The following is a 57,671-nucleotide window of genomic DNA, read 5'->3' as shown; positions in this document are numbered from 1 at the left end:
TACTTGAAATGACCGCAACATCGAGTGAAATTTCAGATACAGCGGTGCAGGCAACTCAGCTCATGGCCCAAGCAGATGCACTGGCAACACAATCGCAAGGCTTAGTTCAGCAAAACCAAACGCTCAGTGAACAGCTTCGTTGTGATATGACTTCAGCCGCAGATGTGGTGGCCTCTCTTGATAAAGAATGTCGACAGATTGAAGAGGTCGTTAACGTTATTGATACTATTGCCGATCAGACTAACTTACTTGCACTGAATGCTGCAATTGAAGCTGCTAGAGCCGCAGAGCACGGACGAGGATTTGCCGTTGTAGCTGATGAAGTGCGTACTCTCGCCATGCGTACACAGGCATCAACGGAACAAATTCAAACCAAGATAAATCAACTACTAAAATCTTCTGATTTGGCAGTGCAAGCGCTTCGAAGCTCAGTTAACAACACTGAGTCTTGTACTGAAATGGCAAAAGAAATCGATGAGCAAATCAAGGAATTTGCACAGGGTGTCAGCGATGCACACCAACTTAATGAAGTCATCGCAGAAGCAGCTAAACAGCAACATATAGCAGCTCAAGAGATCAGTACCAGCATTGAAAATATCGATGAACTTTCGCTGCAAACACTTGACCAAATACAGCATAACCATGCAGCGGCTAATGAGCTCGATAAAGCATCAGATGCCTTAGTAACAATGAACGAGCAATTTAAGGTGCAATAAGAGGTTAACATGACAAAATATTTCTACTTACTCATTGCTTTGTTGCTCTGGCCAACCCTAGCTTGTTCAAAACAGCAGCTAGATCTCTATACGTGGCGCCAACAAGAACAGTTGTTATGGGACAAGGTTAACAAACAAAACCTAATTGACGATGTGCATGTCAACGTTAAAGTCATCGATTTTGATACATATCAGTCGCATATCCAATTGGCGATACAAAATCAACATGTTGATTTGTTTCAATGGATGCCAGGACCCGCAGCGCTTGCACCGCTAATCAAACATAATTTGATATCACCGCAACTCACAGCGTTAAAATCCATTAACCCAAATGCACTCCCAGCAGCAACAGGCGCAGATAACAACATATATGGTGTACCGTTTGCGATGCAGCTCGAGGGTATTCTGGTCAACAAAAAATTGCTAGCTAAGCATGGGTTAGATTCACAGCCTCACTCTATTTCTGCTCTCGAGCGTGTGTTCAACCAACTGAAAAGCAACAATATTACTGCTCTGCAAATGGCCAGCGATCAGTGGTATCTATCGCAAGTAGTCGCAGAAGTAATGACTGCTGGATTACTCAAAGCGTCGCGAGCACAAGCACTGATAACTGGACAAGCCTGTTTTACGGATACTGAATACGTAAATATATTAGGTACATTAAAAGATTGGCATAACAAAGGTTACATCAATCATGATGTATTGAAGCAGGATTACCATGGTATGGGTACCAGTAAAGCTCTAGGAAACTCAGCGTTGGCTTTAGATGGTGGTTGGCGAGCGGGACCTAACTCCGTGTTTTATCAAATAGACAAAAGCTATCAAGTTGACTTTTGGCCTGTGCCTGGAGAAAGTGGCAAATTCTACGGGTTTGCCGATGGTACCTATCAGGTAAACGCCAAAAGTCAGTATGCTGAACACGCCCAAAAAGTGCTCAACTTTACGACAACAAAAACATTTGCCAACTTATTTGCTAATACTCTAAATGAAATTCCCGCTTACGGCGGCAAAATGCAAATCAACAGCGGCAACCTTAGAGCACAAGCAAAACTCTTAAACGAGCAGAGTTATGGTGCGAGCTTATTTACAGCAGCTTCGTTAAATCAAGGAACGCCAAGCTATCAACAGCTTGTTGCAGAGGCCATCAAACAGGTATTTTCTGGAACGACGGCACAGCAAGCTGCACAGCATATTCAACAAGGTCTAAACAGTTGGCAATATATCGGGAAAAGTCAATGCGCAATTTAATCGTGTAAAGTCTACTCAGTTAGATGTTTTTCCGATAATGCCCACTTTCTCAGACTAAAGTGGTTAAGCTATCAAAGCATTGATGGCTTGCCACTATACTCTACAAAAATCTTAACACGTATCTTATAACGGATATGTGGAAAGTAAAATGCATTACCTCAAGCTTATGATATCAAGTAATTAGAGATAGGCGTGTAAAGATAAAATGAAGATTCTACTCTCATAAACACATAACCTGAACACACCTCGTAGAAAAGCTAAATCCAAAACAGAGTTTGAATTCGCTGTGATAAGCATAGCCAATACAGTTTTAAATTCAGGAAAGATTAGAAAAAATCATAGTAAAACAGTAACAAAGAAAATCACACATCTATTTTATCCACAAAAATTCAATATCCACTGTTGCTTTGACAACGTTACACAGACACGAAAATTGATAGCTGTTCTCTCAATCAAGCGTAACTGTTAATTAAATCCAACTAATAGGCAATGACAGAAAAGAGGCTGTATTCCTTCAATAGCCAGCAATGTAATATACAAAAATAAACTTGCACCCAAAAATAGAACATTAAAATTTTCTCCTTTTGATACAGAACTACTATCTTTGGATGAGTACTCACGATTTATCGATGAAAAATACAGACTTTTTACTTGGTTAACTTGACCACACTGCTAAAAATGAAATCTCAAAATTGATTTAGATCAAATTAAAAGCAAAAAGAAAAATAACAAATCATTCTTAACTATACTAGTTTTGAAGATTGATACTTAATAGTAAGAAATGATTTTATTTTGTTTATTGAAATAAAAATCATGTACAACCTTATCGATTCAAACTTTAACACCTCAACAATCAATAAATGAGAATAGTAATCACTCATTAATTACTAAATTTAAAACTATATAAATCAAGAAAATATAAAGTAATGACTCTAATAAATAGTCTTAAAATAAAGGTTATTTACATCTCAACACCTGAATAAGGTCAAATTAATTGCCATGTTTAGAATGAGCAACCAATACATCTCTATTCATGTAAAACAAAAACAATCCTAAAAACCAGCATAAAAATCAAACAACAACCCAAATTTTTACGAATAAACTCAACAATAAGCAACAAAAATACGGGGAATCTACGTAATTGACACAAATAATAAACATCATGTACAAAAAAACGGAGGGCTTCCCTCTATGAAATAAATTAAATTTAAGAAGGAATTACAAATGATTGTTGAAGCACCAAAAGAGAAAATATCTATCTCTGAAAAACTTGATGCGCTTAAAAGTAGCTTTTCAGATCAAACATTAAATATCGCTAATGTTGATCAAGCACGTGTTGATAGCATTTCAATTGCACCACCTATCACAGCTTGGAACTGGTCGAAGTCATTCGAAAAGTAACCCTTAGTGAGATCACCCTGCTGCTAAATACATGTAGTTAGCAGCTTTTTAAGGACAAAAATATGCATACACTTACCAATGAACTACCCAAGTGTTTAGAATTTAACAGCGATAGATTTGCTGGTGTGTTTGACCAATGCAAAATTGATCTTCTCATAGATATTTTTAAAAGAGAAATCTTATCACACAAAGAACTCTCGGAATTGTTTGATAAGCTTTCTAGTTCTTATTCTTCTGAAGACTTATACACTTTTTTTAAGCTCCCCAAGCTATGGAAAGTCATCTTTTCTAGTCGAGAAAAAGATGACTACTTTGACAATATAAAAGCGCTTTTTCTCGCAGAGCTCAAATTATCAACTATTAATAATGTGATCATATCAAACAGCTCTTTAATCGAAGAGCAAGCACTTATTTGGAATTTACGCGCTGATATAGCCTATAACCCATGCACGAATATAGGTTATAAGAACAACTACCAGCATAAAGAAGCTGGTATTCTCATAGATTACTTTAGCGACCTTGCGCGCGGCCAACAACGGGATATTCCCTGGGGTGACACCGGACTATCGCAACCCCTCATTGACAGCACTGCGCCAAAAGTTATTTCTGCAATAGATTATATCCAGTCCGTGTCAACAGCGTGCTTTAATGTTTTAAAAGCCAGTATCTGCTCCATCGTTGTGAGATTTGACACCAGTAAAAATAAATTCAACTGCGCATCTACCAATATATGCAATGGACTTGTGGTGTTGATTAACCCACACCTCAATGAAGTAAGTGTTGAAACACTTGCAGATGCCATCGTGCATGAAATGACACATAACCTATTCGATATTGCAGAGCTTTACGAACCTTGTTTGCCTACCAAGTTTCACTCTCAATCTGTCAAGTCACCTTGGACGGGCAGAATGCTTGACCCTAACACCTATATTCAAGCGTGTTACACCTGGTATGGATTAAGAAACTTTTGGCAAAAAGCTTATGCACACTTTAACAGCGATAATGCCCATAAATACCTGCAACAAGCATCAAAAGGCTTTGAACAGGCCGAATTTGTGCGTATCGCAAAAGAATCTGATGACATCATAAACACAAAACTCATAGAAACATTAGAGCGCTTAAAATAAATAGGAAGTGAAGATGTTGAAGTTTTTAAGCAGCCCAAAGGGGCTTTCTGCTATCACGGGAATTTTTTCTCTGTCTGTAGGAACCATTTTACTCGGGTTTATGTTTGCATTTGTAATTGCGAACAATGCAATCAACAATACGATTGCCGACAATGTATATAAAATTGAAACTCAATTTAATTTACCTAATGGTGAGCAAGTTAACAGCTCTCAATCCCCTGCTGCGCTAGTACCTGTACTGTCTTCACGGGATGATATTGAGCGCGTCGGTCTAGCACATAGAGAAACAATTAACGTATTACACAATACCAACGAAATAAAAAGTGCACAGGTATATGCACTCAATGAAGCGGCATTTAATATGCTGTCACTCAGTCCAAATGGTATCTCTGCTGTTGAAAATAATGAGGTTTATTTATCAAGCACATTTGCCAGGCAACTCACTAATAACCATACAACTCTAACCGGACAAACTTTAAAACTAGGTCAATTAGGGCAGTTTAAAATTACACAAGTCATTGAATTAGATGAGCGCTTATCAATTCAACCTGACCTCATGATTGCACTTGCCTCCACTTATGGGCAAAAAATTCAATCACACTACGACAATTGGTATGACACTCATATCCACTTATTTGTTGAATTAGCACAAGGTAATTCACTGAACCTTGAGCAAGTCGTATTAGAGCACGCACCACAAATACCAGGGGCCCCTTTTACACCATCTGCGTTTATTCACTTATCTAAACGCCACCTATCACAATTACACTATGACCTAGGGTTGCCAGATGAACTCGGAACCACTTTTGCTAAATCGAGTTTATACCTGATTTACGGTGTATGTGGCTTTTCATTTTTGCTTGGCTGCGTCGGTTTTTTATGCTCAGTGGCCTCAACGCAAATCTCTCACCAAGAGCGTATAAAGACCTTGCTCAGTATTGGGGGGAGTTATGGGCAAATTGCAGTAAACGCGTTACTCGACAATAAATTGACCTTACTGATCACCACTGCGATCTCATTGTTCGTATTTTACTTCGGCAGCCGTTTTTTAAGTGTCGAATTTCCACTATTGGCAATACTCACACCAACAAACAAATGGATAATTTCATTGAGTATCGTGCTTGTTCTCATCATCACTTATGTATCAATTATATGTCTTGTAATACGTAACATTGTCACGGTGCAAAATAATCAAGCAATCTCAAGATCCGCAGGGATCAATACCCTGTGGATGACGCAACTTACCATCATCATACAAACATTAGTCACAGCCATGGTGGTCTTTGTAGCCTCTGGTGTTGCCTACGAACTATTTTCAGCAAAAAAAGCAGACTATGGATATGATATTAATCACACTCATTACGCAAAATTAGATGGGCACAATGATCGTTTACCCACCAATATTCGAGATAACATAAATACCAACCACGGCAGGGTGTCAGAAGTGAGTAGTTGGCGCCCTTTCGATAAATCAGCCAATTACATTACGGTATCAACAGCACAGCAAAAATTAGATGAGCAATTAACTCCAGTACATTACTTTTTTGCAGGTCCTGCTATCTCGCAAGTACTTGCGCTAGAAGTGCTAAACGCTAACCAAACTACCTTAGCGCTGGATAAAATAAATGAAGTTGATGGCAAAACTCGCGTTATAGTCACCCAAGCCTTTTCCAATCTATTCGACAATATTCCGACGGATCAACTGATCAATCATAGGTTTTTCGCAGATTTTGGAGACGGTTTAACTGACATCGAGATTGTACAAGTCGTGAGTAACTTTTACTTAGGAAAAGTGAAAGCTGACTTTGACCCCATCATGATAGTGCTTGATGACACCAAGACAAATACCTTACTGGTTAACCACGAAAATCCAGCAAGCTTATTCTCTCAGTCACCCCTAATACCCAGTGAACAAGCCTTGGATGCAGAGTTTTCTGACTTGAGTAAAATCGTGTTCTACTTGCTTTTTGTCGTTATTTTAAACATCGTCTTGATTGCGATGAATACCATTGCGAATTCACTAGTGGATGTTGAAAGGCATAGCGACTCACTGCACATTATGAAGCAACTTGGCGCAGACTTAACCACCATCTTTAGCTTTGTATTTAAAAAGAATGTCTATTTATACCTTGCTTCATCACTCATTGGGATACTGCTCGGTTATATCACCCTTTACCAGCAATTGATCCCTTTAGAGCACATGCAGTTTAACTTCTACCACTATGCATTATCACTGCTTGTCGTCGCGACACTTATCGCCTTTATCATTTCATTAAATCTTGGCGTGATAAGTAAACAGTACTTGTCAGAATAAGGAGCCACGAGATGGATACAGTTATAGAGCAGCCAAAATATAACAAAGCTAAAATCATCTTTGCCATTATCATTATTATACTGACAATTACATTGGGGCTTTTATACAGCAATCAGTCAATTTCCAGCATACCGATTAAAGAAATAAATCGCGTCAAAATTGCCAGCGTAAAACCTAACATCACTTCCGTGGGTACCATTAAGCCGAGGAAGTCAATTAAGCTATCTTCAGATATTGGTGGACGCGTTAAGCATTATCTCAACAAAAAAGATTCATTCGTAGCAAAGGGCGAGGTGCTCCTTGAGCTAGAGAACTACGATTACATCCTCAAGCTCACCGAAAAAATTGCACAAATATCTGAGCAAATCAGCAACCTTAAAAATATGCGCTTAAATCTGCGCAGAGAATTAAAAACCTCAAAGCTGTCCTTAGAGGACGCTATTTTTCAGGTCAGTGTATTGGAAAGGGAACTCGCTCAAAAACAGCAGCTATTACAAAATAACCTAACACAAGAGTCGGAAGTACAGGACGTACAAAGTAACCTCTCGCGTTGGCATGCAAAACAACAAGTATTGGCAAGTTATTACCAATCACAGAAAGATCATATCAACCATCAACTCAGCGAAATCAATGAGACAGTAGATATACTCAACACCCTCCTTATCAAGCTGCAAGAAAGCGAGCAACAGCTGGTGATAAGAGCACCTATTTCAGGCAATTTATCCGGCTTTGATATTGAGTTTGGTCAACAAATATTACCTAAGCAAGAGTTTGGCTCTTTGGATCTCATTGATGACTTTTTAATTGAGGTAGAGCTCAGTGAGTACTACTTAAGCCGTGTTCACGACGCTATGCAAGCAGTGGGAAGCATCAAAAATCGTGATATCGCATTGAACATCATCAAAATTTTCCCTCTGGTTAAACAAGGTAAATTTCGCATGCACCTTGAAGTCCCCTTCCAGCAAAATATGAATACGCAAGTCAAAGTTGGCCAGTCTATTGAAGTGTCCCTCACTGGCAATACGGACACAGAGCTACCGAGCGTGCCGTTGAATGCCACATTTAAAGAAAATAACGACATGTTTATTTATTTGTTGAAAAACAACCAATCCAAAGCAGTTAAAACACTGCTAAAAATCAAGGACCAGATTGGCGATAAAGTGCTCGTAGATAACCCCAATATCCTTGGTAAAGAGCTCATTATTTTGGATTGGAATAAGAATTATAAAGAGGAGCTGTACATTGAGTAACATGATCAAACTAGAAAATGTTTACAAGCATTTTTACACTAAAAAATTAAAAACAACTGCACTCAATAATGTGTCACTACAGGTCGAAAAGGGCGAGTTTTTGGCTATTACGGGCACATCAGGGTCTGGTAAATCAACACTACTCAATGCTATAGGTCTTTTTTCAAATATTGATGAAGGTCTCATAGAGCTAAACGGCACAAGCGTTGCGGGCATATCCCAAAAAAAGAAGCTCAAATACCGTCGTGAGCACTTAGGGTATGTATTCCAGTCATTCAATTTGATCCCAGATTTAAGCGTGATCGAAAACGTGATGCTCCCCCTTAAATTTAGGGGTATAGGACTCAAAGAACGCATGGCTCTCGCAGAGCAAGAACTAGAGAAGCTGTCTCTGTCATCACGGTGCGATCACTATCCAAGTCAACTCTCTGGCGGACAGCAGCAACGCGTTGCCATCGCCAGAACCATGGCGTGTCAGCCAAGTATCATTTTGGCTGATGAGCCAACTGGTAATTTGGATGAAAAAACAGGACAAACAGTACTCGATATTCTGCACCATGCAAATACCGCCTGCGACGCCACCATCGTCATGGTAACGCACAGCGATAAAGCGGCTAGCATGGCCAATCGGCAAGTAAAAATGGTTCAAGGTGAACTGGTTAGTTAGGGAGAATGCATCATGCTCGGAGATATTTCCATCAAAGTTATAGAAGAACCGGTTAATCCCGTCAATCAGCTAGAGTTAACGGATTATCAATACGCTCGTTTAGCATCACAATTGATAGGTGAAATCCCAGACAGTGACATGCTTGATGAGGAAGAACTTGCGTTATTTAGACGTGAAAAAGACGTTTATTTTGAAGCAAAACCACTCAATGCAAGTAAGGTTGTGGTGGTATTAAAAGCCACCCGATTGTGTAATCTCAGATGTACTTATTGCCACTCATGGGCTGAGGGACCAAACCAAACCGTCAAATTTGAAAACCTCATTTCCATTGTAAAGCGCATCTTAGCTACTCCCAATGTCTCACGCGTCGAATTCGTATGGCATGGCGGCGAAGTCACTCTGTTACGTCCTGCGTTTTTCAAAAAGCTGATCTGGCTTCAAGAGCAGTTTAAACGTAAAGACCACTTTATTACCAACACCATGCAATCCAATGCGGTGAATATCTCCAAAGAATGGCTCACCTTTTTACAGGGTATTGGCATGGCCGTAGGAATTAGCTTTGATGGTGTCCCTGAAATCAACGATACTCGTCGGCTTGATGTCCGTGGACGCCCGACTAGTCTGAAAGTTGCCGAAGGGATCAAGCGTTTGCAACAGTATGGGATCCCTTATGGCGCGCTAATAGTGGTAGATAGAGATGTGTACAATGTGAGTCCAGAGCGGTTACTGAGCTATCTTGCATCTATTGAACTCAATGACATTGAGTTTTTAAACATTGTTCCTGATAACCGCGCACTACCTGGCGATGACATTGGCGATGCCTACATTAGTTACAAAGAGTACATCGAGTTTTTAAGTCGAGTTTATACCGTTTGGCACGCACAATATCGCGGAATTATTCAGATCCGCATGTTCGAAAACTTTATGGATGTATTAGCAGACAGAAGCAAACAACTCTCTGCGTGCTACTGGGCGGGGAACTGCTCACAGGAAATCATCACTATTGAGCCAAATGGTGATGTATCGCCTTGTGATAAATATGTTGGCGACATCGGCAGTATTTATGGGTCATTGCTCGATTCAGATTTAGCCACATTACTAGCCAACTCCAGACATAACCAAACATCCGTTCAAGAAGAGGTTGAGTCACATTCTCGCATGAACGAGTGCGAATGGTTTTCGATTTGTAATGGTGGTTGCCCTCACGATCGCGTCATAAACGCTCGTCATGTAAACGACTACGATAACCAATGTTGTGGTACTGGTAAGTTATTAAAAGTCATTGAAGAGTCGATTTAAAACATGCAGATCAGTGCACAAGGCATCGTTTATCAAAAGCTGAAATCGTTATGTGTCAAACGATCTTGGAGCATCATGCTGATTGTCATACTCAACATACTTGTGGTGTGCAGCTCATTTGGTATTGCGTACTCTGTCGAGCTGCTATTCGAACAAAAGGTCTCCGCAACCAGACTAAACCATTTTGTCGCCATCATTTTGCTCCTGTTACTCACCTTTGTAGCAAGCAATGGCCTGAGGCAAAAACTGGTATTCGATGTCAAAGAAATGTTAAGTACAAAATTGATGAGTTTTGTAGTTAGCCGTTTAATGTATAAGCAACAGCAAGTTTTTGACCAAACGGCACCAACTAAACTGTATTCAAATATCGATTACGACATCAAAGCTATTAATGTCTATGTTCACTTTGTTTTGAGTATTGTAATACAAGCATCTGCCACCTTGTTTTGTGGACTCATCTATTTACTTGCGACGAATCTTTATATGACATTCGTTTCCATCATCGCAGTCCCCTTGATGATCTTAATGATTTTTCGTTTAGGCCAAAACGTCTCTAGAGCTAACGAACACAAACGAGATAAAGTTTCTGTACTCAATGCGGCCATTATTGACGCCTTATCAGGGATTCAATCCGTTAAAGTTCATAAAATGGAACGTTTACTAGGGACACAAATCGAATCAAAAGCAAGCCGAGTATATAGTGCTACAAAAAAGCTTCACTCGCTTGAGTCCCTCATTTCAGGAATTATCATTTTTGGTGGTTTCGCAAGTGTTATTCTGGTGCTTTGGATTGGAGGACATAATGTGATTTCTGGCGCTATGGCATCCGGAGAGCTCGTGGCGTTTGTAATGGTCTTACTACTCATGTCATATTCCTTCGCATCAATTAGCGATATCAAGACTGTTACCACTAAAGCCAAAAGTGCGATTAAAAACCTCGAAACACTATTACATCTTGATTATGAATTACAGTTTAGCAATCCTATTGAGCAAAAAGCTGTCGATAACATCACGCTAAGTGACCTGTCTTTTTGCTATCAAGCATCTCCCAACAAGGCGCTCGATGACATCAACTTTACTTTTCAACGCAATCATATTTACTCTATCGTGGGTCGCTCAGGCTCAGGTAAAAGCACACTGATCAAACTCATTTCAGGTCTGTATTATAATTATCAAGGCAAAATCACTTTCGGTGAAACCGATATAAAAACATTGCAAGATAGCACGCACAAACGCGTTTCCATAGTTGAACAAGACCCTTTCTTTTTTAACGGCCCAATTTGGCAGAACATTACTCTTGCTGATAATTTGAGCGATGTAAATGCGCTAAGACTTGACCATGCCCTCACTTTATCAAACTTTGACCGTGTCATGAGAAACAACCAACTTAACGTCGCCAGTGAAGTGAGTGTCAATGCAAAAAATTTATCAGGTGGAGAAAAGCAACGTTTAGCCATTGCAAGAGCACTTTACAGTGACAGCGATATACTCATTCTTGATGAGGCCACCAACTCGTTAGATATGGCCACAGAAGCGTTTTTACACCAGCACCTTAGAACACTTGCCAAGAACAAAATAGTCCTTGTTATTACCCATAATCTAAACAGTGTTAATTTATCCGATCAGGTTGTTGTGATGGAAGGCGGCAAGATTGTCACCGCCCAATCACCTATGAATATCGTCAATAGTGAATATTTTAAGCAGATCAGTGAAAAAACTAAAACATTAGAAGCGGAATTGTAGCAGGGTGCCAATCGAGAACACGATGACTTAAACCGAAGCAACCTAATGGGCTGAATGCACAAATTGGGACAATTTGAAAATTAATCACGTGCTTTGAGTGCTCAATCTAAGTACAAGTTTAAACCACAAAGGTAATGACGGTATAAATAAGCCTCATTAAGTTCAATCGCTTCTCACTCAATCAAATGTTAAGCAACAATTGCCACACTACTTGTTGCTTAACATGAAAAATACTAGATGAGTCTGATTATTTGTTTAACATATCTTGTATTACCTCATAAGCTTTTTCAAACTTAACGTCAATGTTATCCGCTATCGATATCTGTGTTTTAGGTACTACATAATCAGGTTGAATACCAACGCCTATCAATTTACTGCCATCTACTTGGTCTGATCGAGCGCCTGTGTATGCATAAAAAATTCCTCCATCATCAACCCACCTACTAAAAGCCCAACCGTAAACAACGTCACCATTAATGCCAATAGTCACTTCACCAACAATGGGGATGCCCATGTTTTGTGCAATCATTAGAAAGTGTTCACCCGCACTCTTGTTATAAACTTCAGAAATTGCAACTGTCGGAACATCAAATAAATGCTCATTGAGTGGTACACCCACTGGAATTGTATGTACATAAGTATCTTCCTGATTTGGCAGTCTTTGAGAGAATTGCATAAACGGCCCAACCGTGACCGCTTTATCAGAAAAATACCCCATAAACTCACGAACTAAGAAGAAGTTGCGTGGATACCCTCGCATATCCAGCACAATAGCCTTGGCATTGATCAGCCCTTGTTTCGCCTCGTTAAACTGCGCTTTCGTTCCTATATCGTAAACATTCAGCCGAACAATTCCATCACCTAAATCTTGTACAAGTGGCTGATCTGCTGAATAGTTTACCTTAAACTCTCCTATTACGTCTTTATGCACTGTCGCCGTTGTGGTTCTAACAAATTCACCGTTTGGTTTTCTAAACACCAAACTGACCAAACTTGGAGTTTTAAAACCTTCGACTATCCCAAAAGTTGCGCCTAATTCATCAGCGTGATCACTTCTTGCTCTTGTCAATGCAGCTTGTTGAATTAGTTCTTCAGAAGGAACCCCATCAATGGAGACGAGTTCATCGCCAATATCCACTTGCAGTGATAAATAATCAGTTTTACGTGTTACGATAGCTTTGCTTTCTATATAATTCACTTTCAATGGAAGCATATAGTCGCCGCGATCCGTAAGCTCACTCGCTAAGCCGATAAAGAAGTGGTTATCTTGTAATTTTTTAAATTCAATATTGACAACATTCTCAAGATTACTTGGATTACCCAAGCACCCTTCCAATAATACAATATGACTATCTTCCCAATTAACTGGTACTTGGTCGAAATAAGGCCAATAGTGATAGATCTCGGCCCACAAAGAACTTAATGCTGACATACATGTTGCAGGGTTCGTCAGAGAAGACTTTCTCGCTGCCGGTATGAAAGCTTGACCATTTTGACTCTCTTGACTATCTAAATACAACGGCCAATAAACTGTTTGATTATCATATACATCTTTATAAAACTGGGATTTTGCCGTATCCGTATAATTGAGTAGCTCGGAAAAACTGCCAGACAGGAGCTCCCTGTTATACGCTGTTATAGTACGTGCCGCTGTCGCTACCCATGTACTCACGACATCATCCTGTTCAAGGCTGGGTAATTTACTAGGCTGAGTCACTATATGAGGTGCAATTTTCTTTAGCTCAGCAAGCCCATATGCCAATCTTTCCTGCTCGGGCAACATGGCCATTTCATTGATGACTTTCTCAAGGAAAAAATCCCACCAAGTGCTCGATACAGCCTCACTTGGGTAAAAAAATCGAACTCGATGCACAAACTCATTAAATGTTAAAATATCAGGCAATGCTTGCTCTAACTGGGTTTTAGTCGCAGTGTTGTTTTCAAGGGATATCTCTGGTATCGGGGCAGCATGTATTGAACTACTTATTGCGAGTAACGTACTAGCATAAATCCCGTTGTATAGAATTTTAGAGAACATAACAACTCCTTTTTTGATTAGTTTTCGTATCCATATTCGTAACAAAACATTTAATTTGTCAACCATAACCCTGCTTTCATTATTATTTTAATAATCTGATTTTTATGTACTTTTTAATTTTTACACATAGTATGAATACGGCCAAAACAACAAGGAAAAATATTCTACAAACACCCACGAATAAATAATATATTCAAATCCACAAGGAAGGTTAGCATCAAAAAACATCGCTTTTTATATCAATATCAATACATTTATAAAATCAGGCAGCTATTTTTTATCAAAAAGGTAATTTGCTCTTGTTTTAGCTAATAGTACAGGTATCGTATAGCAAATTTTTTAATCAAGCTTGCTAGTTGGAAGTCAAATGCGTTTATTAATATTAATCTTGTTCTGGTTATCTATTCCAGCTATGGCCTATCAAGTCCAACCTATGATTGTTGACCTTGCAGCTCATGGTAAAAAGTCTCTAGTTACTTATCGGCTACAAAATCCAAGTGACGATACACTGCCTATAGAAATAGAAGTATATAAACGCACCTTTAATGATAAACAGCAAGAAGTATTAGTGCCTGCTGAAGACGATTTTATTGTCCTTCCTCCCCAGGTTGAAGTTGCGGCAAAAAGTTATCAAGTCTTTCGCGCAAAATACTTAGGCACGCCTGAGTTGAAAGAAACACAATCATATCGCATCGTGTTCAAACAACTACCTTTACCAGATGCAGATGATAAATCTGGTGTCAAAATGGTGTTTAACTTTGCAACATTGGTTTTTGTAAGCCCTGATGGCATTGCCAGTCAGCAGCAGAGTGACATTCAATGTGACAAACTAGATGACTGCAAACTGACTATTTCTAATACCGGAAAACGAGTTTTAGATTTATCGCACTTTGACTATCAGTTTCATGAAGGCGAAACCGTTGTCGTTTGGTCACAACTACAATCCATTACTTCTGGGCGATTCATCATGCCGGGGCACAAAATGGAAGTCGACTTACAATCTGTTTTAAAAGAAAAACCAAGTAAAAGCGCAAAGCTTATCAACCTACTTGATAACCAGTAATGTAAGTTATGTCTAATTTGGGTGCTTTTTTTCGGCCTATCAAAAAGAAGTGTGTGCTATTCACACTTCTTTTGCTTTGGGCTACTCCTGTTTTTGCTTCCACATTCGAAATGGACTTCCCCGTGCGGCTTAATGTTGCCGAAGTAGGGCAAATTTCTGCCGCAACGGATGGCTTTGAGCTTAAATCTATTCCTGCAGCTGAGTTTAAAAAACAGCTACACACGGTGTTGAGCCAAAGCATCATTGACTGGCTCACTGAACAAGGAGAAGCTGATATCTCGCCCGAAGAATTTGCAGCGCAAGGCATAGAACTAATTCTTCAAGCGCAAGATTTAACCATCGAAATGTCTTTGTCAGAAGCCGCAATGGCAACTGATAGCTTATCTTACGCGAGGCAAACCCACTTTGAACAACCCAAAGGTGAAGCTGATTGGGCAATGCTCAACAACCTCAATCTAAACCATGAACGCTTTAACAATCATGATGACCATAGGTCACAGTTTGAGTGGCTCATGAATGCAAATATTGGTGGTGGGGATGGTGTTAATATGCGTAGTTCGTTGTTTTGGGAAAATGGCAGTCGAAGAGAAACAAAAGTGTATCGAGGAGAAACTGCTTTTTACTACGACCAACCGGATAAACCCCTGCGCTTTACCTTAGGTGATACAAGTATTAACAGCACGGGACATCTTGCTGGAGCGCAGCTGGCCGGGTTCAGTATTGAAAAGGCATATTCTAAATTACAACCACAGAGGCGAATCACCCCTGGTAATAGCCAGCAATTTGTTCTTCCCCGTATGGCAATTCTTGAAGTTTATATCAATGACTTTTTGATCTCTCGGATCCGTGTAAAAGCTGGCCGATACGACCTTAGTGATCTACCACTAACATCAGGTGAGAACAACATTCGCGTTGTCGCAACTTACCCGAATGGCGAGCAGGAAGAATTTAATTTTACTACCCACTATAATGCAAGGTTGCTGGCAAAAGGCTTGAGTGATTACACCTTGTCCGTTGGTTATTTATCTTCATTCGAAGAACGGCGTTTTGAATATGATGATGACCTACTGGTATCTGGCAGCTACGAATACGGCTTAAGTGACCACTTTACTTTTGGCTTTAATGGCGTAGTACACCCGTTGGGTCACGTGATTGGCTCACTCGCAACCATAAACAGTCCTGTGGGAAACCTCTCTGTACGCTATTCTCAAAGCGAAGTTGATGGCACAGCAGGCAGCATATATTCAATTGAGACAGAGCACAGTGTATTCGGTCATGGCAATGTGGGGTCACCAAACTTACGCATCGGCTATGAGATCAGCCATAACTTTACCAATACACCTTGGCTTGAGTTTAATACCATTAACAACCGAAATCGTGCATTTGTCGATTACAGCTACTTTATCAATGAACATATGGACGTAAACTTCAATGCAGCTAGAGCCGCAGATGAAGACAACTTTACCACCGACAATGTCAGCGCTGAATTTAATTTACGCTATGAAGATATTCGCTTGAGGATAGGTTACAACTTCAGTAACAGTGAAGATGAACGATTTATCTCTGACAATAAGCTATTTCTCACCTTTACGTGGAATTACGATAGTCGAAAAACCAACCATCGGACTAGAGCTCAATATAATAGCCGTAGCAAAGTATCCAGTGCGAGCTACGCAAAAACAAACTACAACTTTGTAAATGACTATGGCTATCAAGTTCTAGCTGAGCACGGTGAAGATTACAGACAAGAACAACTCGAAGCCAGTTACACCAGTTCAATTATGAGAACAGATATCAGCGCGACTAACTACACACGCGATGTTATCGGCTCTGAAAGCAGTGCTAGCATAAACCTATCTACTAGCATTGGAGTTGCCGATGGCCACGTTGGCATGAGCGCAACGACGACCGCGCCCTTTGCTGTTATTACAAAACATAAAACTTTGCAAGACGCCAATGTCCTCGTCAATGTCGATAGATCAGGCCGAGCTCAATCAAAACCAAGCAGTCAATTTGGTTCACTTATTGATTTAGGAAGCGGATATAGCAAAGCTCAGCTCAACATTGATGTACCTGACGCCCCACTGGGCTATGACTGGGGGCCGGGTATGTACGTCAAAGTAGGCGGTGCAGCAACAGGACACCATATTCAGATTGGTTCAGATTTGTCTTATACCGCAATTGGTACATTTGTGGACAACTCAGGCACATCTATTGCAATGAAACGAGGACGGATTGTGAAAATACAGCCAGACACTGATACACAGCCTCAAAACTGGCCATTCTTTACCAATAGAACAGGTCGATTTGTTATAGAGGGAATTAGTACAGGACAGTATCTCGTTGAGTTAGGAGATATGATAGGCCAGTTCAGTATCACTGATACCGAGCAACGATTTGTTAAATTGGGCACTATCACATTACAGGTCGCGCAATCGACAGGAGGCACACAATAATGAAACTCAGAATCTTGGTTTTAATGATTTTGACTTATACAATGCTCACCATGCAAGCGTACGCAAATTGGAACAGCTGTTATGGCAACTTGTGGGTGACCTCTAATTCAACAGATATTATCACCGAGCATAATAATAGAGTGACCGTGTACTTACCTTTGAAGGTTCAAGTTTCTGATCAACTCCTAAATTGCGCAGATGAAATATGGGTAGAAGACGTCTATTACTACTCAATGGTATTCGAAGGACCAACGCAAGATAAGTATGCGAAACTGTACGACTCTCAATTCAAAAAGATCAAAGTGCGAAATGGGATCTGGAAATCTCCACTGAACGAAAGAACAACCCAAATGTGGGTTCGCCTTCGCCACTACAGCTTATTCCCAGCAGGCGAATACAATGGGGCCATCAGAGTTTCCATTGTAAAAAACAATCAAATTGTTGAAGAACAATATTTTGACATGACCTATTATTCTGAGCCGCAAGTTTCAATCTCTTTGGACAACAATAGCAAGGGCAAAGTGGCAGGTAGCAACGGTCACTACCAAGTGAACTTAGGAGAGCTAAAAAGTAATATGCGTTTTTACTGGGGCGTAAAAATACTCAGCAATAGCTCGTACGATATTGTATTAGATTCCGAATTCAATGGCTTGCGTCATGAAACTAACGCTGGTGCGCTGATAAATTACTCAGTGAGCTTTGATAACGTCAAAATGTCGTCATCTGAACAGATTTATCGTAGCTACAACTTTTATCCCGGCGTCAAAAATAAGTGGTATGGCTTTGAATTCATTTTAGGGAATGTAGAGTTAATGCCCGCTGGTTACTATCGAGACAATTTATCGCTGACAGTCTACCCAAGGTAACTATATGATATATAAATAATAAATTAATTTTCACCTCAAAAACATTAAATAACTTGGAATAAAAATTCATTCTTGGCACACCCTTTGCTATTAATTTATCAACTAGGTAAGCACACCTAGAAATTAAAATTGGAAATAAAAACTACTTCGTGTTTTTTTAAAGGGGAAAGCCATGAACGCATTACTAAAAACATTATTCGTTGCAACTGCATTTACATCAATCTCAGCATCAGCTGTCGTTACAGACATCACAGGAACTGAAGCAAAATTTTCTTTTGAAGGCACTATTGAGCCTATGTGTAAAACCAGCAGCGGCAACAGCAATAGCGTAACTGGTCTAAAACTTGATTCTTCACAACAAACTCAAGATATCGGTACTCTAGATGTTTGGTGTAACACTGGCGAGAACGCAACAACTGAATACACATCAGCTAACGGTGGTTTCTTAGTTGCTAACAATGCTAAAGGTAGCAAAATTGCGTATACACTTAACATCGGTGACACAACTGGAATCGACTTACAAACAGGTACTTACAAGCATTCAAAAGCAACTGCTGCTGGTACAGGTGTTTCTGGTGAGACACAAGCAACAGCGCTAAAAATCACACCACAGTCAAATGGTCTAAATGACGCAGGTACTTACTCAGATACAATTACAGTAACTGTAAGCCCTAACTAATAACATATTGGGCGGCAAAGTTTTTATGGCTTATTCTTTACCGCCTGATCTAATATGATGAGTTAATTGTTTGGCAATTGGCTCATCAATTTCTAAAAATACCAACTTACTTATAATTTATTTTTCTATATTCCTTAATTGGATTTGACTTCAACACAGCCCCATAACTTCCCTGACCGCCATAAGTATAAGCCCCTTACATTTTAAAGTCTTGAAAAAAATTAAACCTGCAGCTTAATTGAGTTAAATTTATTTTTATAAAAATCAAAGTGAGAACTTTAAACCTATAAGGATATATAAGCTATGCTCTCATTTAGAAATAAAATAGTAACAATCTGTTTATTATTCACTTCCTCATATGTAAAGGCGCATTGTAATGACCTTTTAAAACAGCAACTCTCTTTACTAGACACTACTTTATCTGAATTTGATCAAACACCTAACCGTGGCTGGCGAGCCTTGTCACAGCAACAATGTTTTTCTGAATCCGCCCTACTAATTGAGCGTTATATGGAGCATAACAATCAAAAAACTAGTGGACTAATGTGGCACTTGTTTCAAATGAGAGCAATGGCTGGACAACATCAGTAAGCTATAAAAATAGGCAAAAGTATTGCGGCTGCAGCTCCCAATAGTAAACCTTCATTTTTATGGAAAGAGTATGTGCTGGCAAGTGTCGCTTTTTTAGAGGGTGACAATAAAGCATTATTAAAAAATAGAAACTTAATAGCACAGCATCAAGAATATAAACCTAACGCCATGAATTTGGCTACAATAGATAAAATAATTAACAACATTAATAAGAGTTATCTTTATGCGTATTCAAAGTGACGAAGAGGTGGGCCAACAATATAATGGGCCACTTTAATTTAAAAAATCATGACGTCTATTAAATAAAAGACACTCTTAAAGAGTTTTACATGAGACATTAAAGAAGTTAAAAACTGCTAAAAATATAATTTTATAGCAGTTTTTAAAATATAAAATAAAGACATGTCACTTTACATCTAGTGCGCTTATATCAAACTTGGATCGCAGTTTGGTTAATAAAACACTGACAAACTATTTAGGTGAGCGCCAAATAGCTGCAATTATTAACATCGCTGCGATCAGCGCAAAAGGTAATCCATAATCTAATCCATAAATGGCAGTGCCAACAATTGGACCCGTAACAATGCCTAGCCCCTGTGCCGCAGATACAGTGCCAGCAGCAGCTCCTTGCTCATGGGATTCAACCGAATTAGCAGCCAGTGCAGAGAGCGATGGATATATCCAGCCCATACCAAAACCAGCTAAGCCATAGCCTACCCACAATATGAGGGATGATAGCGAAAAATACGCTACAATGAAGCCCAGTGCAGCAATCAATCCACCAAACAAAATTAACCTCTGTGGTTGCCACGCAAGTTTTTGCACTGCCACCTGTGCGGCAATCAAAGCTACTCCCACAACGGCCAGTGCAATACCCGCAGAACGCGCAGCTGCCGATGTATCAAGTTGCAGGCGATCGAGAATAAAAAAGCCCACTGTAATTTGCGCTATGGCAACGCTAAACGCAGCAACAAAAGCCACAGCAACAGGCCTGCGCAAACGCACATCACTTAGTCTTACGGAATGCACATCAGGCTTTGAATGCTGCTCTACTTTAGGCAACACCCGCCAAAGCAACAACAATGCAATGACAGGTAAAATAGCCGTAATATATAAAGGAATGCTCAAGCTGTAAGCCCCAATCAGTCCTACAAAGCCAGGGCCAATCACCATACCTGCTGCACTCGCTGCGCCTATCCCTGCCATAGCAGCGGTGCGCTGTTTAGGCGGCACATGATCTGCCACCAGCGCAGCGCTGGTGGCCGGCACTGCCGCATAAAAGATCCCTGCAACACCCCGCCCTACAACAAGGCCAATAAATGCCAAAGTCGGAACCATAGCTGTTTTCATTGAAAAATCGATAAATAGTGCAAGGCTTGTATAGCTGATCACAAACCCACAGAGTCCAAATAGTATTATTGGACGACGCCCTCGTTTGTCGCTCAAGCGCCCCCAAAATCGCGCCATCAAAACCCATGCTAGACCCGCAACTGTCATTGCAGCACCTATTTGCCAAGCTTCTAACCCAATCACTCGCGCAATCGGCCCCGCTAATGCTGCAAATGCCATTACCGCCATAGTGCAAGCAAAGGTTTCAAACATCAGCGCTTTTGTACTAAATGGTCGCACTTCATCAGATGAAATTTCATTCTTAGTTATATTTGTCACTTATACTCCTTGTTTCAGCAGCTGCTATCCTTATCAACCGCTCTTTAACTTTAAAACCAATATTTTAAGTAAATTATCTTCAATTTATTTAGCTAAAACTCGAAACTGAAAACAACGAGCCAAAGCAGAAAAGCCATACTACGTGATAGATAAATCGATTAAGCCTGACGGCTTGAAATTGAAAAGCAGGTACTAATATAAAACTTAAATGACAATATCAGCAATGATAATAATTCTCAATAATAAAGCTGAGATGCACTCATTTTGGGATATACGAAAACCACGTACATAACAACACAACGCGAACCCCAAACCCCGTCATTGTGCAGTCCCTATTAGCAAGAGAAACAGAGTTCGCTATAACAACTTACCACAACACCGAACCCCAAGCCCGCCGTTACAGGCTTACCCCGCAATCTATATTTTGCGACAGAAGCTATGTTGCTAAAATAACCGAATATTTCAGATGCGTTATGGGCTCTGAAATAAATTCAGAGTGACGAAGGTGGAGTTCTGATGAAATATCGCAACTACGCTAACTAACTCAAAATCAACATCATTTCAAACCTTTCACCTAAATCACAACGCAGCCCTAAAACCCCGTCATTGCGGCGTGCCCCGCAATCTATATTTTTCGACAGAAGCTATGTTGCTAAAATAACTGAATATTTCAGATGCGTTATGGGCTCTGAAATAAATTCAGAGTGACGAAAATAGAACTCTGATGAAATATCGCAACTACGCTAACTAACTCAAAATCGACAGCATTTCAAAACTTTCACCTAAATCACAACGCAGCCCTAAAACCTCGTCATTACGGGCTTACCCCGCAATCTATATTTTGCCAAAGACCGCTTTGCTGCTAAAAAGGCTTAAAAAACTCATCTGCGCTATGAGTTCTGTTAAGTAACAAGAGTGGGATGCTAGTTCAGCCTAAAAGATGAAAAACGCTCACACTGAGCCCAATCCCGTCATTACGGGCTTACCCCGCAATCTATATTTTGCCAAAGACCGCTTTGCTGCTAAAAAGGCTTAAAAAACTCATCTGCGCTATGAGTTCTGTTAAGTAACAAGAGTGGGATGCTAGTTCAGCCTAAAAGATGAAAAACGCTCACACTGAGCCCAATCCCGTCATTGCGGGCTTGCCCCGCAATCTATCACTACCAAACCTCAAATCGGTTTATTTGCTTATCCTCTGCATCCAAGTACTTTTTCATTGATTCAGGAAACGGGCCTGTGCCCATGGCATTTTTATCTTTCTGAAAATGCTCTTCAATGCTTCTTTGGACATTCATATGTATTGGCTGACTTATATCCATAAACTTATTCAGGGCCGTCCATTGCTGCTTTTCCATTCCACCGAGCAGTACAATCGAAGGACGCCACCAAAACTTTGATGGGTATTGAGTAAAAACAAGGCTACCAGTCGGCATTTCACCGCCACCACGGGCATTTTTTACAACCGGGCCTTGGCACAGCTCAATATCCTCTATGGGGATATAAAAAGGGCGCCTTAATAAAGTATGTGACGTACGTACCAGTCCTGTATGACGATTGAACTCTAACTTGTCGAGCCAATCAAACCTCTCCCAAAATTTATACAGTCCCCAAGGGCTGGCTATCATCAAAGGAGAAAACGCAATAAGCCAAAGCGGTCCCGAGAATAGGCCAATTAATAATCCACAAAAACCCACCGCAAATAAAATCACATTTAAAAAAATACACAAAAACCAGATACCTGGCGCTCTCCTAATTGCAGCAACTTGGCCATCGCATAAACCGATAAAATGATCGGAGCCAATATGTTCCCGTGATACAAAAGCCTCGCTTTTCAAGTTCGACTTTTTAAAGTCACAACCATTAAGTTCAGCAGCCTTTGCTAAACGTTCTTCATAAGTTTGATGATGTAAATGTTGTTTAGAAAGCTCTTTATAGTAAATACCTTGTTTAAAATACTTAGTATTATTTGCACTTCTCCTCTCTATTTCATCATATCGTTTTTTTCTATCGCCTGTCGCTTCTGCTTTTCTTTTTTGATATTGCTCACGTAGATCTAAAATTGACTTTTCTGTACTTTTTTCATTTTTTGGCTCTGTTTTCATCTAATAATTCCTTCCTCAATAACGACCTGGCGGACGCAAAAACACCTCTTGTAAGTACATCCCCCCTTGAGTTTGTTCATACTCACCCTCGCCAAAAAAAGACTCCCAGAATGACTCTGCTTGGCGTTTTACATACGACGGCAGCATAAACTCTGTTTCAGTCCCCTCAACCAATTTAGCGCCTTCCCCTTGCGGATATACTTTGTATTCTCCCTTGAGCTCAATACTGCTGTTATAAGGCAGCCCTAAAACCTGCCTTAAGCGGTAATAACTCACATCAAAATGCCAACCTTTTCGCGCAGGAAATAGCGTGATTTTTGACATTAACTTACTTAATTGATTATAAGTGAGTACTTTAAATTCCTTATCAGGCCCAGTCGTTCGCCGCCACATCAGCTTTACCCTTGCGCCGTTAATTGGATGCACCATTGGCGCGTAAAAGGCTTTTGGAAGAAGCGCAAAAGTCTAAATATTGTGATTGCAAAATGCGTTGATGAGCACACGATATTCTGGCCGAATTATCTGTAACCACTTGAGTGCATACAGTACTACGAACCACTTTTTACAATCTTACCGTACTAGGAAGCTAAACCGTTTTTGTGAGACCATAGCTTCCCTTTCGCTATTTAAAACTCAATCCTTTTGGCTTGACAGCAAAACCACTACCAAACATCCCTTCTGTTTACCTGCTTATCCTCTGCATCCAAGTACTTTTTCATCGATTCAGGAAACGGGCCTGTGCCCATGGCATTTTTATTATCACGAAAATGGTCTTCAATTGTTCTATGTATATCCTCATGAATAGGCTGAGAAATATCCATAAACCTTACAATGCTGGCCCAATGCTCTTGCTCCATCCCACCAAATACCGTAATAGTTGGCCTAAACCAGTAGCGCTTTGGGTATTTGGTTAAAACTAGGCTGCCGGTGGCCATTTCTCCGCCGCCTCTTGCGGCTTGTACCACAGGACCTTCACATAATTCTATGTCTTCAATTGGCACATAAAAACGTCGTCTCAGAAAAGAAAATGGCATACGCACCAATCCGGTGTGGCGATTAAATTCTATTTTATCTATCCATGCCCCCCACTCCCAGATTTTGTGAACGGCCACGGGACCTAATATACTTACAGGGATCAAATATGCGTACGAAAAATTCCAAAAAAAGACAATATTAACAACACTAAAAAAAAGCATATAGACACATAAGATAAACCATAAAAAGCAAAACCCGCCCCAAAATGGCGCCCTGCGGATCCCAACAATTTGTCCATCGCACCAGCCAATGTGATTATCCGTGCCATGGTGCTCCCGCGATGAAAACGGCTTTTTAAATGGCTTAGCTTCTTTAAACTCACAGCCGTTTAACTGTGCAGCTTTTGCAAGACGTTGCTCATATGTCTGATGATGGAGATGGTCTTTTGAAAGCTCTTCATAAACTACGCCTTGGGCATAATATTTATCACGGTTTTTGCGCCTTCTCTCAAGCTCATCATAAGCAGCTCGCATATGACTCGGGGCATTCGCTTTCTCTTTTTCAAATTCTCGTCTCCGTCGCTCTTTTTTAGACAAACTTTCAGAAGAAGGTGAACCAACTTTTTTCACGTTCATTACATTCCTTGCTACAAACTCAATCCTTTTGGTTTGACAGCAAAACCACTACCAAACCTCAAATCGGTTTATCTGCTTATCCTCTGCATCCAAGTACTTTTTCATTGATTCCGGAAACGGGCCTGTGCCCATGGCGTTTTTATTTTTTTTATAATGCTTTTCTATTGATTCATGTACGTCTTCATGTATAGGCTCATTAATATCCATAAACTTGAGAATGGCTGTCCAATGATCTTTTTCCATCCCCCCAAACGTGGCAATGGTTGGGCGCCACCAAAACTTGGCTGGATACTTAGTCAATACTAAGCCACCCGTTCCCATCTCACCTCCCCCTCTCGCCGCTTGAATGATTGGCCCTTCGCACATTTCAACGTCTTCAATCGGGACATAAAATGGCCGTCGCAGCAAAGTATGTGAGGTGCGCACAAGTCCGGTATGGCGGTTAAACTCAATCTTGTCTAACCAGTCCAGCTGTTCCCATAATTTATAAGTCAACCAAGGGCCAATACAAAAAAGAGCTATCGCAGCTGGCATTAACCAATTCGGGCCATGGAATACCCCTTCAAAGAAAAAACCAAACCCACCGACAAAACAAAAAAGAGATAGAAACAAACAAACAAGCCAAATTCCGGGGGCTCTGCGCAAAACCAACACTTGTCCATCACAATTACCTATGTGGTAAAACATATCGGTATGCTCATGGGATGCGAACTTTCGTTTAAAGGGTTTTGCTACTTTAAATCCACAACCATTAAGTTTTGCAGCCATAGCCAAACGGTCTTCATAGTTACTATGATGCAAATACTCTTTTGATAAATCTAAATAATAAAAGCCTAAATCTGTGTATTTTGAAACATTGCTACTTCTCAAGCGCATTGCTTCCAGCTGCTGCTCTCTAATTTCCTCTTCTGTTAATACTTCTTGACTCATCTTCATCCTTAAATTTGTAAATCTCCGTTATTTGCTACCAAACCTCAAATCGGTTTATCTGCTTATCCTCTGCATCCAAGTACTTTTTCATTGATTCAGGAAACGAGCCTGTGCCCATGGCGTTTTTATTATCACGAAAATGGTCTTCAATTGTTCTATGTATATGACGGTGAATAGGCTGAGAAATATCCATAAACCTTACAATGCTGGCCCAATGCTCTTGCTCCATCCCACCAAATACCGTAATAGTTGGTCTAAACCAGTAACGCTTTGGATATTTGGTTAAAACTAGGCTGCCGGTGGCCATTTCTCCGCCGCCTCTTGCGGCTTGTACCACAGGACCTTCACATAGCTCTATGTCTTCAATTGGCACATAAAAACGTCGTCTCAGAAATGAAAAAGGCATACGCACCAATCCGGTGTGGCGATTAAATTCTATTTTATCTATCCATGCCCCCCACTCCCAAATTTTGTGAACCGCCATGGGACCTAATATACTTACAGGGATTAAATATGCGTACGAAAATTCCCAAAAAAAGACAACATTAACAACACTAAAAAAAAGCATATAGACACATAAGATAAACCATAAAAAACAAAACCCGCCCCAAAATGGCGCTCTGCGGATCCCAACAACTTGTCCATCGCACCAGCCAATGTGATTATCCGTACCATGATGCTCCCGCGATGAAAACGGCTTTTTAAATGGCTTAGCTTCTTTAAACTCGCAGCCATTTAACTGTGCAGCTTTTGCAAGACGTTGCTCATATGTCTGATGATGGAGATGGTCTTTTGAAAGCTCTTCATAAACTACGCCTTGGGCATAATATTTATCACGGTTTTTGCGCCTTCTCTCAAGGTCATCATAAGCAGCTCGTATATGACTCGGGGCATTCGCTTTCTCTTTTTCAAATTCATGCTTCCATCGCTCCTGTTTAGACAAACTGTCAGAAGAAGGTGAACCAACTTTTTTCACGTTCATGACATTCCTTGCTACAAACTCAATCCTTTTAGCTCGGCTTGACAGCAAAACCGCTACCAAACCTTCCACCGATTAATTTGCTTATCCTCTGGGTCAAAATACTTTTTCATTGACTCTGGAAACGGGCCTGTGCCCATGGCATTTTTATCTCTTTTGTAATGCTCTTCGATCTCGGTGTGAACATGCCTATGAATCAACTCATCACTGTCCATAAATTTAAGAATGGCCGTCCAATGGTCTTTTTCCATCCCACCAAAAGTGGCAATGGTTGGTCGCCACCAAAATTTAGCTGGGTATTTAGTCAACACTAAACCACCCGTTCCCATTTCACCACCACCTCTCGCCGCTTGAATGATTGGACCTTCGCACATTTCAACATCTTCAATCGGGACATAAAATGGCCGTCGTAATAGTGTATGTGAGGTGCGTACAAGCCCGGTATGGCGGTTAAACTCAATCTTGTCTAACCAATCCAGCTGTTCCCATAACTTATAAGTCAGCCATGGGCCGATAAAGAATAATGCTATACCTGCCAACATCCACCAAGCGGGCCCTGTGATTAGTCCAACGATGAATAGGCCAAAACCACCCAAAAAGCCAAAAAGAGAAAGAAAAAAACAAACAAGCCAAATTCCGGGCGCTCTGCGCAAAGCCAACACTTGTCCATCACATTTACCGATATGATAATAACGATCTGTGTGTTCTCGCGATGCAAACTTTCGTTTAAAAGGTTTTGCCACTTTAAATTCACAGCCATTCAAGCAAGCTGCAAACGCCAATCGCTCCTCGTAACTTTTATGGTGTAAATGCTCCTTCGAAACATCAAAATAATAGATACCTTGATCTGTATATTTACTAATATTTTTCGCATATAACTTTATTTCTTTTGATTTTTCTAGCCGCCATTGTTCGAGCGACTCATCAGATTCTTCTTGCATATTTTTCCTTAAAATAAACGCCCTTTAATTATAATGCCATAAGACTAGTAGGCGCTGTCTGAAATGAACACATTGCTAACCCACCATGACGCTGCTGAATACTTTCTTCTTTCTTTCTCTCAAACCTTATTGGCAACACAAACTCCTGCTTAGTGCCATGAATGATGGGCTCACTTACACCTCTTGGGTAAATAGCATAGAGCACTTTAAACTCAAGTCTCATGTCTTGTTGAACCCCTAAAGCGTGCTTAATTTTTGAATAAGTCGTGGTAAACTCCCAACCAGTACGATTAGGGTAGAGTTCAATCGTATCGACCATTTGACTAATTTGGTACCTTGATAAAATACTAAAGTCGTCATCACCTTGCTTTTTGTACATAAATACCAATTTTGCGCCATTTTCTGGATATGAAAGAGGCACGCTGAATGAAAACTTCACAGAGCCAATCACATTAATAGAGGTAATCGATAAATTGGGGCGATAGAGTGTGTTGTATAAATCATGCAATGCCAATTCGGGGTTTTCCTCCCACTGGGCAGCACGGATTGTGGCATCATGACTGTCATCATTTTTAAAGCGGGTCTTGCTTTTACCCCAGTGACAAGCCTCCAGCCAAGCCTCTATCGGCTCTTCCGAAAATGCCCATGCGATACCCGCTCCGATCAATAATATAATCACGCCCGCAATCGCAAGCCCCGAAGCCAGTGATACGAGAGCTGCACTCTGAAATACCAAACTCGATTTGGCCAATATCCCTAAAAGGGATGACAAGGTCATACTCGCTGCCCCAGTCATCATTAAGCCTTGAGACAAGACTTGTGCCCCATCGCCGCGCTCATATGCTGAAATCATGTTGTTATAAGCAACGTATGTACTGACCGCACTGGCAACAAAGGTCAATGCGTTTGCCGCCAGCGAGCCATACACTTTAAATTTCAATTGAGATGACCACCAAAAACGTTTTGTTAAGGCACTTGGAGGAACAGGCTTACTACGTATGATTGCATAGCACTGTTTTGGTGAAGGCAGGCCTATTTTTCTTTCCACCATATTTAGGCCAATATTACTCATAATATCTGCGGTATCTAAAATTGCAGATAATTTAGCTATTTCAGGTGCATTAGGGTCATTGATGGTACTGTAGAGATTAGCCACTTCGAGGATGGCAACAACTGGTAACAGGTTTCTCAGCACCGCATCTAATGTCGCTGGATTAATGTTCATTCGGGCCATTTTGCTCAATGCTTCATTTTCGTGACTAAAGCCTTTTAATTGCCATTCAATCTCTAAATCCCTAACCAAATTATTTTCAATTTTATCAAAATTTTCCTCAATTGCTGTTTTCAACTCTTCCACAGCCGACAAATCCATGACCACTAGAGTTTTCTTAATGCGTGTTTGCCCAGCCTCTATATCAGCTTGCTGTTTTTCCATTACTTTAAGCACTTCATCCAAAGAGCCATCCAGCTCTAGGATGTGGTCTAATCGCGCTTCAATAGAAGCAAATTCGTCTATTTTTGCTTTTACTAAAGGATCTGTTTGCGGGCTCTCATAGGCACTATCAAACCCTTCTGCAGCCCGTTCAAGCTTTAGCAAGCTCTCTTGGGCGCGTTTGGCTTTATCTAAAAAGTTAAGCGGTACTTTGCCATCAGGTAATTTGTTAGAGTAATAATCGTTAACATCAATATCTATTTCTGTCAGCAAATCGCCTGTCATCACTTTAGCTAAATGCATATAGCGAGTGTGTGGCACTTCACGTAATAAAAGATCTCGAAACGACCTACCTTGATAATACTCACCGCTTTGGTGTAACAGCTTTAAATTTTGCTTGGTGCGGATCAGCCTAGCACGCGCCCGACTATGGTTATCATGAAGCGCTTCTAACTCTTCCATTCTGTTAGCTAAAATCTGATCCATACTATCTGGTATTGATTTACCCTCTCCAAATAGCCCAGACTGTAACTCTTGACGCACTTGTGCATTTGCAGCTTGCCTAGCACTGATCTCCTGTTGCTTCAATGCAATACTGTCGTGTAGGTTGTCTATTTCTTTTTGAATCTCTGAACGTTGCGATCTCAACCTCTCTTCTTGTGTATTTCTATCAGCACTGTGTGCTTTAAAATCTTTGCCAGACCCCCCTGCCGCATAATAACTGGTTGGCACTGAAAAACTCACAGCCAATACGCCCCATACCACATGCGAAGCTCGGCGCCAAAACTCGCGCTGCTCGCCAGACATTATGCCTTCGTCTATGTCTTGCTGAATTTGTTGCTGTAATTCAACTGAAAAAACCGTATCGAATGGGTCGCTGCTTTCTCTGCGTGCGCACTCATAATCGCTCAATGCAGTGCCGGTCTTTTTCGGGTACATCAGCGCGGTCAGTTTTAAGCTGTTGGCTGCGTTTTCAGTATCTAGGGGATGCGTGCCCAGCACTTTTAACATCAGCTCTTGGCCCATGTCCTCTTCGTCTATTTGCTTGGCAGCCCTAAAATCTGAGTCATGTACCAAAAAGCTTTCAATTAAGGTTTTGGTGAGATCGGTGTAAGGCGCGGTGACATCGCTTATCAGCTCATACACAAAGTTGCGTCTCACATCTTCGTAATAGCCATAGTCCTTCACCGCTTGATAAAAGCTCATTGGCTCGTCTTCGCGGGTGATATGGTCAAAGCCAAATGATTTTTGCACATTGATGGCGCGGGCAGAGGTCAGTGCCTGTTCGGTCTTTAAGTAGCGTCTAAACTCATACTTTGAAAAACCAGCGCGCACCCAGCTTTTGTAGTTTTGTGCCATGTCTTGCTCATGCTCAGAGACCGACATGCCAAGGTCTACTTTTTGCTGGGTGGTATTGGGAAACGCAAAAAACTGCGACTGAATGGTGGTCGCCAGCACATGTTTAGAAATGTTTTTTTGCTCTGGTGCAAAGTCTTCAAAATCATCGGTGGTGAGGGACGCGCCTTTGATAGACTCCATCGACAATTGCTGGATGTTTTTACGCTCTGAGACGATTTCAGCGGCAAGGTAACGGGCCACGCCTATTGGGTCTTTTAATACCGGGCGGTGCAAGCCATTTTTTGGCATACGCGGTAGCGGGATGTGCTGTGGCGCCTCATCATTGCTGTAGCCTTGTGCATAGTTACCCAATTTATCAAGCACTTGCATACGTTGGCTGCGGCGCTCACTCGCGGCGTCATCATTGGTGCCCGGCTTTACGCTTGGGCCATAGTTTAAGCGCGGATCGTTTTCGCTCATGCCGCCAAAGGCTTCAATTTGTCGCCAGCACCACTGGGTTTCACTGAATGCAATTTCTACTTGGCATGGCTGACCATATAGTTTGTTGGGCACCAGCACTTGCTTAAGTTGCTCACCCGTTGCCACGCGCTCACCAACTTGACCGTGTTCATCAATGCGCCACGCTTGCGGGCCTTTTTGGTATGCGAGGTTCACATCTTTAAAATAAGAAATGTCTTCTTCTTCGTGCTCTGTGACTTCAAGCTCGCGCCATAAGTGACCGTCCACATAAATGTATAAATATCCGGGTCTTAAGTTCGTTAGTTTGCGCTCAGCGGCGCCATCTGGGGTGCACTCACACAAGGGGTAAATGTACACCAACTCAACATCGGCGTTGTTATTGTTTTGTGTGGTGTTGGCAAAGCCCAGCGGAATTTTATAAAAACCAGTTTTTGCCTGATCTTCGCTGTAATCTTTGATCATCAATGAGACTTGCTCTGAGTCACTGGCATAGCCTTCAAACACCAATTCGCGATAAGCGCCTTGCTCATTGACGCTAGTGGGAGCTGTACTTGTCATCCGATCTTTTCCTTGATCTATAAAATACTACTGGTGCTTTTTCATTCAAAAAGCTTCTACTTTAGTTGAAGTGTATTTTTACGGTTTCTAACTACCACACCTTCCAGCGGCTTACTTGCTTGTCTTCTGGATCAATATACTTTTTCATCACTTCAGGAAAAGGGCCCGTACCCATAGCATTCTTATTTTTTTTATAGTGATCCTCTATTGAATCATGTACGTCTTCATGTATCGGCTCATTGATATCCATAAACTTCAAAATGGCTGTCCAATGATCTCTTTCCATTCCCCCAAAAGTAGCAATGGTTGGCCGCCACCAAAACTTGGCTGGATACTTAGTCAACACCAGTCCGCCAGTTGCCATTTCACCTCCCCCTCTCGCAGCTTGAATGATTGGCCCTTCACACATTTCAACGTCTTCAATCGGAACATAAAATGGCCGTCGCAATAGGGTATGTGAGGTTCGCACAAGTCCGGTATGGCGGTTAAACTCAATCTTGTCTAACCAATCCAGCTTTTTCCATAACTTATAAGTCAACCAAGGGCCGATAATAAATAATGCTATACCTGCCAGAATCCACCAAGCGGGCCCTGTAATTAGTCCAAAAACAAAAAAGCCAAAACCACCCAAAAATCCAAAAAGAGAAAGAAAAAAACAAACAAGCCAAATGCCGGGTGCTCTGCGCAAAGCCACCACTTGTCCATCACAATCGCCAATATGATGGAATTCATCAGTATGTTCTCTATCACTAAATGGTCTTTTGAAGGGTTTTGCTACTTTAAATCCACAACCATTAAGTTTTGCAGCCATAGCCAAACGGTCTTCATAGTTACTATGATGCAAATACTCTTTTGATAAATCTAAATAATAAAAGCCTAAATCTGTGTATTTTGAAACATTGCTACTTCTCAAGCGCATTGCTTCCAGCTGCTGCTCTCTAATTTCCTCTTCTGTTAATACTTCTTGACTCATCTTCATCCTTAAATTTGTAAATCTCCGTTATTTGCTACCAAACCTCAAATCGGTTTATCTGCTTATCCTCTGCATCCAAGTACTTTTTCATTGATTCCGGAAACGGGCCTGTGCCCATGGCGTTTTTATTTTTTTTATAATGCTTTTCTATTGATTCATGTACGTCTTCATGTATAGGCTCATTAATATCCATAAACTTGAGAATGGCTGTCCAATGATCTTTTTCCATCCCCCCAAACGTGGCAATGGTTGGCCGCCACCAAAACTTAGCTGGGTACTTAGTCAATACCAATCCGCCAGTTGCCATTTCACCTCCTCCTCTCGCCGCTTGAATGATTGGCCCTTCACACATTTCAACGTCTTCAATCGGAACATAAAATGGCCGTCGCAATAGGGTATGTGAGGTTCGCACAAGTCCGGTATGGCGGTTAAACTCAATCTTGTCTAACCAATCCAGCTTTTTCCATAACTTATAAGTCAACCAAGGGCCAATAAAAAAAAGCGCTAACGCAACTGGCATTAGCCAATTCGGTCCATGGAATACCCCCTCAAAGAAAAAACCAAGTCCAGCGGGAAAGCAAAGAACGGAAAGAAATATGCAAACCAGCCAAATTCCAGGGGCTCTACGTAAAACCAATACTTGTCCATCACAATTTCCAATGTGGTAATCATGATCAGTATGCTCCCGTGACAAAAACTTCTTTTTATAGGGCTTAGCTATTTTGAAATCACAATTATTTAACCTTGATGCCAATTCTAGACGCTCTTTATAATTCATATGGTGCAAACAATCATTTGGAACATCTTCTAAATAAACGTTATTTTTAAGGTATTTCCCGATATTTTCGTCTCTACACTCAATATCTTTAAGCTTTTCTTCACGCCACTGCTTTATATAATCATCAGAATTTTCTTGCATTTCCCTTCACCAACTAAACTAACTTTTAAACTTAATTTACTAATTATTCGCCATTTATAGTGCCAAAAGACTCGATGGCTCAGTATAAATAGCATTCATAGCTAAACCACCATGAAGTTGCTCCACCTTAGAAACTGCATGACGTTTAAAGCGAATTGGCAACACAAACTCTTGCTTAGTACCATGAATGATGGGCTCACTTACACCTCTTGGGTAAATAGCATAGAGCACTTTAAACTCAAGTCTCATGTCTTGTTGAACACCTAAAGCATGCTTAATTCTTGAATAGGTCGTGGTAAACTTGTAACTCCCCCATAAACTGAAACAGTTCATAAGTAGAATTTCTATCAATATAAGAAGGAAATTTTACGATGCGAAAAAGTAAGTTCACTGAAACACAGATCGTCGGCATGATCAAAGAAGCTGAATCAGGTGTGCCTGTACCGGAAATATGCCGTAAACATGGTGTTGGTCAAAGTACATTTTATAAGTGGCGTTCTAAATATGGTGGGATGGAAGCCTCTGATGTAAAACGTTTAAAAGAGCTTGAAGATGAAAATCGCAAGCTAAAAGATATGTTTGCGACTCTCAGTTTAAAACACTCAATGCTCGAGGAAATCATCTCAAAAAAGCTGTAAAAACGAGTAGACGCAGAGCTTGGGTCGAGCATTTATGTGCGAGATTTGAGGTAAGTGTTGCATTTGCTTGTGACGTAGCTGGTTTGAGTCGCAGTGTTTATTACTATAAATGCAAGCGACCGTCGGATGATGATGTGATTGATTCTTTGCTGACGCTTGTTGAGCGGCATCCTAGATGGGGTATGCCTAAGCTGTTTAAACGACTTAGACATCAAGGCAAAGTATGGAATAAAAAGCGTGTTGAGCGAGTATATAACATGCTCAAGCTTAACCTTAGACGAAAAGGAAAACGCCGTGTACCAACACGCACACCAAAGCCGTTAAGCGCACCGGGAAAACATAATGAGTCGTGGTCGATGGATTTTATGAGCGATGCGCTCAGCTACGGACATCGTTTTAGAACACTGAATGTGCTGGATGATTACAACCGTCAAGCGTTAGCCATTGAGGTTGATACAAGCCTCACGGCTGAGCGAGTTATCCGAGTCCTAGAACGGGTCATAGCATGGCGTGGAAAGCCAAAACAAATTCGAGTGGATAATGGTCCTGAGTTTACGTCAAATGCTTTAGATAGCTGGGCTGCAGAACAGTGCATAAAACTTGAGTTTATTGAACCAGGTAGTCCATATCAGAACGGTTTTGTTGAGCGATTTAATCGCAGCTATCGAGAAGAAGTGTTGGATTTATATCTGTTTGAGTCACTTCAGCAGGTTCGTGACATTACAGATGAATGGTTAGATATTTATAATTATGAACGGCCTCACGATGCACTAGGAGACCAAACTCCAATGAGCTATCTTGAGGCAGCATAATTCTACTAATGGGCTGTACTAAAATTGGGGCAGTTACAAACTCCCAACCAGTGCGATTGGGATAGAGTTCAATCGTATCGACCATTTGACTAATTTGGTACCTTGATAAAATACTAAAGTCGTCATCACCTTGCTTTTTGTACATAAATACCAATTTTGCGCCATTTTCTGGATATGAAAGAGGCACGCTGAATGAAAACTTCACAGAGCCAATCACATTGATAGAGGTAATCGATAAATTGGGGCGATAGAGCGTGTTGTATAAATCATGCAATGCCAACTCTGGGTTTTCCTCCCATTGGGCTGCACGGATCGTCGCATCATGACTGTCATCATTTTTGAAGCGAGTCTTGCTTTTGCCCCAGTGGCAAGCCTCCAGCCAAGCCTCTATCGGCTCTTCCGAAAATGCCCATGCGATACCCGCTCCGATCAATAATATAATCACGCCCGCAATCGCAAGCCCCGAAGCCAATGACACAAGCGCTGCACTCTGAAATACCAAACTCGATTTAGCCAATATGCCGAAGAGGGATGATAAGGTCATACTCGCCGCCCCAGTCATCATTAAGCCTTGGGAAAGTGCTTGTGTGTCATCGCCGCGTTCATATGCTGACATCATGTTACTAAAAGCGACATAAGTGCTGACCGCACTGGCAACAAAGGTCAATGCGTTTACCGTCAGTGAGCCATATACTTTAAATTTTAATTGGGATGACCACCAAAAACGCTTTGTTAACGCACTTGGAGGGACTGCTTTACTTCGTATGATTGCATAGCACTGCTTTGGTGAGGGCAGGCCTATTTTTCTTTCCACCATATTTAGACCAATATTACCCATAATGTCCACAGCATCCAGAGCTGCTGATACTTTTGCTAATGTCGATGCATTAGGGTCACTTAATGTACTAAAAAAATTTGCGACTTCTAGCATGGCAACAACAGGTAACAGGTTTCTCAATACCACATCTAATGTTGCAGGGTTAATGTTCATTTGGGCCATTTTACCCAATGCTTCATTATCATGAGACAACCCATCAAGTTTCCATGCTGTTTCAAACTTTGTGAGTTTTTCCGTGTTAATTTGCTTCCTGTTATCTCTTATTTTTTCTTTCAAGCTTTCTACAACTGACAAATCCATAACTACTAAAGTTTTCTTAATTCGTGTTTGCCCAGCTTCTATATCAGCTTGCTGTTTTTCCATCACTTTAAGCACTTCATCCAAAGAGCCATCCAGCTCTAGGATGTGGTCTAATCGCGCTTCAATAGAAGCAAATTCGTCTATTTTTGCTTTTACTAAAGGATCTGTTTGCGGGCTCTCATAGGCACTATCAAACCCTTCTGCAGCCCGTTCAAGCTTTAGCAAGCTCTCTTGGGCGCGTTTGGCTTTATCTAAAAAGTTAAGCGGTACTTTGCCATCAGGTAATTTGTTAGAGTAATAATCGTTAACATCAATATCTATTTCTGTCAGCAAATCGCCTGTCATCACTTTAGCTAAATGCATATAGCGAGTGTGTGGCACTTCACGTAATAAAAGATCTCGAAACGACCTACCTTGATAATACTCACCGCTTTGGTGTAACAGCTTTAAATTTTGCTTGGTGCGGATCAGCCTAGCACGCGCCCGACTATGGTTATCATGAAGCGCTTCTAACTCTTCCATTCTGTTAGCTAAAATCTGATCCATACTATCTAGTATTGATTTACCCTCTCCAAATAGCCCAGACTGTAACTCTTGACGCACTTGTGCATTTGCAGCTTGCCTAGCACTGATCTCCTGTTGCTTCAATGCAATACTGTCGTGTAGGTTGTCTATTTCTTTTTGAATCTCTGAACGTTGCGATCTCAACCTCTCTTCTTGTGTATTTCTATCAGCACTGTGTGCTTTAAAATCTTTGCCAGACCCCCCTGCTGCATAATAACTGGTTGGCACTGAAAAACTCACAGCCAATACGCCCCATACCACATGCGAAGCACGGCGCCAAAATTCGCGTTGCTCGCCAGACATTAAGCCTTCGTCTATGTCTTGCTGAATTTGTTGCTGTAATTCAACTGAAAAAACTGTATCGAATGGGTCACTGCTTTCTCTGCGCGCGCACTCATAATCGCTCAATGCAGTGCCGGTCTTTTTCGGGTACATCAGCGCGGTCAGCTTTAAACTGTTGGCTGCGTTTTCAGTATCTAAGGGGTGCGTGCCCAGCACTTTTAACATCAGCTCTTGGCCCATGTCCTCATCGTCGATTTGCTTGGCAGCCGTAAAATCTGAGTCATGTACTAAAAAGCTTTCAATTAAGGTTTTGGTGAGATCAGTGTAAGGCGCGGTGACATCGCTTATCAGCTCATACACAAAGTTTCGTCTTACATCTTCGTAATAGCCATAGTCCTTCACCGCTTGGTAAAAGCTCATTGGCTCGTCTTCGCGGGTGATATGGTCAAAGCCAAATGACTTTTGCACATTGATGGCGCGGGCAGAGGTCAGTGCCTGTTCGGTTTTTAAGTAGCGTCTAAACTCATACTTTGAAAAACCAGCGCGCACCCAGCTTTTGTAGTTTTGTGCCATGTCTTGCTCATGCTCAGAGACCGACATGCCAAGGTCTACTTTTTGCTGGGTGGTATTGGGAAACGCAAAAAACTGCGACTGAATGGTGGTCGCCAGCACATGTTTAGAAATGTTTTTTTGCTCTGGTGCAAAGTCTTCAAAATCATCGGTGGTGAGGGACGCGCCTTTGATAGACTCCATCGATAATTGCTGGATGTTTTTACGCTCTGAGACGATTTCAGCGGCAAGATAACGGGCTACGCCGATTGGGTCTTTTAATACCGGGCGGTGCAAGCCATTTTTTGGCATACGCGGTAGTGGGATGTGCTGTGGCGCCTCATCATTGCTGTAGCCTTGTGCATAGTTACCTAATTTATCAAGCACTTGCATACGTTGGCTACGGCGCTCGCTGGCGGCGTCATCATTGGTGCCCGGTTTTACGCTTGGCCCATAGTTTAAGCGCGGATCGTTTTCGCTCATGCCGCCAAAGGCTTCAATTTGTCGCCAGCACCACTGAGTTTCACTGAATGCAATTTCTACTCGGCATGGCTGATCATACAATTTATTGGGCACCAAAACTTGCTTGAGCTGCTCACCCGTTGCCACGCGCTCACCAACTTGGCCGTGCTCATCAATGCGCCACGCTTGCGGGCCTTTTTGGTACGCGAGGTTCACATCTTTAAAATAAGAAATGTCTTCTTCTTCGTGCTCTGTGACTTCAAGCTCGCGCCATAAGTGACCGTCCACATAAATGTATAAATATCCGGGTCTTAAGTTCGTTAGTTTGCGCTCAGCGGCGCCATCTGGGGTGCACTCACACAAGGGGTAAATGTACACCAACTCAACATCGGCGTTGTTATTGTTTTGTGTGGTGTTGGCAAAGCCCAGCGGAATTTTATAAAAACCAGTTTTTGCCTGATCTTCGCTGTAATCTTTGATCATCAATGAGACTTGCTCTGAGTCACTGGCATAGCCTTCAAACACCAATTCGCGATAAGCGCCTTGCTCATTGACGCTAGTGGGAGCTGTACTTGTCATCCGATCTTTTCCTTGATCTATAAAATACTACTGGTGCTTTTTCATTCAAAAAGCTTCTACTTTAGTTGAAGTGTATTTTTACGGTTTCTAACTACCAAACCTTCCAGCGGCTTACTTGCTTGTCTTCTGGATCAATATACTTTTTCATCACTTCAGGAAAAGGGCCCGTACCCATGGCGTTTTTATCTTTTTTATAATGCTCTTCTATTGATTCATGTACGTCTTCATGTATCGGCTCATTGATATCCATAAACTTCAAAATGGCTGTCCAATGATCTGTTATCCGTGCCATGGTGCTCCCGCGATGAAAACGGCTTTTTAAATGGCTTAGCTTCTTTAAACTCGCAGCCATTTAACTGTGCAGCTTTTGCAAGACGTTGCTCATATGTCTGATGATGAAGGTGGTCTTTTGGCACGTCTTCGTAAAAAACGTTAGATTTTCGATAAGAAACACGATTCTTTCTCCTTAGTTCCAGTAACTCAAAAATTGCTTTCTCGTCACCTGTAGCATTTTTTTTCTGCTCTTCCATATCAGCTCTAATTTGCTCGATACTTTTTTTAGCACTCATAATTTACTTTGCCTTATTACCCCAGTTAATACTAATTTCACCTTAATCGAGAGAAAATCAATGTATGACTGGAAAGTCAGACATTAAAAATACCTTTTTAACATATATACCACCTTGAAACTCTTGAATTGGCTTTGGCTTGTCTCTTATCTGTTGCCACAAACTGTCATATTCTTTTTTCACTCTTATAGGCAATGCATATTCTTGCTTAGTATGCTCTAGAATCTTGGCGCCTTTTCCATAAGGGAAAGTCACAAACTCTGCTTTAAATTCAATTTCTTGATTGTGTGCCAAACCGAGTACCTGTTCTAACTTGGTATATGTGGTGCTAAATTGCCATCCTGTTCTACCTGGAAAAATTTCTATTTCCGAGGTTAGCAAGCTAATTTGATGATCAGTTATGCGTTTAAATGTTTGCTCCCCTTGACTGATATTCCTCCAGTACATTCGGACATCAGCACCATTTTTTTTGTTTACCATGGGCGCAAAAAGCTGGTACTTGACTGTCCCGACGCTTGATGTTCCGAAAATGCCCATGCGATACCCGCTCCGATCAGTAGTATAATTAAGCCCGCAAATTTACCGTACTAGGAAGTTAAACCATTTTTGTGGGACCCTGGCTTTCCTTTCGCTATTAAAACTCAATCCTTTTGGTTTGGCATCAAAACCGCTACCAAACCTCAAATCGGTTGATCTGCTTATCCTCTGCATCCAAGTACTTTTTCATTGATTCAGGAAACGGGCCAGTACCCATGGCGTTTTTATTATCACGAAAATGCTCTTCTATGGTTGTGTGAACATCCATATGTATTGGCTGGCTTATATCCATAAACTTTATAATGGCTGTCCAGTGATCTTTTTCCATCCCACCTAAAATAACAAGAGAAGGGCGCCACCAAAACTTCGCAGGATATTTTGTAAGTACGAGACTGCCTGTGGGTATCTCACCACTTCCACGGGCATTTTTTACAACCGGTCCTTGGCACAGCTCAATATCCTCTATGGGGATATAAAAAGGGCGCCTTAATAAAGTATGGGATGTGCGAACCAGCCCCGTATGGCGGTTAAACTCTATTTTGTCTAACCAATCTAGGTTTTTCCATAATACTTGATCCGCAAACCAAGGCCCTGCAATGGCTAAGGGCGTAAAAATAATTAACCAAATAGGACCTGATGTAATACCAAAGAGCAATGCGGCGCCACCGCATATGAACAAGATACAGCCAATTAATAGACATACTAACCAAATACCTGGGGCTCTTCTTATACCAACCACTTGTCCATCGCACCAGCCGATATGGTGATCTATATCTGTGTGCTCTCGAGAAACAAATGCTTCATTTTTCAAGTTTGATTTTTTGAAATCACAACCATTAAGTTCGGCAGCTTTAGCTAAACGCTCCTCGTAACTTTGATGATGTAAATGCTGCTTTGATAATTCTTCGTCATATAAACCTTGAGCTACATATTTACGCCTATTCGCACTTCTTTTCTCAATTCGATCAAACTTTTTTCTCTCTTCACCTGTTGCAGCTGCTTTTTCTTTTTCATATTCATCGAGCATTTCTTCGATAGATTTGACTGGTTTCTCACTTTTATTTAGAGACATAATAATCCTTATTCGATTAATACCTAACGAGGATTTGAAGGACGTAAAAATACCTCTTGTAAATACATCCCCCCTTGAGTTTGTTCATACTCACCCTCGCCAAAAAAAGACTCCCAGAATGATTCTGCTTGGCGTTTGACATACGACGGCAGCATAAACTCTGTTTCAGTCCCCTCAACCAATTTAGCGCCTTCCCCTTGCGGATATACTTTGTATTCTCCCTTGAGCTCAATACTGCTGTTATAAGGCAGCCCTAAAACCTGCCTTATACGGTAATAACTCACATCAAAATGCCAACCTTTCCGAGCTGGAAGTAACGTAATTTTTGACATTAACTTACTCAATTGATGATAAGTGAGTACTTTAAATTCCTTATCAGGCCCTGTCGTTCGCCGCCACATCAGTTTTACCCTTGCACCGTTAATGGGGTGTACCATTGGCGCGTAAAATTTGTAGCGCACATATTGCATCCTTGGGTCATTGGCTATCTCTAATTTAGGTCCATATAAAGCACTGTATAAATCTAACAAAGCCAATTCAGGTTTGTCCTTCCACTGCGACGCTCTAGCAGTAGAGTCGTTGCTTTCGTCATCTTTAAAGCGTGTACGTCCATTCCCCCAATGACATGCTTCTAACCACCCTTCAATGGGCTTTTCAGCAAATACCCACACAACCCCAGCGCCTATCAATAAAAGAACCAAACCAAAAATAGCCAACCCAGATATACAGGCAGCAATGGCCGCTGTCTGTAATGCTTTAATCGTAAGTACCCCAACACCCAGTGCAGCAGAGGTCGTCATGCCAGCAAAACCAAGCATCATCAGGCCATGACCAATAAACTGCGAATTATCTCCCCGTCGCATTGCCTTACTCATCTCATAAAAAGACACATAGGTACTGACTGCGCCGGCCAAAAACGTAAATACATTGCCTGCTAAAACGAAAACAGCTTTGGCCTTCATTTGGGACATCCACCAAAACCGCTTTGAAAGCGCACTCGGTGGCACAGGTTTATTTCTGAGCAGAGCATAACATTGCTTGGGTGAGGGGAGGCCTGCTCTTCTCTCGACTATGTTAAGGCCAACATTAACTCCAATATCAAACAAATCTAACACCGCCGAAGTTTTACTCAACCCACTGGCGTTTTTGTCTGTCAGCACTTTAAACGCATTGATCACCTCAAAAATACTCACAAAGGCCAAGGTGCCATTGAGTGCGCGATTAAATACCTCTGGGCTAATACGCTTATTAGCCATATTATTTAACGCTTCATTTTCGTGAGCTAGGCCTTCTAGGTTCCATTTGCTTTCAAATTGGCTTTCTCTTCTTTTATCTAAAGTTTCTTGCTGATTGTCTCGTTCAGTTCTCAAATCTGAAATCGCATTTTCATCTATCATCAGCATAGTTTTTTGCAATCGCTTTATGCCTACCCGGGCCTCTACTTGGTTTTTATCGATGAGCCTAAGTACTTCATCTAGCGAACCATCTAACGTGATGATGTGGTCAAGTCGGCTTTTTACTGTATGTTGGTCGTCTATCACTAAATCTGCCTCAGCAACGCTTTGATTTGATTTATGATATTCATCATCAAATTCTTCGGTTGCTCGCGCGAGTTTTTCTAGCTGCGCTTGTGCCCGTTTTGCTTTGTCTTGAAAATTAAGCGGTAACTTACCGTCTGGTAACTTTCCGTTGTAATAGTCATTAACGTCAATATCAACTTCTTCCAGTAAATCTCCTGTGAGCACACTGGCCAAATGCTGAAACCTGTCATATAAGCTCATGGGCTTTTCGATAGTATGAAACTGCATTGTGGTAAAGTACTCGAAATGCGCCTCTAGATTTTTAAGACCTTGACGAGATTTAATTAATTGTGATTTCGCCCGTGCATGATTGCGCTTATGGGCTTCAAGCTCTTCAATACGAGCTTGTATTTGCTGCTTTAAAAACTCATTTTGAGACTCGACGGCTTTGGGGTCAGCCCCTGCTACTTTTTTCATCTCCGCATATACTTGAGCTCTCACCCGCTCTTGCTCGCTAATTTGCTTGTTTTTACTGGCAATATTTTGCTCCAAGCTGTTTATTTCACGCTCCAGCTCCTGCGTTTGGTCTTTTAGCTGCTGCTCTAACTCATTGCGATTTTTAGCACTGGCTTTTATATCCGCACCAGCGCCTCCCATTGCATAGTAACTAGTGGGAACTGAAAAACTAATCGCCAGCACCCCCCAAATCATTTGCGAAGCACGGCGCCAAAATTCGCGCTGCTCGCCAGACATTAAGCCTTCGTCTATGTCTTGCTGAATTTGTTGCTGTAATTCAACTGAAAAAACCGTATCAAATGGGTCACTGCTTTCTCTGCGTGCGCACTCATAATCGCTCAATGCAGTGCCGGTCTTTTTAGGATACATCAGCGCGGTCAGCTTTAAACTGTTGGCTGCGTTTTCAGTATCTAGGGGATGCGTGCCTAGTACTTTTAACATCAGCTCTTGGCCCATGTCCTCTTCGTCTATTTGCTTGGCAGCCGTAAAATCTGAGTCATGTACTAAAAAGCTTTCAATTAAGGTTTTGGTGAGATCAGTGTAAGGCGCGGTGACATCGCTTATCAGCTCATACACAAAGTTACGTCTTACATCTTCGTAATAGCCATAGTCCTTCACCGCTTGATAAAAACTCATTGGCTCGTCTTCGCGGGTGATATGGTCAAAGCCAAATGACTTTTGCACATTGATGGCGCGGGCAGAGGTCAGTGCCTGTTCGGTTTTTAAGTAGCGTCTAAACTCATACTTTGAAAAACCAGCGCGCACCCAGCTTTTGTAGTTTTGTGCCATGTCTTGCTCATGCTCAGAGACCGACATGCCAAGGTCCACTTTTTGCTGGGTGGTATTGGGAAACGCAAAAAACTGCGACTGAATGGTGGTCGCCAGCACATGTTTAGAAATGTTTTTTTGCTCTGGTGCAAAGTCTTCAAAATCATCTGGGGTGAGGGGCGCGCCTTTGATAGACTCCATCGACAATTGCTGGATGTTTTTACGCTCTGAGACGATTTCAGCGGCAAGATAACGGGCTACGCCGATTGGGTCTTTTAATACCGGGCGGTGCAGGCCATTTTTTGGCATACGCGGTAGCGGGATGTGCTGTGGCGCCTCATCATTGCTGTAGCCTTGTGCATAGTTACCCAATTTATCAAGCACTTGCATACGTTGTCTGCGGCGCTCGCTGGCGGCGTCATCATTGGTGCCCGGCTTTACGCTTGGCCCATAGTTTAAGCGCGGATCGTTTTCGCTCATGCCGCCAAAGGCTTCAATTTGCCGCCAGCACCACTGAGTTTCACTGAATGCAATTTCTACTCGGCATGGCTGACCATACAATTTATTGGGCACCAAAACTTGCTTGAGCTGCTCACCCGTTGCCACGCGCTCACCAACTTGGCCGTGCTCATCAATGCGCCACGCTTGCGGGCCTTTTTGGTACGCGAGGTTCACATCTTTAAAATAAGAAATGTCTTCTTCTTCGTGCTCTGTGACTTCCAGCTCGCGCCATAAGTGACCGTCCACATAAATGTATAAATATCCGGGTCTTAAGTTCGTTAGTTTGCGCTCAGCGGCGCCATCTGGGGTGCACTCACACAAGGGGTAAATGTACACCAACTCAACATCGGCGTTGTTATTGTTTTGTGTGGTGTTGGCAAAGCCCAGTGGAATTTTATAAAAACCGGTTTTAGCCTGATCTTCGCTGTAATCTTTGATCATCAATGAGACTTGCTCTGAGTCACTGGCATAGCCTTCAAACACCAATTCGCGATAAGCGCCTTGCTCATTGACGCTAGTGGGAGCTGTACTTGTCATCCGATCTTTTCCTTGATCTATAAAATACTACTGGTGCTTTTTCATTCAAAAAGCTTCTACTTTAGTTGAAGTGTATTTTTACGGTTTCTAACTACCATACATTCCAGCGGCTTACTTGCTTGTCTTCTGGATCAATATACTTTTTCATCACTTCAGGAAACGGGCCTGTGCCCATGGCGTTTTTATCTTTTTTGTAATGCTTTTCTATTGATTCATGTACGTCTTCATGTATCGGCTCATTGATATCCATAAACTTCAAAATGGCTGTCCAATGATCTCTTTCCATTCCCCCAAAAGTAGCAATGGTTGGCCGCCACCAAAATTTAGCTGGGTACTTAGTCAATACTAAGCCACCCGTTCCCATCTCACCTCCACCTCTCGCCGCTTGAATGATTGGCCCTTCACACATTTCAACATCTTCAATCGGGACATAAAATGGCCGTCGCAATAAAGTATGTGAGGTGCGCACAAGTCCGGTATGGCGGTTAAACTCAATCTTGTCTAACCAGTCCAGCTGTTCCCATAATTTATAAGTCAGCCAAGGGCCAATACAAAAAAGCACTAACGCAGCTGGCATTAACCAATTAGGGCCATGGAATACTCCCTCAAAGAAAAAACCAAGCCCTGCGGGGAAAAAAAGAACGGAAAGGAATAAACAAATAAGCCAAATTCCGGGCGCCCTGCGCAAAGCCAATACTTGTCCATCACAATTTCCAATGTGATGAAAATGGTCAGTATGTACCCTTGAGGAGAAAGCTTTTTTATAAGGCTTAGCAGTTTTGAACTCACAACCATTTAATGATGATGCCAATGCCAAACGTTCCTCGTAGCTTTTCTCATGCAAATGCGCTTTCGATAACTCTGTATAATAGATTTGCTGAGCTTTGTATTTTTTAACGTTATCTGCTCGCTTATCAATCTCATCGTAAATTTGTTTATACGCTTGTTGGCATGCTTCTTCTGTTTGCGCTTCTTGACTAATCTTCATCCTTAAATTTGTAAATCTCCGTTATTTGCTACCAAACCTCAAATCGGTTTATCTGCTTATCCTCTGCATCCAAGTACTTTTTCATTGATTCAGGAAACGGGCCTGTGCCCATGGCATTTTTATTATCACGAAAATGGTCTTCAATTGTTCTATGTATATTACGATGTATTGGCTGAGAAATATCCATAAACCTTACAATGCTGGCCCAATGCTCTTGCTCCATCCCACCAAATACCGTAATGGTTGGCCTAAACCAGTAACGCTTAGGGTATTTGGTTAACACTAGGCTGCCTGTGGCCATTTCTCCGCCGCCTCTTGCGGCTTGTACCACAGGGCCTTCACACAGCTCTATGTCTTCAATTGGCACATAAAAACGTCGTCTCAGAAATGAAAAAGGCATACGCACCAATCCGGTGTGGCGATTAAATTCGATTTTATCTATCCATGCCCCCCACTCCCAGACTTTGTAGACCGCCATGGGACCTAATATACTCACGGGGATTAAATGTGAGTACGAAAAATCCCAAACAAAGACTATATTAACAACACCATAAATCCCCATATACATAAATAGGAGGCACCATAAAAAACAAAACCCGCCCCAAAATGGTGCTCTGCGGATCACAACAATTTGTCCATCGCACCAGCCAATGTGATTATCCGTACCATGGTGCTCCCGCGATGAAAACGGCTTTTTAAATGGCTTAGCTTCTTTAAACCCACAGCCGTTTAACTGTGCAGCTTTTGCAAGACGTTGCTCATATGTCTGGTGATGGAGGTGGCCTTTTGGCACGTCTTCGTAAAAAACGTTAGATTTTCGATAAGAAACACGATTCTTTCTCCTTACTTCCAGTAACTCAAAATATTCTTTGTCTTCACCTGTGGCATTTCTCTCCAGTTCTTCCACCTCAGCCCTAATTTGCTCAGTACTTTTTTTGTATTCTTGCCGTGTCTCTCCATCTATTTTCGAGCTTTTTGTATTGTCATTTGACAACTCTTCTTTGGAGTTCATCATGTAATCGAGCCCGCTACCAAACCTTCCAGCGGCTTACTTGCTTGTCTTCTGGATCAATATACTTTTTCATCACTTCAGGAAAAGGGCCCGTGCCCATAGCGTTTTTATCTTTTTTATAATGCTCTTCTATTGATATATGTACATCTCGATGTATCGGCTCATTAATATCCATAAACTTCAAAATGGCTGTCCAATGATCTCTTTCCATTCCCCCAAAAGTAGCAATGGTTGGCCGCCACCAAAATTTAGCTGGGTACTTAGTCAATACTAAGCCACCCGTTCCCATCTCACCTCCACCTCTCGCCGCTTGAATGATTGGCCCTTCACACATTTCAACATCTTCAATCGGGACATAAAATGGCCGTCGCAACAAAGTATGTGAGGTGCGTACAAGTCCGGTATGGCGGTTAAACTCAATTCTGTCTAACCAATCCAGCTGTTCCCATAATTTATAAGTCAACCAAGGGCCGATAATAAATAATGCTATACCTGCCAAAATCCACCAAGCGGGCCCAGTAATTAGTCCAAAAACAAAAAAGCCAAACCCCCCAAAAAATCCAAAAAGAGAAAGAAAAAAACAAACAAGCCAAATGCCGGGTGCTCTGCGCAAAGCCACCACTTGTCCATCACAATCGCCAATATGATGGAATTCATCAGTATGTTCTCTATCACTAAATGGTCTTTTGAAGGGTTTTGCTACTTTAAATCCACAACCATTAAGTTTTGCAGCCATAGCCAAACGGTCTTCATAGTTACTATGATGCAAATACTCTTTTGATAAATCTAAATAATAAAAGCCTAAATCTGTGTATTTTGAAACATTGCTACTTCTCAAGCGCATTGCTTCCAGCTGCTGCTCTCTAATCTCTTCTTCTGTTAGCGCTTCTTGACTCATCTTCATCCTTAAATTTGTAAATCTCCGTTATTTGCTACCAAACCTCAAATCGGTTTATCTGCTTATCCTCTGCATCCAAGTACTTTTTCATCGATTCAGGAAACGGGCCTGTGCCCATGGCATTTTTATTATCACGAAAATGCTCTTCTATGGTTGTGTGAACATCCATATGTATTGGCTGGCTTATATCCATAAACTTTATAATGGCTGTCCAGTGATCTTTTTCCATGCCACCTAAAATAACAAGAGAAGGGCGCCACCAAAACTTCGCAGGGTATTTTGTAAGTACGAGACTGCCTGTGGGTATCTCACCACTTCCACGGGCATTTTTTACAACTGGGCCTTGGCACAGCTCAATATCCTCTATGGGGATATAAAAAGGGCGCCTTAATAAAGTATGGGACGTGCGTACTAGCCCTGTATGGCGGTTAAACTCTAACTTGTCAAGCCAATCAAACTTCTCCCAAAACTTATACAGCCCCCAGGGGCTGGCTACCATCAAAGGAGAAAACGCAATAAGCCAAAGCGGTCCTGATAGTAGACCAATTAACAGCCCCCCAAAGCCCACCGCAAATAAAATCACATTTAAAAAAATACACACTAACCAAATACCTGGGGCTCTTCTTATACCAACCACTTGTCCATCGCACCAGCCGATATGGTGATCTATGTCTGTGTGCTCTCGAGAAACAAATGCCTCATTTTTCAAGTGTGATTTTTTGAAATCACAACCATTGAGTTCGGCTGCTTTAGCTAAACGCTCCTCGTAACATTGATGATGTAAATGCTGCTTTGATAATTCTTCATAGTAAATGCCTTGTTCAAAATACTTTGTATTATTTACACTTCTCTGTTCTATTTCATCAAATCTTTTTTTATCCTCACCCGTTGCAGCTGCTTTTTCTTTTTCATATTCATCGAGCATTTCTTCGATAGATTTGACTGGTTTTTCACCTTTATTTAGAGACATAATAATCCTTATTCAATTATTTCCTAACGAGGATTTGATGGACGTAAAAACACCTCTTGTAAGTACATCCCCCCTTGAGTTTGCTCATATTCACCCTCGCCAAAAAAAGACTCCCAGAATGACTCTGCTTGGCGTTTTACATACGACGGCAGCATAAACTCTGTTTCAGTCCCCTTAACCAATTTAGCGCCTTCCCCTTGCGGATATACTTTGTATTCTCCCTTGAGCTCAATACTGCTGTTATAAGGCAGCCCTAAAACCTGCCTTAAGCGGTGATAACTCACATCAAAATGCCAACCTTTTCGCGCAGGAAATAGCGTAATTTTTGACATTAACTTACTCAATTGATGATAAGTGAGTACTTTAAACTCCTTATCAGGCCCTGTCGTTCGCCGCCACATCAGCTTTACCCTTGCGCCGTTAATGGGGTGTACCATTGGCGCGTAAAATTTGTAACGCACATATTGCATCCTTGGGTCATTGGCTATCTCTAATTTGGGTCCATACAAGGCGCTGTATAAATCTAATAAAGCCAACTCAGGTTTGTCCTTCCATTGCGATGCCCTAGCAGTAGAGTCGTTGCTTTCATCATCTTTAAAGCGTGTACGTCCATTCCCCCAATGACATGCTTCTAACCACCCTTCAATGGGCTTTTCAGCAAATACCCACACAACCCCCGCGCCTATCAATAAAAGAACCAAACCAAAAATAGCCAACCCAGATATACAAGCAGCAATGGCCGCTGTCTGTAATGCTTTAATCGTAAGTACCCCAATACCCAGTGCAGCAGAGGTCGTCATGCCAGCAAAGCCAAGCATCATCAGGCCATGACCAATAAACTGCGCATTATCTCCCCGTCGCATTGCCTTACTCATCTCATAAAAAGACACATAAGTACTGACAGCGCCGGCCAAAAATGTTGCAACATTCGCTGACAAAACAAATACCGCTTTCGCTGTCATTTGAGACATCCACCAAAACCGCTTTGAAAGCGCACTTGGTGGTACAGGCTTGTTTCTGAGCAGAGCATAACATTGCTTGGGTGAGGGTAACCCTGCTCGTCGTTCCAAAATATTAAGGCCAACGTTTAGGCTGACATCAAGCAAATCTAACACCGCCGAAGTTGTACTCAACCCACTGGCGTTTTTATCTGTCAGCACTTTAAATGCGTTGACTACCTCAAAAATACTCACAAAGGCCAAGGTGCCATTGAGTGCGCGATTAAATGCCTCTGGGTTAATGCGTTTACTCGCCATCTGATTCAATGCCGCATTTTCATGCTCTAGACCCTCAATATTCCAAAGGCCTTTTAGCTCACTGGCCTTTTTATTTTTCAATAAACCTTCCTGACTTTTCTTCTTCAAATGTAAATCAGAAATCGCATTTTCATCTATCATCAGCATAGTTTTTTGCAATCGCTTTATGCCTACCCGGGCCTCTACTTGGTTTTTATCGATGAGCCTAAGTACTTCATCTAACGAACCATCTAACGTGATGATGTGGTCAAGTCGACTTTTTACTGTATGTTGGTCGTCTATCACTAAATCTGCCTCAGCAACGCTTTGATTTGATTTATGATATTCATCATCAAATTCTTCGGTTGCTCGCGCGAGTTTTTCTAGCTGCACTTGTGCCCGTTTTGCTTTGTCTTGAAAATTAAGCGGTAACTTACCGTCTGGTAACTTTCCGTTGTAATAGTCATTAACGTCAATATCAACTTCTTCCAGTAAATCTCCTGTGAGCACACTGGCCAAATGCTGAAACCTGTCATATAAGCTCATGGGCTTTTCGATAGTATGAAACTGCATTGTGGTAAAGTACTCGAAATGCGCCTCTAGATTTTTAAGACCTTGACGAGATTTAATTAATTGTGATTTCGCCCGTGCATGATTGCGCTTATGGGCTTCAAGCTCTTCAATACGAGCTTGTATTTGCTGCTTTAAAAACTCATTTTGAGACTCGACGGCTTTGGGGTCAGCCCCTGCTACTTTTTTCATCTCCGCATAGACTTGAGCTCGCACCCTCTCTTGCTCGCTAATTTGCTTGTTTTTACTGGCAATATTTTGCTCCAAGCTGTTTATTTCACGCTCCAGCTCCTGCGTTTGGTCTTTTAGCTGCTGCTCTAACTCATTACGATTTTTAGCACTGGCTTTTATATCCGCACCAGCGCCTCCCATTGCATAGTAACTAGTGGGAACTGAAAAACTAATCGCCAGCACCCCCCAAATCATTTGCGAGGCACGGCGCCAAAATTCGCGCTGCTCGCCAGACATTAAGCCTTCGTCTATGTCTTGCTGAATTTGTTGCTGTAATTCAACTGAAAAAACCGTATCAAATGGGTCACTGCTTTCTCTGCGTGCGCACTCATAATCGCTCAATGCAGTGCCGGTCTTTTTCGGGTACATCAGCGCGGTCAGCTTTAAACTGTTGGCTGCGTTTTCAGTATCTAGGGGATGCGTGCCTAGTACTTTTAACATCAGCTCTTGGCCCATGTCCTCATCGTCGATTTGCTTGGCAGCCGTAAAATCTGAGTCATGTACTAAAAAGCTTTCAATTAAGGTTTTGGTGAGATCAGTGTAAGGCGCGGTGACATCGCTTATCAGCTCATATACAAAGTTGCGTCTTACATCTTCGTAATAGCCATAGTCCTTCACCGCTTGGTAAAAACTCATTGGTTCTTCTTCGCGGGTGATATGGTCAAAGCCAAATGACTTCTGCACATTGATGGCGCGGGCAGAGGTCAGTGCCTGTTCGGTCTTTAAGTAGCGTCTAAACTCATACTTTGAAAAACCAGCGCGCACCCAACTTTTGTAGTTTTGTGCCATGTCTTGCTCATGCTCAGAGACCGACATGCCAAGGTCCACTTTTTGCTGGGTGGTATTGGGAAACGCAAAAAACTGCGACTGAATGGTGGTCGCCAGCACATGTTTAGAAATGTTTTTTTGCTCTGGTGCAAAGTCTTCAAAATCATCGGTGGTGAGGGGCGCACCTTTGATAGACTCCATCGACAATTGCTGGATGTTTTTACGCTCTGAGACGATTTCAGCGGCAAGGTAACGGGCCACGCCTATTGGGTCTTTTAATACTGGGCGGTGCAGGCCATTTTTTGGCATACGCGGTAGTGGGATGTGCTGTGGCGCCTCATCATTGCTGTAGCCTTGTGCATAGTTACCTAATTTATCAAGCACTTGCATACGTTGGCTACGGCGCTCGCTGGCGGCGTCATCATTGGTGCCCGGCTTTACGCTTGGTCCATAGTTTAAGCGCGGATCGTTTTCGCTCATGCCACCAAAGGCTTCAATTTGCCGCCAGCACCACTGAGTTTCACTGAATGCAATTTCTACTCGGCATGGCTGACCATACAATTTATTGGGCACCAAAACTTGCTTAAGCTGCTCACCCGTTGCCACGCGCTCACCAACTTGACCATGCTCATCAATGCGCCACGCTTGCGGGCCTTTTTGGTACGCGAGGTTCACATCTTTAAAATAAGAAATGTCTTCTTCTTCGTGCTCTGTGACTTCCAGCTCGCGCCATAAGTGACCGTCCACATAAATGTATAAATATCCGGGTCTTAAGTTCGTTAGTTTGCGCTCAGCGGCGCCATCTGGCGTGCACTCACACAAGGGGTAAATGTACACCAGCTCAACATCGGCGTTGTTATTATTTTGTGTGGTGTTGGCAAAGCCCAGTGGAATTTTATAAAAACCGGTTTTGGCCTGATCTTCGCTGTAATCTTTGATCATCAATGAGACTTGCTCTGAGTCACTGGCATAGCCTTCAAACACCAATTCGCGATAAGCGCCTTGCTCATTGACGCTAGTGGGAGCTGTACTTGTCATCCGATCTTTTCCTTGATCTATAAAATACTACTGGTGCTTTTTCATTCAAAAAGCTTCTACTTTAGTTGAAGTGTATTTTTACGGTTTCTAACTACCATACCTTCCAGCGGCTTACTTGCTTGTCTTCTGGATCAATATACTTTTTCATCACTTCAGGAAACGGGCCTGTGCCCATGGCGTTTTTATTTTTTTTATAATGCTTTTCTATTGATTCATGTACGTCTTCATGTATCGGCTCATTGATATCCATAAACTTCAAAATAGCTGTCCAATGATCTTTTTCCATCCCCCCAAAAGTGGCAATGGTTGGGCGCCACCAAAACTTTGCTGGGTACTTAGTCAATACTAAGCCACCCGTTCCCATCTCACCTCCACCTCTCGCCGCTTGAATGATTGGCCCTTCGCACATTTCAACGTCTTCAATCGGAACATAAAATGGCCGTCGCAATAGAGTATGTGAGGTACGCACAAGCCCGGTATGACGGTTAAACTCAATCTTGTCTAACCAATCCAACTTTTTCCATAACTTATAAGTCAACCAAGGGCCGATAATAAATAATGCTATACCTGCCAGAATCCACCAAGCGGGCCCTGTAATTAGTCCAAAAACAAAAAAGCCAAATGCCGGGTGCTCTGCGCAAAGCCACCACTTGTCCATCACAATCGCCAATATGATGGAATTCATCAGTATGTTCTCTATTACTAAATGGTCTTTTGAAGGGTTTTGCTACTTTAAATCCACAACCATTAAGTTTTGCAGCCATAGCCAAACGGTCTTCATAGTTACTATGATGCAAATACTCTTTTGATAAATCTAAATAATAAAAGCCTAAATCTGTGTATTTTGAAACATTGCTACTTCTCAAGCGCATTGCTTCCAGCTGCTGCTCTCTAATTTCCTCTTCTGTTAATACTTCTTGACTCATCTTCATCCTTAAATTTGTAAATCTCCGTTATTTGCTACCAAACCTCAAATCGGTTTATCTGCTTATCCTCTGCATCCAAATATTTTTTCATTGATTCAGGAAACGGGCCTGTGCCCATGGCGTTGTTATCTTTCTTAAAGTGTTCTTCAATACTTTCTTGGACATTCATATGTATTGGTTGACTAATATCCATAAACTTTATAATGGCTGTCCAATGATCTTTTTCCATACCTCCTAAAATAACAAGAGACGGGCGCCACCAAAACTTCGCTGGATATTTTGTGAGTACGAGACTACCTGTGGGTATCTCACCACTTCCACGGGCATTTTTTACAACTGGGCCTTGGCACAACTCAATATCCTCTATGGGGATATAAAAAGGCCGCCTTAATAAAGTATGGGATGTGCGAACCAGTCCTGTATGGCGGTTAAACTCTATCTTGTCTAACCAATCTAGGTTTTTCCATAATACTTGATCCGCAAACCAAGGCCCTGCAATAACTAAAGGCGTAAAAATAATCAACCAAATAGGACCTGATGTAATACCAAAGAGCAACGCGGCGCCACCACATATGAACAAGATACACCCAATTAATAGACATACTAACCAAATTCCTGGGGCTCTTCTTATACCAACCACTTGCCCATCGCACCAGCCGATATAATGATCTATATCTGTGTGCTCCCGAGAAACAAATGCTTCATTTTTGAAGGTCGATTTTTTAAAATCACAACCATTAAGCTCAACAGCCTTTGCTAAACGCTCCTCGTAACTTTGGTGATGTAGATGATCCTTACTTAACGATTCGAAGTATTTTCCTTGTTTAATATATTTATCTTCGTTGTCACTCTTTTTTTCTATCTCATCATAAAATTTTTTTCTTTCACCTGTCGCTTCTGCTTTTCTTTTTTTATACCGCTCTCGTAGCTCCAAAATCAACTTTTCTGAATTTTGTTCACTTTGCTGTTCGGTTTTCATCTAGTAACTCCTTCCTCAGTAACGACCTGGCGGACGTAAAAACACCTCTTGTAGATAAAGGCCGCCTTGGGTCTGCTCATACTCGCCCTCACCAAAAAAAGACTTCCAAAATGATTCTGCTTGGCGTTTGACATACGACGGCAGCATAAACTCTGTTTCAGTTCCCTCAACCAATTTGGCGCCTTCCCCTTGCGGATATACTTTGTATTCTCCCTTGAGCTCAATACTGCTGTTATAAGGCAGCCCTAAAACCTGCCTTATACGGTAATAACTCACATCAAAATGCCAACCTTTTCGCGCAGGAAATAGCGTGATTTTTGACATTAACTTACTCAATTGATGATAAGTGAGTATTTTAAATTCCTTATCAGGCCCAGTCGTTCGACGCCACATCAGCTTTACCCTTGCGCCGTTAATGGGGTGTACCATTGGCGCGTAAAATTTGTAGCGCACATATTGCATCCTTGGGTCATTGGCTATCTCTAATTTAGGTCCATATAAAGCACTGTATAAATCTAATAAAGCCAACTCTGGTTTGTCTTTCCATTGCGACGCCCTAGCTGTTGAGTCGTTGCTTTCGTCATCTTTAAAGCGTGTACGTCCATTCCCCCAATGACATGCTTCCAACCACCCTTCAATGGGCTTTTCAGCAAATGCCCACACAACTCCTGCGCCTATCAATAAAAGAACCAAACCAAAAATAGCCAGCCCAGATATACAGGCAGCAATGGCCGCTGTCTGTAAGGCTTTAATCGTAAGTACCCCAACACCCAGTGCAGCAGAGGTCGTCATGCCAGCGAAGCCAAGCATCATCAAGCCATGACCAATGAACTGCGCGTTATCTCCCCGGCGCATTGCCTTACTCATCTCATAAAAAGACACATAAGTACTGACAGCGCCAGCCAAAAATGTAAACACATTACCTGCTAAAACGAAAACAGCTTTGGCCTTCATTTGCGACATCCACCAAAACCGCTTTGAAAGCGCACTCGGTGGCACAGGTTTATTTCTGAGCAAAGCATAACATTGCTTAGGTGAAGGTAGGCCTGCTCTTCTCTCGACTATGTTAAGGCCAACATTAATTCCAATGTCAAACAAATCTAACACAGCCGAAGTTTTACTCAGCCCACTGGCGTTTTTGTCTGTCAATACTTTAAACGCATTGATCACCTCAAAAATACTGACAAAGGCCAAGGTGCCATTGAGTGCGCGATTAAATACCTCTGGGCTAATGCGTTTACTGGCCATATTATTTAACGCTTCATTCTCGTGATCTAAGCCTTCTAAGTGCCAGTCAGCTTCTAACTTATCTTTTAAAGTCTCGCTTAGTGCTTCCCTATCAGCCTTCCTTTCTCTATAAAGGTCTGAAATCGCACTTTCATCTATCATCAGCATAGTTTTTTGCAATCGCTTTATGCCTACCCGGGCCTCTACTTGGTTTTTATCGATGAGCCTAAGTACTTCATCTAACGAACCATCTAACGTGATGATGTGGTCAAGTCGACTTTTTACTGTATGTTGGTCGTCTATCACTAAATCTGCCTCAGCAACGCTTTGATTTGATTTATGATATTCATCATCAAATTCTTCGGTTGCTCGCGCGAGTTTTTCTAGCTGCACTTGTGCCCGTTTTGCTTTGTCTTGAAAATTAAGCGGTAACTTACCGTCTGGTAACTTTCCGTTGTAATAGTCATTAACGTCAATATCAACTTCTTCCAGTAAATCTCCTGTGAGCACACTGGCCAAATGCTGAAACCTGTCATATAAGCTCATGGGCTTTTCGATAGTATGAAACTGCATTGTGGTAAAGTACTCGAAATGCGCCTCTAGATTTTTAAGACCTTGACGAGATTTAATTAATTGTGATTTCGCCCGTGCATGATTGCGCTTATGGGCTTCAAGCTCTTCAATACGAGCTTGTATTTGCTGCTTTAAAAACTCATTTTGAGACTCGACGGCTTTGGGGTCAGCACCCGCTATTTTTTTCATCTCCGCATAGACTTGAGCTCTCACCCGCTCTTGCTCACTAATTTGCTTGTTTTTACTGGCAATATTTTGCTCCAAGCTGTTTATTTCACGCTCCAGCTCTTGTGTTTGGTCTTTTAGCTGCTGCTCTAACTCATTGCGATTTTTAGCACTGGCTTTTATATCCGCACCAGCACCTCCCATTGCATAGTAACTAGTGGGAACTGAAAAACTAATCGCCAGCACCCCCCAAATCATTTGCGAGGCACGGCGCCAAAATTCGCGCTGCTCGCCAGACATTAAGCCTTCGTCTATGTCTTGCTGAATTTGTTGCTGTAATTCAACTGAAAAAACCGTATCGAATGGGTCGCTGCTTTCTCTGCGTGCGCACTCATAATCGCTCAATGCAGTACCGGTCTTTTTCGGGTACATCAGTGCCGTCAGTTTTAAGCTGTTGGCTGCGTTTTCAGTATCTAAGGGGTGCGTGCCCAGCACTTTTAACATCAGCTCTTGGCCCATGTCCTCTTCGTCTATTTGCTTGGCAGCCCTAAAATCTGAGTCATGTACTAAAAAGCTTTCAATTAAGGTTTTGGTGAGATCGGTGTAAGGCGCGGTGACATCGCTTATCAGCTCATACATAAAGTTGCGTCTTACATCTTCATAATAGCCATAGTCCTTCACCGCTTGATAAAAGCTCATTGGCTCGTCTTCGCGGGTGATATGGTCAAAGCCAAATGATTTTTGCACATTGATGGCGCGGGCAGAGGTCAGTGCCTGTTCGGTCTTTAAGTAGCGTCTAAACTCATACTTTGAAAAACCAGCGCGCACCCAGCTTTTGTAGTTTTGTGCCATGTCTTGCTCATGCTCAGAGACCGACATGCCAAGGTCCACTTTTTGCTGGGTGGTATTGGGAAACGCAAAAAACTGCGACTGAATGGTGGTCGCCAGCACATGTTTAGAAATGTTTTTTTGCTCTGGTGCAAAGTCTTCAAAATCATCTGGGGTGAGGGGCGCGCCTTTGATAGACTCCATCGATAATTGCTGGATGTTTTTACGCTCTGAGACGATTTCAGCGGCAAGGTAACGGGCCACGCCGATTGGGTCTTTTAATACCGGGCGGTGCAAGCCATTTTTTGGCATACGCGGCAGCGGGATGTGCTGCGGCGCCTCATCATTGCTGTAGCCTTGTGCATAGTTACCTAATTTATCAAGCACTTGCATACGTTGGCTACGGCGCTCGCTGGCGGCGTCATCATTGGTGCCCGGCTTTACGCTTGGGCCATAGTTTAAGCGCGGATCATTTTCGCTCATGCCACCAAAGGCTTCAATTTGTCGCCAGCACCACTGGGTTTCACTGAATGCAATTTCTACTCGGCATGGCTGGCCATATAATTTATTGGGCACCAAAACTTGCTTAAGCTGCTCACCCGTTGCCACGCGCTCACCAACTTGACCATGCTCATCAATGCGCCACGCTTGCGGGCCTTTTTGGTACGCGAGGTTCACATCTTTAAAATAAGAAATGTCTTCTTCTTCGTGCTCTGTGACTTCCAGCTCGCGCCATAAGTGACCGTCCACATAAATGTATAAATATCATGGTCTTAAGTTCGTTAGTTTGCGCTCAGCGGCGCCATCTGGGGTGCACTCACACAAGGGGTA

The 57,671-nt window shown here is 41.9% G+C and carries 42 protein-coding genes (2 of these 42 only partly in view); 14 read left to right on the top strand and 28 right to left on the bottom strand.

Going from position 1 to position 57,671, the window contains the following annotated elements:
* The 9 genes from S4054249_RS24420 to S4054249_RS24385 all read left to right on the top strand — a co-directional run.
* Positions 1–716 carry the final stretch of a methyl-accepting chemotaxis protein gene (locus S4054249_RS24420; RefSeq protein ID WP_080928433.1) on the top strand. It extends 1,297 nt beyond the left edge of the window, so the window shows 716 of its 2,013 coding nt (coding positions 1,298–2,013); its start codon lies off the left edge, out of view; it ends in the stop codon at positions 714–716.
* Positions 717–725: 9 nt separating this feature from the next.
* Complete coding sequence (locus tag S4054249_RS24415) at positions 726–1,964, top strand: extracellular solute-binding protein (protein WP_046357644.1); 1,239 nt, start codon at positions 726–728, stop codon at positions 1,962–1,964.
* Between the two features lie 1,224 nt (positions 1,965–3,188).
* Positions 3,189–3,365, top strand: a complete 177-nt coding sequence (gene darA / locus S4054249_RS26755; protein ID WP_155401408.1) for a darobactin family peptide antibiotic — start codon at positions 3,189–3,191, stop codon at positions 3,363–3,365.
* A gap of 62 nt (positions 3,366–3,427) precedes the next feature.
* Positions 3,428–4,492 (top strand): hypothetical protein, encoded by a 1,065-nt coding sequence (locus S4054249_RS24410; RefSeq protein ID WP_046357643.1) that lies wholly within the window; start codon positions 3,428–3,430, stop codon positions 4,490–4,492.
* Positions 4,493–4,505: 13 nt separating this feature from the next.
* Entirely contained in the window at positions 4,506–6,806 is a 2,301-nt protein-coding gene (gene darB, locus S4054249_RS24405; RefSeq protein ID WP_046357642.1) for a darobactin export ABC transporter permease subunit, read from the top strand.
* An 11-nt stretch (positions 6,807–6,817) separates the two neighbouring features.
* A complete protein-coding gene (locus S4054249_RS24400) occupies positions 6,818–8,056 on the top strand; it encodes an RND transporter (RefSeq protein ID WP_046357641.1) in 1,239 nt (412 codons plus the stop codon).
* A gap of 1 nt (position 8,057) precedes the next feature.
* Entirely contained in the window at positions 8,058–8,723 is a 666-nt protein-coding gene (locus S4054249_RS24395) for an ABC transporter ATP-binding protein (protein ID WP_046357640.1), read from the top strand.
* A 12-nt stretch (positions 8,724–8,735) separates the two neighbouring features.
* Complete coding sequence (darE, locus tag S4054249_RS24390) at positions 8,736–10,022, top strand: darobactin maturation radical SAM/SPASM protein DarE (protein WP_046357639.1); 1,287 nt, start codon at positions 8,736–8,738, stop codon at positions 10,020–10,022.
* A gap of 75 nt (positions 10,023–10,097) precedes the next feature.
* Entirely contained in the window at positions 10,098–11,765 is a 1,668-nt protein-coding gene (locus tag S4054249_RS24385; protein WP_167354868.1) for an ABC transporter ATP-binding protein, read from the top strand.
* A gap of 247 nt (positions 11,766–12,012) precedes the next feature.
* Here the strand turns inward: S4054249_RS24385 and S4054249_RS24380 are convergent, their stop codons facing one another.
* Entirely contained in the window at positions 12,013–13,803 is a 1,791-nt protein-coding gene (locus S4054249_RS24380) for a S41 family peptidase (RefSeq protein WP_046357637.1), read from the bottom strand.
* Between the two features lie 367 nt (positions 13,804–14,170).
* Between S4054249_RS24380 and S4054249_RS24375 the strand changes: the two genes are divergently transcribed.
* The 4 genes from S4054249_RS24375 to S4054249_RS24360 all read left to right on the top strand — a co-directional run bounded on the left by S4054249_RS24375 (position 14,171) and on the right by S4054249_RS24360 (position 18,867).
* Positions 14,171–14,866, top strand: a complete 696-nt coding sequence (locus tag S4054249_RS24375; protein ID WP_046357636.1) for a fimbrial biogenesis chaperone — start codon at positions 14,171–14,173, stop codon at positions 14,864–14,866.
* Positions 14,867–14,988: 122 nt separating this feature from the next.
* Entirely contained in the window at positions 14,989–17,322 is a 2,334-nt protein-coding gene (locus tag S4054249_RS24370; RefSeq protein WP_230851947.1) for a fimbria/pilus outer membrane usher protein, read from the top strand.
* Entirely contained in the window at positions 17,322–18,188 is an 867-nt protein-coding gene (locus tag S4054249_RS24365; protein WP_046357635.1) for a hypothetical protein, read from the top strand. The genes S4054249_RS24370 and S4054249_RS24365 overlap by 1 nt, the downstream gene beginning before the upstream one ends.
* A gap of 172 nt (positions 18,189–18,360) precedes the next feature.
* Entirely contained in the window at positions 18,361–18,867 is a 507-nt protein-coding gene (locus tag S4054249_RS24360) for a hypothetical protein (RefSeq protein ID WP_039610639.1), read from the top strand.
* A gap of 1,062 nt (positions 18,868–19,929) precedes the next feature.
* Here S4054249_RS24360 and S4054249_RS24350 read toward each other — a convergent pair.
* From S4054249_RS24350 to S4054249_RS24300, 11 genes are all read right to left on the bottom strand, one after another.
* Positions 19,930–21,126, bottom strand: coding sequence for an MFS transporter (locus tag S4054249_RS24350; RefSeq protein WP_046357634.1), 1,197 nt, complete (start codon positions 21,124–21,126; stop codon positions 19,930–19,932).
* Positions 21,127–22,286: 1,160 nt separating this feature from the next.
* Positions 22,287–23,228 (bottom strand): hypothetical protein, encoded by a 942-nt coding sequence (locus S4054249_RS24345; protein ID WP_063881450.1) that lies wholly within the window; start codon positions 23,226–23,228, stop codon positions 22,287–22,289.
* A 15-nt stretch (positions 23,229–23,243) separates the two neighbouring features.
* Positions 23,244–23,657: a hypothetical protein gene (locus S4054249_RS24340; protein ID WP_155401343.1), complete on the bottom strand. Its 414-nt coding sequence runs from the start codon at positions 23,655–23,657 to the stop codon at positions 23,244–23,246.
* A 233-nt stretch (positions 23,658–23,890) separates the two neighbouring features.
* On the bottom strand, positions 23,891–24,838 hold the full coding sequence (locus S4054249_RS24335; RefSeq protein ID WP_069949135.1) for a hypothetical protein: 948 nt from the start codon (positions 24,836–24,838) through the stop codon (positions 23,891–23,893).
* Positions 24,839–24,886: 48 nt separating this feature from the next.
* A complete protein-coding gene (locus S4054249_RS24330) occupies positions 24,887–25,768 on the bottom strand; it encodes a hypothetical protein (RefSeq protein ID WP_081231486.1) in 882 nt (293 codons plus the stop codon).
* A 34-nt stretch (positions 25,769–25,802) separates the two neighbouring features.
* Positions 25,803–26,750 carry a hypothetical protein gene (locus tag S4054249_RS24325; protein WP_069949134.1) on the bottom strand — a complete coding sequence of 316 codons (948 nt, stop codon included), beginning with the start codon at positions 26,748–26,750 and terminating at the stop codon, positions 25,803–25,805.
* A gap of 53 nt (positions 26,751–26,803) precedes the next feature.
* Positions 26,804–27,688, bottom strand: coding sequence for a hypothetical protein (locus tag S4054249_RS24320; protein ID WP_069949133.1), 885 nt, complete (start codon positions 27,686–27,688; stop codon positions 26,804–26,806).
* Between the two features lie 28 nt (positions 27,689–27,716).
* The gene (locus S4054249_RS27075) at positions 27,717–31,496 is read right to left on the bottom strand and encodes a toxin VasX (RefSeq protein WP_069949132.1); all 3,780 of its coding nucleotides are present in this window, start codon (positions 31,494–31,496) and stop codon (positions 27,717–27,719) included.
* 91 nt (positions 31,497–31,587) lie between these two features.
* The gene (locus tag S4054249_RS24310; RefSeq protein WP_081333504.1) at positions 31,588–32,469 is read right to left on the bottom strand and encodes a hypothetical protein; all 882 of its coding nucleotides are present in this window, start codon (positions 32,467–32,469) and stop codon (positions 31,588–31,590) included.
* Between the two features lie 34 nt (positions 32,470–32,503).
* Positions 32,504–33,388, bottom strand: a complete 885-nt coding sequence (locus tag S4054249_RS24305) for a MerC domain-containing protein (protein ID WP_069949130.1) — start codon at positions 33,386–33,388, stop codon at positions 32,504–32,506.
* 54 nt (positions 33,389–33,442) lie between these two features.
* Entirely contained in the window at positions 33,443–33,721 is a 279-nt protein-coding gene (locus S4054249_RS24300) for a hypothetical protein (RefSeq protein WP_069949129.1), read from the bottom strand.
* Positions 33,722–33,759: 38 nt separating this feature from the next.
* Here S4054249_RS24300 and S4054249_RS26245 point away from each other — a divergent pair.
* Positions 33,760–34,838 (top strand): IS3 family transposase gene (locus S4054249_RS26245; protein ID WP_145924990.1). Its coding sequence is split into 2 segments (ribosomal slippage): positions 33,760–34,012 and positions 34,012–34,838, totalling 1,080 coding nucleotides; the frame shifts between segments, so codons are not numbered across the junction.
* On the opposite strand, the gene S4054249_RS24290 is transcribed toward S4054249_RS26245, so the two are convergent.
* The 16 genes from S4054249_RS24290 to S4054249_RS24220 form a co-directional block, all read right to left on the bottom strand.
* Complete coding sequence (locus S4054249_RS24290; protein WP_069949128.1) at positions 34,747–38,412, bottom strand: toxin VasX; 3,666 nt, start codon at positions 38,410–38,412, stop codon at positions 34,747–34,749. The genes S4054249_RS26245 and S4054249_RS24290 overlap by 92 nt on opposite strands.
* A gap of 91 nt (positions 38,413–38,503) precedes the next feature.
* Positions 38,504–38,662, bottom strand: a complete 159-nt coding sequence (locus S4054249_RS26750) for a hypothetical protein (protein WP_155523264.1) — start codon at positions 38,660–38,662, stop codon at positions 38,504–38,506.
* Positions 38,649–38,981 (bottom strand): hypothetical protein, encoded by a 333-nt coding sequence (locus S4054249_RS24285; protein WP_069949127.1) that lies wholly within the window; start codon positions 38,979–38,981, stop codon positions 38,649–38,651. The genes S4054249_RS26750 and S4054249_RS24285 overlap by 14 nt, the downstream gene beginning before the upstream one ends.
* A 57-nt stretch (positions 38,982–39,038) precedes the next feature.
* Positions 39,039–39,461 (bottom strand): hypothetical protein, encoded by a 423-nt coding sequence (locus S4054249_RS24280; RefSeq protein WP_235611275.1) that lies wholly within the window; start codon positions 39,459–39,461, stop codon positions 39,039–39,041.
* A gap of 190 nt (positions 39,462–39,651) precedes the next feature.
* On the bottom strand, positions 39,652–40,590 hold the full coding sequence (locus S4054249_RS24275; RefSeq protein WP_081231491.1) for a hypothetical protein: 939 nt from the start codon (positions 40,588–40,590) through the stop codon (positions 39,652–39,654).
* A 23-nt stretch (positions 40,591–40,613) separates the two neighbouring features.
* Positions 40,614–44,432 carry a toxin VasX gene (locus S4054249_RS24270; RefSeq protein ID WP_069949125.1) on the bottom strand — a complete coding sequence of 1,273 codons (3,819 nt, stop codon included), beginning with the start codon at positions 44,430–44,432 and terminating at the stop codon, positions 40,614–40,616.
* 91 nt (positions 44,433–44,523) lie between these two features.
* On the bottom strand, positions 44,524–45,420 hold the full coding sequence (locus S4054249_RS24265) for a hypothetical protein (RefSeq protein ID WP_069949124.1): 897 nt from the start codon (positions 45,418–45,420) through the stop codon (positions 44,524–44,526).
* 28 nt (positions 45,421–45,448) lie between these two features.
* Entirely contained in the window at positions 45,449–46,435 is a 987-nt protein-coding gene (locus S4054249_RS24260; RefSeq protein ID WP_145925131.1) for a hypothetical protein, read from the bottom strand.
* Between the two features lie 13 nt (positions 46,436–46,448).
* The gene (locus S4054249_RS24255; RefSeq protein WP_081333503.1) at positions 46,449–47,330 is read right to left on the bottom strand and encodes a hypothetical protein; all 882 of its coding nucleotides are present in this window, start codon (positions 47,328–47,330) and stop codon (positions 46,449–46,451) included.
* Positions 47,331–47,364: 34 nt separating this feature from the next.
* Positions 47,365–48,300, bottom strand: coding sequence for a hypothetical protein (locus S4054249_RS24250; RefSeq protein WP_081333502.1), 936 nt, complete (start codon positions 48,298–48,300; stop codon positions 47,365–47,367).
* Between the two features lie 23 nt (positions 48,301–48,323).
* Positions 48,324–52,142 carry a toxin VasX gene (locus S4054249_RS24245; RefSeq protein ID WP_069949120.1) on the bottom strand — a complete coding sequence of 1,273 codons (3,819 nt, stop codon included), beginning with the start codon at positions 52,140–52,142 and terminating at the stop codon, positions 48,324–48,326.
* A gap of 91 nt (positions 52,143–52,233) precedes the next feature.
* Complete coding sequence (locus S4054249_RS24240; protein ID WP_235611274.1) at positions 52,234–52,680, bottom strand: hypothetical protein; 447 nt, start codon at positions 52,678–52,680, stop codon at positions 52,234–52,236.
* Positions 52,670–53,068: a hypothetical protein gene (locus S4054249_RS24235; RefSeq protein ID WP_069949118.1), complete on the bottom strand. Its 399-nt coding sequence runs from the start codon at positions 53,066–53,068 to the stop codon at positions 52,670–52,672. Before S4054249_RS24235 ends, S4054249_RS24240 begins: the two co-directional genes overlap by 11 nt.
* 34 nt (positions 53,069–53,102) lie before the next feature.
* Positions 53,103–54,047: a hypothetical protein gene (locus tag S4054249_RS24230; protein ID WP_046354336.1), complete on the bottom strand. Its 945-nt coding sequence runs from the start codon at positions 54,045–54,047 to the stop codon at positions 53,103–53,105.
* A gap of 15 nt (positions 54,048–54,062) precedes the next feature.
* Positions 54,063–57,590: a hypothetical protein gene (locus S4054249_RS24225; RefSeq protein WP_069949117.1), complete on the bottom strand. Its 3,528-nt coding sequence runs from the start codon at positions 57,588–57,590 to the stop codon at positions 54,063–54,065.
* A 15-nt stretch (positions 57,591–57,605) separates the two neighbouring features.
* Positions 57,606–57,671 carry the final stretch of a hypothetical protein gene (locus tag S4054249_RS24220; protein ID WP_069949116.1) on the bottom strand. The gene runs 210 nt beyond the window's last position, so the window shows 66 of its 276 coding nt (coding positions 211–276); its start codon lies off the right edge, out of view; the stop codon is at positions 57,606–57,608.

The sequence above is a fragment of the Pseudoalteromonas luteoviolacea genome (assembly GCF_001750165.1).
GTDB lineage: Bacteria > Pseudomonadota > Gammaproteobacteria > Enterobacterales > Alteromonadaceae > Pseudoalteromonas > Pseudoalteromonas luteoviolacea_G.
This window is presented reverse-complemented; position numbering and strand designations above follow the sequence as displayed.

Bases quoted from the DNA above. Each gene is read 5' to 3' on its own strand.
- S4054249_RS24325 (WP_069949134.1), bottom strand. From the start codon at position 26,750: ATGAACGTGAAAAAAGTTGGTTCACCTTCTTCTGACAGTTTGTCTAAA.
- S4054249_RS24280 (WP_235611275.1), bottom strand. From the start codon at position 39,461: ATGGTAAACAAAAAAAATGGTGCTGATGTCCGAATGTACTGGAGGAAT.
- S4054249_RS24360 (WP_039610639.1), top strand. From the start codon at position 18,361: ATGAACGCATTACTAAAAACATTATTCGTTGCAACTGCATTTACATCA.
- S4054249_RS24290 (WP_069949128.1), bottom strand. From the start codon at position 38,412: ATGACAAGTACAGCTCCCACTAGCGTCAATGAGCAAGGCGCTTATCGC.
- S4054249_RS24330 (WP_081231486.1), bottom strand. From the start codon at position 25,768: ATGAGTCAAGAAGTATTAACAGAAGAGGAAATTAGAGAGCAGCAGCTG.
- S4054249_RS24335 (WP_069949135.1), bottom strand. From the start codon at position 24,838: ATGAACGTGAAAAAAGTTGGTTCACCTTCTTCTGAAAGTTTGTCTAAA.
- S4054249_RS24320 (WP_069949133.1), bottom strand. From the start codon at position 27,688: ATGCAAGAAGAATCTGATGAGTCGCTCGAACAATGGCGGCTAGAAAAA.
- S4054249_RS24410 (WP_046357643.1), top strand. From the start codon at position 3,428: ATGCATACACTTACCAATGAACTACCCAAGTGTTTAGAATTTAACAGC.
- S4054249_RS24270 (WP_069949125.1), bottom strand. From the start codon at position 44,432: ATGACAAGTACAGCTCCCACTAGCGTCAATGAGCAAGGCGCTTATCGC.
- S4054249_RS24385 (WP_167354868.1), top strand. From the start codon at position 10,098: ATGCTGATTGTCATACTCAACATACTTGTGGTGTGCAGCTCATTTGGT.
- S4054249_RS24415 (WP_046357644.1), top strand. From the start codon at position 726: ATGACAAAATATTTCTACTTACTCATTGCTTTGTTGCTCTGGCCAACC.
- S4054249_RS24245 (WP_069949120.1), bottom strand. From the start codon at position 52,142: ATGACAAGTACAGCTCCCACTAGCGTCAATGAGCAAGGCGCTTATCGC.
- S4054249_RS24395 (WP_046357640.1), top strand. From the start codon at position 8,058: ATGATCAAACTAGAAAATGTTTACAAGCATTTTTACACTAAAAAATTA.
- S4054249_RS26750 (WP_155523264.1), bottom strand. From the start codon at position 38,662: ATGGATATCAATGAGCCGATACATGAAGACGTACATGAATCAATAGAA.
- S4054249_RS24380 (WP_046357637.1), bottom strand. From the start codon at position 13,803: ATGTTCTCTAAAATTCTATACAACGGGATTTATGCTAGTACGTTACTC.
- S4054249_RS24305 (WP_069949130.1), bottom strand. From the start codon at position 33,388: ATGCAAGAAAATTCTGATGATTATATAAAGCAGTGGCGTGAAGAAAAG.
- S4054249_RS24300 (WP_069949129.1), bottom strand. From the start codon at position 33,721: ATGAACTGTTTCAGTTTATGGGGGAGTTACAAGTTTACCACGACCTAT.
- S4054249_RS24400 (WP_046357641.1), top strand. From the start codon at position 6,818: ATGGATACAGTTATAGAGCAGCCAAAATATAACAAAGCTAAAATCATC.
- S4054249_RS27075 (WP_069949132.1), bottom strand. From the start codon at position 31,496: ATGACAAGTACAGCTCCCACTAGCGTCAATGAGCAAGGCGCTTATCGC.
- S4054249_RS24310 (WP_081333504.1), bottom strand. From the start codon at position 32,469: ATGAGTCAAGAAGTATTAACAGAAGAGGAAATTAGAGAGCAGCAGCTG.
- S4054249_RS24250 (WP_081333502.1), bottom strand. From the start codon at position 48,300: ATGTCTCTAAATAAAGGTGAAAAACCAGTCAAATCTATCGAAGAAATG.
- darB (WP_046357642.1), top strand. From the start codon at position 4,506: ATGTTGAAGTTTTTAAGCAGCCCAAAGGGGCTTTCTGCTATCACGGGA.
- darA (WP_155401408.1), top strand. From the start codon at position 3,189: ATGATTGTTGAAGCACCAAAAGAGAAAATATCTATCTCTGAAAAACTT.
- S4054249_RS24345 (WP_063881450.1), bottom strand. From the start codon at position 23,228: ATGAAAACAGAGCCAAAAAATGAAAAAAGTACAGAAAAGTCAATTTTA.
- darE (WP_046357639.1), top strand. From the start codon at position 8,736: ATGCTCGGAGATATTTCCATCAAAGTTATAGAAGAACCGGTTAATCCC.
- S4054249_RS24365 (WP_046357635.1), top strand. From the start codon at position 17,322: ATGAAACTCAGAATCTTGGTTTTAATGATTTTGACTTATACAATGCTC.
- S4054249_RS24235 (WP_069949118.1), bottom strand. From the start codon at position 53,068: ATGAGTCAAGAAGTATTAACAGAAGAGGAAATTAGAGAGCAGCAGCTG.
- S4054249_RS24260 (WP_145925131.1), bottom strand. From the start codon at position 46,435: ATGATGAACTCCAAAGAAGAGTTGTCAAATGACAATACAAAAAGCTCG.
- S4054249_RS24375 (WP_046357636.1), top strand. From the start codon at position 14,171: ATGCGTTTATTAATATTAATCTTGTTCTGGTTATCTATTCCAGCTATG.
- S4054249_RS24230 (WP_046354336.1), bottom strand. From the start codon at position 54,047: ATGAAAACCGAACAGCAAAGTGAACAAAATTCAGAAAAGTTGATTTTG.
- S4054249_RS24265 (WP_069949124.1), bottom strand. From the start codon at position 45,420: ATGAAGATTAGTCAAGAAGCGCAAACAGAAGAAGCATGCCAACAAGCG.
- S4054249_RS24340 (WP_155401343.1), bottom strand. From the start codon at position 23,657: ATGGTGCATCCAATTAACGGCGCAAGGGTAAAGCTGATGTGGCGGCGA.
- S4054249_RS24275 (WP_081231491.1), bottom strand. From the start codon at position 40,590: ATGTCTCTAAATAAAAGTGAGAAACCAGTCAAATCTATCGAAGAAATG.
- S4054249_RS24255 (WP_081333503.1), bottom strand. From the start codon at position 47,330: ATGAGTCAAGAAGCGCTAACAGAAGAAGAGATTAGAGAGCAGCAGCTG.
- S4054249_RS24285 (WP_069949127.1), bottom strand. From the start codon at position 38,981: ATGAGTGCTAAAAAAAGTATCGAGCAAATTAGAGCTGATATGGAAGAG.